Origin of the sequence: Actinoplanes sp. NPDC049316, assembly GCF_040677315.1 — a bacterium.
Lineage (GTDB): Bacteria > Actinomycetota > Actinomycetes > Mycobacteriales > Micromonosporaceae > Actinoplanes.
The window spans coordinates 55,624-110,940 of the sequence record NZ_JBFAQM010000027.1 but is presented as its reverse complement, the minus strand read 5'-3'; the positions used below and the strand labels follow the sequence as shown (position 1 = coordinate 110,940).

Annotated in this window: 57 protein-coding genes (1 of these 57 only partly in view); 35 read left to right on the top strand and 22 right to left on the bottom strand. The window is 71.9% G+C overall.

Features of this window, described 5'->3' with window-relative positions; translation table 11 throughout:
- Positions 1–95: 95 nt before the first annotated feature.
- Positions 96–3,758 (bottom strand): CDP-glycerol glycerophosphotransferase family protein, encoded by a 3,663-nt coding sequence (locus AB0K03_RS31570; RefSeq protein WP_364692371.1) that lies wholly within the window; start codon positions 3,756–3,758, stop codon positions 96–98.
- Between the two features lie 603 nt (positions 3,759–4,361).
- On the opposite strand from AB0K03_RS31570, the gene groL reads away from it, so the two are divergent.
- A complete protein-coding gene (gene groL / locus AB0K03_RS31565; protein WP_364692370.1) occupies positions 4,362–5,984 on the top strand; it encodes a chaperonin GroEL in 1,623 nt (540 codons plus the stop codon).
- Between the two features lie 57 nt (positions 5,985–6,041).
- Here the strand turns inward: groL and AB0K03_RS31560 are convergent, their stop codons facing one another.
- Both AB0K03_RS31560 and AB0K03_RS31555 read right to left on the bottom strand, forming a co-directional pair.
- On the bottom strand, positions 6,042–6,977 hold the full coding sequence (locus AB0K03_RS31560) for a GNAT family N-acetyltransferase (protein ID WP_364692368.1): 936 nt from the start codon (positions 6,975–6,977) through the stop codon (positions 6,042–6,044).
- Positions 6,978–6,988: 11 nt separating this feature from the next.
- Positions 6,989–8,221 carry an MFS transporter gene (locus AB0K03_RS31555; protein ID WP_364692366.1) on the bottom strand — a complete coding sequence of 411 codons (1,233 nt, stop codon included), beginning with the start codon at positions 8,219–8,221 and terminating at the stop codon, positions 6,989–6,991.
- Between the two features lie 54 nt (positions 8,222–8,275).
- Here AB0K03_RS31555 and AB0K03_RS31550 point away from each other — a divergent pair, with 54 nt between their 5' ends.
- Genes AB0K03_RS31550 through AB0K03_RS31540 form a run of 3 tightly spaced genes read left to right on the top strand, consistent with a single transcriptional unit; the run spans position 8,276 to position 11,205 of the window.
- Positions 8,276–9,115, top strand: coding sequence for a winged helix-turn-helix transcriptional regulator (locus AB0K03_RS31550; RefSeq protein WP_364692364.1), 840 nt, complete (start codon positions 8,276–8,278; stop codon positions 9,113–9,115).
- Between the two features lie 21 nt (positions 9,116–9,136).
- Positions 9,137–10,933 (top strand): glycerol-3-phosphate dehydrogenase/oxidase, encoded by a 1,797-nt coding sequence (locus AB0K03_RS31545; protein ID WP_364692362.1) that lies wholly within the window; start codon positions 9,137–9,139, stop codon positions 10,931–10,933.
- Entirely contained in the window at positions 10,930–11,205 is a 276-nt protein-coding gene (locus AB0K03_RS31540; protein ID WP_364692360.1) for a DUF4031 domain-containing protein, read from the top strand. The genes AB0K03_RS31545 and AB0K03_RS31540 overlap by 4 nt, the downstream gene beginning before the upstream one ends.
- On the opposite strand, the gene AB0K03_RS31535 is transcribed toward AB0K03_RS31540, so the two are convergent.
- Positions 11,183–11,836: a metal-dependent phosphohydrolase gene (locus tag AB0K03_RS31535; protein ID WP_364692358.1), complete on the bottom strand. Its 654-nt coding sequence runs from the start codon at positions 11,834–11,836 to the stop codon at positions 11,183–11,185. The genes AB0K03_RS31540 and AB0K03_RS31535 overlap by 23 nt on opposite strands.
- A 115-nt stretch (positions 11,837–11,951) precedes the next feature.
- Here AB0K03_RS31535 and AB0K03_RS31530 point away from each other — a divergent pair, with 115 nt between their 5' ends.
- Together AB0K03_RS31530 and AB0K03_RS31525 are read left to right on the top strand one after the other, a co-directional pair.
- On the top strand, positions 11,952–13,139 hold the full coding sequence (locus tag AB0K03_RS31530; RefSeq protein ID WP_364692356.1) for an FUSC family protein: 1,188 nt from the start codon (positions 11,952–11,954) through the stop codon (positions 13,137–13,139).
- A 114-nt stretch (positions 13,140–13,253) separates the two neighbouring features.
- Positions 13,254–15,119, top strand: coding sequence for a PrsW family glutamic-type intramembrane protease (locus AB0K03_RS31525; protein WP_364692354.1), 1,866 nt, complete (start codon positions 13,254–13,256; stop codon positions 15,117–15,119).
- Here the strand turns inward: AB0K03_RS31525 and AB0K03_RS31520 are convergent.
- Positions 15,116–15,412, bottom strand: coding sequence for a co-chaperone GroES (locus AB0K03_RS31520; protein WP_364692420.1), 297 nt, complete (start codon positions 15,410–15,412; stop codon positions 15,116–15,118). The two genes, AB0K03_RS31525 and AB0K03_RS31520, sit on opposite strands and share 4 nt — an antisense overlap.
- 130 nt (positions 15,413–15,542) lie before the next feature.
- Between AB0K03_RS31520 and AB0K03_RS31515 the strand changes: the two genes are divergently transcribed.
- On the top strand, positions 15,543–16,814 hold the full coding sequence (locus AB0K03_RS31515) for an AI-2E family transporter (protein WP_364692351.1): 1,272 nt from the start codon (positions 15,543–15,545) through the stop codon (positions 16,812–16,814).
- Positions 16,815–16,924: 110 nt separating this feature from the next.
- Here AB0K03_RS31515 and AB0K03_RS31510 read toward each other — a convergent pair whose 3' ends face one another.
- A complete protein-coding gene (locus AB0K03_RS31510; protein ID WP_364692417.1) occupies positions 16,925–18,859 on the bottom strand; it encodes an ATP-dependent DNA helicase in 1,935 nt (644 codons plus the stop codon).
- A gap of 164 nt (positions 18,860–19,023) precedes the next feature.
- Here AB0K03_RS31510 and AB0K03_RS31505 point away from each other — a divergent pair, with 164 nt between their 5' ends.
- Positions 19,024–19,530: a DUF402 domain-containing protein gene (locus tag AB0K03_RS31505; protein WP_364692348.1), complete on the top strand. Its 507-nt coding sequence runs from the start codon at positions 19,024–19,026 to the stop codon at positions 19,528–19,530.
- Here AB0K03_RS31505 and sigJ read toward each other — a convergent pair.
- Complete coding sequence (gene sigJ, locus AB0K03_RS31500) at positions 19,513–20,394, bottom strand: RNA polymerase sigma factor SigJ (RefSeq protein ID WP_364692345.1); 882 nt, start codon at positions 20,392–20,394, stop codon at positions 19,513–19,515. The two genes, AB0K03_RS31505 and sigJ, sit on opposite strands and share 18 nt — an antisense overlap.
- A 244-nt stretch (positions 20,395–20,638) precedes the next feature.
- On the opposite strand from sigJ, the gene AB0K03_RS31495 reads away from it, so the two are divergent.
- The 3 genes from AB0K03_RS31495 (at position 20,639) to AB0K03_RS31485 (ending at position 23,378) form a co-directional block, all read left to right on the top strand.
- Positions 20,639–21,583, top strand: a complete 945-nt coding sequence (locus AB0K03_RS31495; protein WP_364692342.1) for a hypothetical protein — start codon at positions 20,639–20,641, stop codon at positions 21,581–21,583.
- Between the two features lie 157 nt (positions 21,584–21,740).
- A complete protein-coding gene (locus tag AB0K03_RS31490) occupies positions 21,741–22,367 on the top strand; it encodes a DUF47 family protein (RefSeq protein WP_364692339.1) in 627 nt (208 codons plus the stop codon).
- A gap of 3 nt (positions 22,368–22,370) precedes the next feature.
- A complete protein-coding gene (locus AB0K03_RS31485; protein WP_364692336.1) occupies positions 22,371–23,378 on the top strand; it encodes an inorganic phosphate transporter in 1,008 nt (335 codons plus the stop codon).
- Positions 23,379–23,489: 111 nt separating this feature from the next.
- Here AB0K03_RS31485 and AB0K03_RS31480 read toward each other — a convergent pair whose 3' ends face one another.
- Both AB0K03_RS31480 and AB0K03_RS31475 read right to left on the bottom strand, forming a co-directional pair.
- Positions 23,490–23,954, bottom strand: coding sequence for a VanZ family protein (locus tag AB0K03_RS31480; RefSeq protein ID WP_364692333.1), 465 nt, complete (start codon positions 23,952–23,954; stop codon positions 23,490–23,492).
- Positions 23,955–24,209: 255 nt separating this feature from the next.
- Positions 24,210–24,971 carry a TetR/AcrR family transcriptional regulator gene (locus AB0K03_RS31475; RefSeq protein WP_364692330.1) on the bottom strand — a complete coding sequence of 254 codons (762 nt, stop codon included), beginning with the start codon at positions 24,969–24,971 and terminating at the stop codon, positions 24,210–24,212.
- 109 nt (positions 24,972–25,080) lie between these two features.
- Here AB0K03_RS31475 and AB0K03_RS31470 point away from each other — a divergent pair, with 109 nt between their 5' ends.
- From AB0K03_RS31470 to AB0K03_RS31460, 3 genes are read left to right on the top strand one after another with little or no spacing between them, the layout of a single operon-like run.
- Positions 25,081–25,815, top strand: coding sequence for an SDR family oxidoreductase (locus AB0K03_RS31470; RefSeq protein WP_364692327.1), 735 nt, complete (start codon positions 25,081–25,083; stop codon positions 25,813–25,815).
- Positions 25,770–26,786, top strand: coding sequence for an SDR family NAD(P)-dependent oxidoreductase (locus tag AB0K03_RS31465; protein ID WP_364692324.1), 1,017 nt, complete (start codon positions 25,770–25,772; stop codon positions 26,784–26,786). Before AB0K03_RS31470 ends, AB0K03_RS31465 begins: the two co-directional genes overlap by 46 nt.
- Complete coding sequence (locus tag AB0K03_RS31460) at positions 26,747–26,953, top strand: tautomerase family protein (protein ID WP_364692322.1); 207 nt, start codon at positions 26,747–26,749, stop codon at positions 26,951–26,953. The genes AB0K03_RS31465 and AB0K03_RS31460 overlap by 40 nt, the downstream gene beginning before the upstream one ends.
- Positions 26,954–27,045: 92 nt before the next feature.
- Here the strand turns inward: AB0K03_RS31460 and AB0K03_RS31455 are convergent, their stop codons facing one another.
- A complete protein-coding gene (locus AB0K03_RS31455; RefSeq protein ID WP_364692319.1) occupies positions 27,046–28,032 on the bottom strand; it encodes a Gfo/Idh/MocA family oxidoreductase in 987 nt (328 codons plus the stop codon).
- A gap of 60 nt (positions 28,033–28,092) precedes the next feature.
- On the opposite strand from AB0K03_RS31455, the gene AB0K03_RS31450 reads away from it, so the two are divergent.
- Positions 28,093–28,869, top strand: a complete 777-nt coding sequence (locus AB0K03_RS31450; RefSeq protein WP_364692316.1) for an NUDIX domain-containing protein — start codon at positions 28,093–28,095, stop codon at positions 28,867–28,869.
- Here AB0K03_RS31450 and pstB read toward each other — a convergent pair.
- From pstB to pstS, 4 genes are all read right to left on the bottom strand, one after another.
- Complete coding sequence (gene pstB, locus AB0K03_RS31445; RefSeq protein ID WP_364692313.1) at positions 28,866–29,642, bottom strand: phosphate ABC transporter ATP-binding protein PstB; 777 nt, start codon at positions 29,640–29,642, stop codon at positions 28,866–28,868. The genes AB0K03_RS31450 and pstB overlap by 4 nt on opposite strands.
- A gap of 17 nt (positions 29,643–29,659) precedes the next feature.
- A complete protein-coding gene (gene pstA / locus AB0K03_RS31440) occupies positions 29,660–30,742 on the bottom strand; it encodes a phosphate ABC transporter permease PstA (protein ID WP_364692310.1) in 1,083 nt (360 codons plus the stop codon).
- Positions 30,743–30,806: 64 nt separating this feature from the next.
- Entirely contained in the window at positions 30,807–31,880 is a 1,074-nt protein-coding gene (gene pstC, locus AB0K03_RS31435; protein ID WP_364692307.1) for a phosphate ABC transporter permease subunit PstC, read from the bottom strand.
- A 50-nt stretch (positions 31,881–31,930) separates the two neighbouring features.
- On the bottom strand, positions 31,931–33,025 hold the full coding sequence (gene pstS, locus AB0K03_RS31430; RefSeq protein ID WP_364692304.1) for a phosphate ABC transporter substrate-binding protein PstS: 1,095 nt from the start codon (positions 33,023–33,025) through the stop codon (positions 31,931–31,933).
- A 316-nt stretch (positions 33,026–33,341) separates the two neighbouring features.
- On the opposite strand from pstS, the gene AB0K03_RS31425 reads away from it, so the two are divergent.
- Together AB0K03_RS31425 and AB0K03_RS31420 are read left to right on the top strand one after the other, a co-directional pair.
- Positions 33,342–35,057 carry an MFS transporter gene (locus AB0K03_RS31425; RefSeq protein ID WP_364692301.1) on the top strand — a complete coding sequence of 572 codons (1,716 nt, stop codon included), beginning with the start codon at positions 33,342–33,344 and terminating at the stop codon, positions 35,055–35,057.
- 378 nt (positions 35,058–35,435) lie between these two features.
- Complete coding sequence (locus tag AB0K03_RS31420; RefSeq protein WP_364692298.1) at positions 35,436–36,419, top strand: hypothetical protein; 984 nt, start codon at positions 35,436–35,438, stop codon at positions 36,417–36,419.
- A 57-nt stretch (positions 36,420–36,476) separates the two neighbouring features.
- On the opposite strand, the gene AB0K03_RS31415 is transcribed toward AB0K03_RS31420, so the two are convergent.
- The 3 genes from AB0K03_RS31415 to AB0K03_RS31405 form a co-directional block, all read right to left on the bottom strand.
- Positions 36,477–36,701: a hypothetical protein gene (locus AB0K03_RS31415; protein ID WP_364692296.1), complete on the bottom strand. Its 225-nt coding sequence runs from the start codon at positions 36,699–36,701 to the stop codon at positions 36,477–36,479.
- A gap of 86 nt (positions 36,702–36,787) precedes the next feature.
- On the bottom strand, positions 36,788–37,657 hold the full coding sequence (gene mshD / locus AB0K03_RS31410; RefSeq protein ID WP_364692294.1) for a mycothiol synthase: 870 nt from the start codon (positions 37,655–37,657) through the stop codon (positions 36,788–36,790).
- A gap of 10 nt (positions 37,658–37,667) precedes the next feature.
- Entirely contained in the window at positions 37,668–38,390 is a 723-nt protein-coding gene (locus tag AB0K03_RS31405) for a response regulator transcription factor (protein WP_364692291.1), read from the bottom strand.
- 283 nt (positions 38,391–38,673) lie between these two features.
- On the opposite strand from AB0K03_RS31405, the gene AB0K03_RS31400 reads away from it, so the two are divergent.
- From AB0K03_RS31400 to AB0K03_RS31375, 6 genes are all read left to right on the top strand, one after another.
- A complete protein-coding gene (locus AB0K03_RS31400) occupies positions 38,674–39,681 on the top strand; it encodes a hypothetical protein (RefSeq protein WP_364692288.1) in 1,008 nt (335 codons plus the stop codon).
- Between the two features lie 144 nt (positions 39,682–39,825).
- Positions 39,826–40,614 carry a DUF2993 domain-containing protein gene (locus tag AB0K03_RS31395; RefSeq protein WP_364692285.1) on the top strand — a complete coding sequence of 263 codons (789 nt, stop codon included), beginning with the start codon at positions 39,826–39,828 and terminating at the stop codon, positions 40,612–40,614.
- Positions 40,586–40,762: an Ms5788A family Cys-rich leader peptide gene (locus AB0K03_RS31390; protein WP_364692282.1), complete on the top strand. Its 177-nt coding sequence runs from the start codon at positions 40,586–40,588 to the stop codon at positions 40,760–40,762. The genes AB0K03_RS31395 and AB0K03_RS31390 overlap by 29 nt, the downstream gene beginning before the upstream one ends.
- Before the next feature lie 142 nt (positions 40,763–40,904).
- On the top strand, positions 40,905–41,753 hold the full coding sequence (locus tag AB0K03_RS31385; protein ID WP_364692279.1) for a sulfurtransferase: 849 nt from the start codon (positions 40,905–40,907) through the stop codon (positions 41,751–41,753).
- Between the two features lie 5 nt (positions 41,754–41,758).
- Positions 41,759–42,088 carry a DUF1416 domain-containing protein gene (locus AB0K03_RS31380; protein ID WP_364692276.1) on the top strand — a complete coding sequence of 110 codons (330 nt, stop codon included), beginning with the start codon at positions 41,759–41,761 and terminating at the stop codon, positions 42,086–42,088.
- Between the two features lie 74 nt (positions 42,089–42,162).
- Complete coding sequence (locus AB0K03_RS31375; RefSeq protein ID WP_364692273.1) at positions 42,163–43,023, top strand: hypothetical protein; 861 nt, start codon at positions 42,163–42,165, stop codon at positions 43,021–43,023.
- On the opposite strand, the gene AB0K03_RS31370 is transcribed toward AB0K03_RS31375, so the two are convergent.
- Positions 43,020–43,394 (bottom strand): DsrE family protein, encoded by a 375-nt coding sequence (locus tag AB0K03_RS31370; protein WP_364692270.1) that lies wholly within the window; start codon positions 43,392–43,394, stop codon positions 43,020–43,022. The two genes, AB0K03_RS31375 and AB0K03_RS31370, sit on opposite strands and share 4 nt — an antisense overlap.
- A 14-nt stretch (positions 43,395–43,408) precedes the next feature.
- On the opposite strand from AB0K03_RS31370, the gene mtfM reads away from it, so the two are divergent.
- Together mtfM and AB0K03_RS31360 are read left to right on the top strand one after the other, a co-directional pair.
- Positions 43,409–43,513, top strand: a complete 105-nt coding sequence (gene mtfM, locus AB0K03_RS31365) for a small membrane protein MtfM (RefSeq protein ID WP_267909931.1) — start codon at positions 43,409–43,411, stop codon at positions 43,511–43,513.
- A complete protein-coding gene (locus AB0K03_RS31360; protein WP_364692267.1) occupies positions 43,507–44,112 on the top strand; it encodes an FABP family protein in 606 nt (201 codons plus the stop codon). The genes mtfM and AB0K03_RS31360 overlap by 7 nt, the downstream gene beginning before the upstream one ends.
- On the opposite strand, the gene AB0K03_RS31355 is transcribed toward AB0K03_RS31360, so the two are convergent.
- Positions 44,069–44,848 (bottom strand): aminotransferase class IV, encoded by a 780-nt coding sequence (locus AB0K03_RS31355; RefSeq protein ID WP_364692415.1) that lies wholly within the window; start codon positions 44,846–44,848, stop codon positions 44,069–44,071. The genes AB0K03_RS31360 and AB0K03_RS31355 overlap by 44 nt on opposite strands.
- A 77-nt stretch (positions 44,849–44,925) precedes the next feature.
- Here AB0K03_RS31355 and AB0K03_RS31350 point away from each other — a divergent pair, with 77 nt between their 5' ends.
- From AB0K03_RS31350 to AB0K03_RS31315, 8 genes are all read left to right on the top strand, one after another.
- Complete coding sequence (locus AB0K03_RS31350) at positions 44,926–45,324, top strand: Fur family transcriptional regulator (protein WP_364692412.1); 399 nt, start codon at positions 44,926–44,928, stop codon at positions 45,322–45,324.
- Positions 45,321–46,391, top strand: a complete 1,071-nt coding sequence (locus tag AB0K03_RS31345) for a folate-binding protein (RefSeq protein WP_364692264.1) — start codon at positions 45,321–45,323, stop codon at positions 46,389–46,391. Before AB0K03_RS31350 ends, AB0K03_RS31345 begins: the two co-directional genes overlap by 4 nt.
- Positions 46,392–46,417: 26 nt before the next feature.
- On the top strand, positions 46,418–47,251 hold the full coding sequence (locus tag AB0K03_RS31340) for a 3-keto-5-aminohexanoate cleavage protein (RefSeq protein ID WP_364692261.1): 834 nt from the start codon (positions 46,418–46,420) through the stop codon (positions 47,249–47,251).
- Positions 47,248–48,168 (top strand): asparaginase, encoded by a 921-nt coding sequence (locus AB0K03_RS31335; RefSeq protein ID WP_364692258.1) that lies wholly within the window; start codon positions 47,248–47,250, stop codon positions 48,166–48,168. The genes AB0K03_RS31340 and AB0K03_RS31335 overlap by 4 nt, the downstream gene beginning before the upstream one ends.
- 68 nt (positions 48,169–48,236) lie before the next feature.
- On the top strand, positions 48,237–48,803 hold the full coding sequence (locus AB0K03_RS31330) for a helix-turn-helix transcriptional regulator (RefSeq protein WP_364692255.1): 567 nt from the start codon (positions 48,237–48,239) through the stop codon (positions 48,801–48,803).
- A 37-nt stretch (positions 48,804–48,840) separates the two neighbouring features.
- Positions 48,841–49,290: a hypothetical protein gene (locus tag AB0K03_RS31325; protein ID WP_364692252.1), complete on the top strand. Its 450-nt coding sequence runs from the start codon at positions 48,841–48,843 to the stop codon at positions 49,288–49,290.
- Positions 49,291–49,358: 68 nt separating this feature from the next.
- Positions 49,359–49,670, top strand: coding sequence for a DUF2516 family protein (locus tag AB0K03_RS31320; RefSeq protein ID WP_364692249.1), 312 nt, complete (start codon positions 49,359–49,361; stop codon positions 49,668–49,670).
- Complete coding sequence (locus AB0K03_RS31315; protein ID WP_364692410.1) at positions 49,664–50,551, top strand: alpha/beta hydrolase; 888 nt, start codon at positions 49,664–49,666, stop codon at positions 50,549–50,551. Before AB0K03_RS31320 ends, AB0K03_RS31315 begins: the two co-directional genes overlap by 7 nt.
- Before the next feature lie 40 nt (positions 50,552–50,591).
- Here the strand turns inward: AB0K03_RS31315 and AB0K03_RS31310 are convergent, their stop codons facing one another.
- Positions 50,592–51,614, bottom strand: a complete 1,023-nt coding sequence (locus tag AB0K03_RS31310) for a PKD domain-containing protein (protein WP_364692246.1) — start codon at positions 51,612–51,614, stop codon at positions 50,592–50,594.
- Positions 51,615–51,869: 255 nt separating this feature from the next.
- On the opposite strand from AB0K03_RS31310, the gene AB0K03_RS31305 reads away from it, so the two are divergent.
- Both AB0K03_RS31305 and AB0K03_RS31300 read left to right on the top strand, forming a co-directional pair.
- Complete coding sequence (locus AB0K03_RS31305) at positions 51,870–52,196, top strand: hypothetical protein (RefSeq protein ID WP_364692243.1); 327 nt, start codon at positions 51,870–51,872, stop codon at positions 52,194–52,196.
- 12 nt (positions 52,197–52,208) lie between these two features.
- Positions 52,209–53,009: an EI24 domain-containing protein gene (locus AB0K03_RS31300; protein ID WP_364692240.1), complete on the top strand. Its 801-nt coding sequence runs from the start codon at positions 52,209–52,211 to the stop codon at positions 53,007–53,009.
- Between the two features lie 6 nt (positions 53,010–53,015).
- Here the strand turns inward: AB0K03_RS31300 and AB0K03_RS31295 are convergent, their stop codons facing one another.
- Both AB0K03_RS31295 and AB0K03_RS31290 read right to left on the bottom strand, forming a co-directional pair.
- Positions 53,016–54,032: a LacI family DNA-binding transcriptional regulator gene (locus tag AB0K03_RS31295; RefSeq protein WP_364692237.1), complete on the bottom strand. Its 1,017-nt coding sequence runs from the start codon at positions 54,030–54,032 to the stop codon at positions 53,016–53,018.
- Positions 54,033–54,036: 4 nt separating this feature from the next.
- On the bottom strand, positions 54,037–55,317 hold the 3' portion of the coding sequence (locus AB0K03_RS31290; protein ID WP_364692234.1) for a GH1 family beta-glucosidase. Its footprint extends 147 nt past the window's final position; the window shows 1,281 of its 1,428 coding nt (coding positions 148–1,428); the start codon falls outside the window, past its right edge; it ends in the stop codon at positions 54,037–54,039.

Below are 55,317 nucleotides of genomic sequence, written 5' to 3'. Positions count from 1 at the left end.
CCGGCGGAGGACCCGTCCCCGTCGAAGCAGACGGTGGCCTGCGGAAAGGGGCCAGGCCCGGCACAAGCGGCCGGGCCTGGCGATGCGAGCGTCGCTCAGCGTTCGGAGCGCAGTTCCGTGCCGAGTTGCAGCATCCGGTCGACCACCCGCTGCGTCGCGTTGCCGTCGTCCAGGTCGCAGAAGCGCTCCTGGAACGCGCGGCGCTCGTCCGCGTACGCGTTCGGGTCCACCGCGATCTCCGCCAGCGACTTGATCACGTCATCGGACGTCATCAGCAGCGGACCGGGGGCCTCGCGTTCGAAGTCGAAGTAGAAGCCGCGGAGCTTGTCGCGGTAGTGCTCGAGGTCGTACGTGAACAGCAGGATCGGCCGGCCGGTGTTGGCGAAGTCGAACATCACCGACGAGTAGTCCGTGATGAGCACGTCGGTCACCGAGAGCAGGTCGGCCATGTCCGGGTACGTGGACACGTCGCGGACGAAGCCGGAGCCGTCGTCCGGGATGGGGTCGACGACGTTGGGGTGGCGGCGGACCAGCAGGACGTGGTCGTCGCCGAGCATGCGCCGGGCGGCGGCCAGGTCGAGCTGCATCGACATCTTGTAGCGGCCCTGGCCGTAGAACTCGTCGTCGCGCCACGTCGGCGCGTACAGGATGACACGCTTGCCGTCGGGCAGGTCGAGATTGCGCCGGACGGCCGCCGTGGCGGCCGGGTCCGTCCGGAAGAGGATGTCGTTGCGCGGGTAGCCCGATTCCAGCATCTCGCCGCCGTAGCGGAACGCCCGCTGCAGGATCGGGGTGCTGAAGCGGTTGGGCGACACCAGGAACGACCAGTTGGGCGTCTCCTGCTCGACCCGCTGCAGGTAGTTGCGGTCGGCGTGGCGGATGTCCGTCACGTCGAAGCCGATCCGCTTGAGCGGCGTGCCGTGCCAGGTCTGCACGACGACCTGGCCGGGGCGGCGCTTGAACCAGTCCGGCAGGTGCGAGTTGGTGACGATGTAGCGGCAGGTGGCCAGCGCGTCGTACCACTCGATGCCGCCGAGGCGGGCCGTGGTCAGCGTCTCCGGGGTGAAGGCCTGCCCGTCGCGGACCGTCAGGTACTGCGCCTCGAGCGGCAGGCCGCGGCGGAGCAGCTCCTCGTGGATCGCCTTGGGGCTGTCCGAATACTGCCGGCCGCCGAAGCTCTCGAAGAGCACGGCCTCGCGCAGCGGGGTGCGGTGCAGGGCCGCGGTCCGCTTCTCGCGCAGATGGGTACGCGCGTACGCCCCGCGCTCGTCGACCTGCAGCACCGAGCCCGCCCGCAGCGCCACGAAGTCGCCCTCGGCCAGCTCGAGCGTGTACTCGCGGTGCTGGTCGGGGGACTCGGCGGGGCACATCGCGCGGACGTTGTTGGCCACGACGAGGTTGGTGACCGCGTACGCGCCGCCGGCGGTGTGGCTGACGAGCAGGTCCCACAGGCCGGGGCGCAGCTCGACGAAGCCGCCCCACGACGGCACCTTGCTGGGGTTGATCCGGGCTGTCCAGCGGTCGCCGTCGGTGGTGACGTCGAGCTCGCGCTCCTCGGCGGCGCCGCGCATCCGCAGCTTGATCTCGGGGGAGCCGTCGGCCGGGTTGAAGTCGCCGGTCAGCTCGAGCGTGCCGTCGGGCTGCCATTCGGCGGCGTCGGCGACGGGTCCGCGGGCGCGGGAGCACAGCCACAGGAAGCCCGCCGCCGTCCGCCGGACGAAGACGTGCCGGTCGAACATGCCGGAGCGGGCGGTGGGCAGCTCGTCGCTGAGCAGGTGCACCGACTGCTGGCCGCCGCTGAAGAAGGCCATCTGGATGCGCCAGCGGTCCATCGCGCCGCCGGGCGGGGGCATGACCGCCTCGCCGGCGTGCGCGAACAGCGGCGCGAGGGGCACGACGGCGCGGAACGGCGTGCTGCCCTTGCGGGTCTCGCCGAACTCCACCGCCGCGTACGTCTCGGCGACGTCCGGGACCCGGCACAGCCGCATCCGGCCGGCGCTGGGATTGGGGCCGATCACGACGCCGTCGATGACCAGGTTGTTGCCCTCGAAGGCGATCGCGGTGGTCTTGGCGGTGACCTTGTCGATGCGGAACAGGATGTACGCGCCGTCCGCGGTGGGGGTCAGCTGCGTGGTGGCGTCCAGGTACTGCGGGGTGAGACGCAGCCGGGTCGGGTGCGGGCCGACCTTGAGGCGGCCCTTGCGCAGCTTCGTGCCGGCGATGATGCCGACCGCGATCTGCCAGCGGCCCTCTTCCCACGTGCCGCCGGACTGCAGCGAGGCGGGATCGATGGTGACCTCGAAGCCGGACCAGTCGTACGACTTGTCGCCGTGGCTGGAGGTGGCGGTCGCCTCGGGCTCGCGGCGCGGGGTGGCGGGCAGCGTGATGGTGCGGCCGGTCGTGCGCTCGCGCAGCCGGACGATGCGCGCCGAGGTCCAGCGGGAGTTGGCCGCGGTGCCGTCGATGTACGCGTACCCGCGGATGACGAGCTTGCCGTCGCGCCACGTCAGCTCGGTGATCTGGCTGCGGACGGCGGGCTTGCCCATGTTGTAGAGCTCGCGCGGCACCCCGGCCGCCGGGTCGTCGAGGAACGGCAGCTCGGCGTAGCGCTTGTTGCCCTCGTGCTTGGTGGCGATGGGCATGCCGGGGCGGCTGGCCATCAGGACCTCGATGACCTCCGCGAGCTTGTTCTCACGGACGAGGTGCCAGATGACGGCCCACTTGGGCGGGAGCCCCTCGACGGTGCCGGGGCGTACGCGGGCGAGGAACAGGTTGACCTCGCGCAGGAACGACGCCTGGAACTCCGGGTCCGCGTCGGGCAGCGAGTTGGCCACGATCGCGAAGTCGTCGACCAGCACGTTGGCGTCGTACGCCTGCTTGACCTCGCCCTGGTGGTGCTCGCCGAGGAAGCGGCTGACCCGGTCGACGGCGCGCAGCCGGTCGGCCGTGGTCTTCCAGTCGGTCTTGCGCTGAGTGATCGACTTCTCGCCGCTCTCGCGCTTGCGCCAGTAGTAGACCGGCACGTTGACGACGTCGACGGAGGTAGCCATCGCGTGGGCGGTCAGCGCGATCGGCACGTCCTCGAAGACGACGCCCTCGGGGAAGGCGAGCCCGTGCTCGTCCCAGAACCGGCGGCGGTAGATCTTGTTCCACACCGTCCGGTCCTTGAGCAGCGTGAGCCGCTCGCTGACGTGGGTCTTCAGCACGGTCTTGGTGAAGATCGGGGTGTGCATCGGCGAGGCCGCCGCGCCCTTGGAGGTCAGGGACCGGACCGCGCCGCAGGCGAAGTCGGAGCCGGTGTGCTCCAGGGTGGTCATCAGCATCTCGTACGCGTACGGCGGGACGACGTCGTCGCCGTCGGCGAAGGTCAGGAACGTGCCGCGGGCGATGGCGAGGCCGGCGTTGCGGGCCTGGCCGGGGCCGCCCTCGGCCTGGTGGATGACCTTGAACCGGGGATCCCTGCGCGCCCACTCGTCGGCGATGGCGCCGGTGCCGTCCACCGAGCCGTCGTCCACGACGATGACCTCGATGGTGTGGTACGTCTGCCGGGCGAGCGACTCGAGGCACTCGTCGAGGTACGCCTCGATGTCGTGCGCCGGGACGACGACGCTGACCAGCGGCTTGGCGCCGGTGCCCGGGGACTGCGGGGAGTCCTCGACCGAATCGGTGACGCTGGGTGACCGCTGTGCGGGGATCTTCTGGCCGTCCGGCTCCCGTAGGTGGGCGCGTTCGTCCGCGCCGACGATACGGTTGTCCACTCCGCTCACTCCTCAATCCGGTCGCCGCCGGATCGCCCGTAGTCCTGCGGCACGCGCGCCGCCCCCGCACGTTACAGGCAGCGTCAAACGGCGTTGTCCTCCGCGCCAACCTGCGGCAACGGGAAATTTAGCATTGATCTGTCCGGATTGAACAGGACGAAAAGGGCAATCCCGGCACACTGGTCCGAAGATCGGCCACACCTGTTACCCGCCCCGGCCGGACCGGTCCATCGCCGGATGGGGTGATCGCTGTCACGCCCTCGCCGACCCGTACGGATGACCGGCGACGATCGTTCACGCATCGTGATCAACAGGGTGTTGCGGGGCTCCCCGGGACATGGGCGTTGTCCTTGCACTCGCCCCACCGGAGTGCTAAACAAGTCATTGGCACTCGCGAGGTGTGAGTGCCAACAGGTCGGGACGGTGGGGTCACGGTCGCGGCGCCGCCATCGGCGCCGGGGCACGGGACCGGTCGTCGCGGGCTATCCGGCTCGACCTGAGGACGTCACATCGCCAGGTGGTGACGTCCGCAGAGTTCCTCAACGTGCGGAGGGCGGGGCCGAGCAGGCCCGGCACCGCGGATGTCCAGGAGGACACAGCCGTATGGCCAAGATCATCGCATTCGACGAGGAAGCGCGTCGCGGCCTCGAGCGGGGCATGAACCAGCTCGCCGACGCCGTCAAGGTGACGCTCGGCCCCAAGGGTCGCAACGTCGTGCTCGAGAAGAAGTGGGGCGCGCCCACCATCACCAACGATGGTGTGTCGATCGCCAAGGAGATCGAGCTCGAGGACTCCTACGAGAAGATCGGCGCCGAGCTGGTCAAGGAGGTCGCCAAGAAGACCGACGACGTCGCCGGTGACGGCACGACGACGGCGACCGTCCTCGCCCAGGCGCTGGTGCGTGAGGGTCTGCGCAACGTCGCGGCCGGCGCGAACCCGATGGCCCTGAAGCGGGGCATCGAGGCCGCCGTCGCCAGCGTGTCCGAGGGCCTGTCGCAGATCGCGAAGGACGTGGAGACCAAGGAGCAGATCGCCTCCACCGCCTCCATCTCCGCCGGTGACTCCACGGTCGGCGAGATCATCGCCGAGGCCATGGACAAGGTCGGCAAGGAAGGCGTCATCACCGTCGAGGAGAGCAACACCTTCGGGCTCGAGCTCGAGCTCACCGAGGGCATGCGCTTCGACAAGGGCTTCGTGTCGGCGTACTTCATGACCGACGCCGAGCGCATGGAGGCCGTCTTCGACGACCCGTACATCCTGATCGCCAACAGCAAGATCTCCGCGGTCAAGGACCTGCTGCCCGTCCTCGAGAAGGTCATGCAGGGCGGCAAGCCGCTGGTCATCATCGCCGAGGACGTCGAGGGCGAGGCCCTGGCGACCCTGGTCGTGAACAAGGTGCGCGGCACCTTCAAGTCCGTCGCCGTCAAGGCCCCGGGCTTCGGCGACCGCCGCAAGGCCATGCTCGAGGACATCGCCATCCTCACCGGTGGCGCGGTCATCAGCGAGGAGGTCGGCCTCAAGCTGGAGAACGCCGACCTGAGCCTGCTGGGCCAGGCCCGCAAGGTCGTCATCACCAAGGACGAGACCACCATCGTCGACGGTGCCGGCAACGCCGAGCAGATCCAGGGCCGGGTCAACCAGATCCGCGCCGAGATCGAGAAGTCGGACTCCGACTACGACCGCGAGAAGCTGCAGGAGCGCCTGGCCAAGCTGGCCGGCGGCGTCGCGGTCATCAAGGTCGGCGCGGCCACCGAGGTCGAGCTCAAGGAGCGCAAGCACCGCATCGAGGACGCCGTGCGCAACGCGAAGGCGGCCGTCGAGGAGGGCATCGTGCCCGGTGGTGGCGTCGCGCTGGTGCAGGCCGGCAAGACCGCGTTCGACAAGCTGGACCTGGTCGGCGACGAGGCGACCGGCGCGCAGATCGTGAAGATCGCGCTCGACGCCCCGCTGCGCCAGATCGCCGTGAACGCCGGCCTCGAGGGCGGCGTCGTGGTGGAGAAGGTGCGCAACCTCGACGCGGGTCACGGCCTCAACGCCGCGACCGGCGAGTACGTCGACCTGCTGGCCGCGGGCATCATCGACCCGGCCAAGGTCACCCGCTCGGCGCTGCAGAACGCCGCGTCGATCGCCGCGCTGTTCCTCACCACCGAGGCCGTCGTGGCCGACAAGCCCGAGAAGAACCCGGCCCCGGCCGGCGCCCCGGGCGGCGGGGACATGGACTTCTGAGTCCAGCCCCTCCAGCAAGACGAGAACGGGCCGTCCCGCAAGGGGCGGCCCGTTTCTTCACAGCTGCTTGCGGTAGGGCAGGAAGACCCGCTCGACCCGCGCCGCCACGGCCTTCGAGTAGAACGACAGCGGGCCGACCCATCCGATCTGGACGCTGTCGTGGCCGTCGGTGCGCTGGTCGGCGAGGCAGCGGCGCAGGAGCAGGTTCCCGATGCCGAGCCCGCGCGCGGCGGGAGCAGTGCCCATCGGGCCGAACCAGCTGGGCCGGGAGCTGCCGTACGCGGCGAAGCCCAGGATGCCGCCGGTCTTGTCGAAGGCGACGTGGCAGCCGGCCCGCTCGCGCCCCACGGAGTGGGTGATCTCGCCGGCCCATCCCGCGCCGAAGGTGGTCAGCGCGAAGTCGACCAGGGCCGGCACGTCCTCGGCGGTGGCCCGGCGTACGGTGACGCCCTCGGGCACGGGCGGCTCGGCGACCGGATCCGTCAGGTTGGCCGTCATGTTCCAGGCCGGCTGATCCTGCTCGAAGCCCAGCGCCATCGCAGCGCAGACGGCGGGCGTACAGCGGACGTCGATGCCGGGCCACGCGTAGTACGGGGCGTTGCCGGCGATGACGACGTCCCCGGCGCCCAGGCCGGCCAGCGCCCCTTCGACGCGGGCCACGAGCGCGCGCCCCACACCCCGGCGGCGCTCCTGCGGGTGCACCGCGATCAGATCGATGTGCCCGACGGACGCGTCCCGGTGCGAAACGGAGCCGAGGACGACACCGATGATCCGGCCGCGGCCCGGTCCTTCAGCCGGCCGGAGGGCGATGAACCCGGTGATCCGCCGGATGCCGCCGGACCAGCCCTCGGTGCCGGCGGTGTCGCGCAGGCGGGACACGATCTCCGCTGCCTCGGCGGCGTCCTCGGGCAGGTCGAGCGCGGCCCGGCAGAGGGCCACGACCGCGGGCACGTCGTCGTCGGTCAGCTCGGAGATCCAGAACTCGTCGTCCACAACCGCCGAACCTACCGAACCGAGGCCTCCCGACCCGGTACGTCCACATCGGTGAGGTCGCGGAGGCCGCGTACGGGGGAGAGGAGCCAGGCCGCCGGGGCGCACACCGTGACCGCGCCCAGCACGAGCAGCGTCCACCGGGCGCCCAGCGGGCCGGCGAGCGCGCCCGCCACCAGGCCACCGACGGGTATCGCTCCCCAGGAGACGAACCGTACGGTCGCCATGACCCGGCTCAGCAGCTCGGGCGGGCTCGCGACCTGGCGGTACGTCCGGGTCGTCACGCTCAGCACCACCACGCCGATCGAGAACACGAGGTTGCCGGCGACGAAGGCCGCGTACGCGCCGAGCCCGCTGCCCCACGGCACCAGCAGGGCGCCGGCCGAGGAGGCGAACCCGGACAGGACCATCGCGCGGGCGGTGCCGACGGAGTCGGTGAACCGGGTGGTGACGGCGGCGCCGATCAGCGAGCCGACACCGTCCGCGGCCAGCAGCACACCGACCAGGCCGGGCGCGGTGTGCAGCTCGCGGACCAGGTAGAGCGGGTACAGGGCGAGCTGGGCGCCGCAGACGAAGTTGACCGCGGTGGCGGCCCACATGCCCGGGCCCATCGCGGGGTGCCGGACGACGTACCCGAAGCCCTCGCGGATCATCTCGCCGACCGGCGGCCACCGGTCCGGCTTGACCACCCGCCGGGCCGGCAGCGTGCGGAGCAGGACCGCCGAGACGAGGTAGCTGACCGCGTCCACCAGCATCGTCGGCACCGCCCCGAACGCCTGCACGGCGAGGCCGCCCAGGGACGGGCCGCCCAGTTGCGTCGCGGCGTGCGTACCCGAGGTCAGGCTGTTGCGGGACTGGAGCTGCTCGCGGTCGACGATCTCGGGCAGGAACGTCATGTTGGCCACGTCGAAGATGACGTTGGCGAAGCTGACGATCAGGGCGGTCACCACGAGGTGCGCGACCGTCAGGTGGCCCCACCACCACGCGAGCGGCACCGATCCCACCGCGGCGGCGCGGGCCAGATCGGCGCCGACCTGGGCGCCGCGCAACGGCAGGCGCTGGACGATGACGCCGGCCGGCAGCCCGATGACGATCCAGGCGGCGAAGCCGGCGGCGGCGATCAGCCCCATCTCGAACGGGGTCGCGTCGAGGACCGCGAGCGCCGTCAGCGGCAGTGCCACGCCCCCGATGGCCGAGCCCAGACTGCTGGTCGTACCGGCCGCCCACCACCGCCAGAACACGCTCACGGTCCCCGCCCCGTTCCAGTGAGTTCCAATCTGGAACGGACTATACTGAGCGGCGTGCGACACGTCGATCCCGTCGATGCCGAATGCGGCATCGCGCAGGCCCTCGGCGTGCTCACCGACTGGTGGGCGTTCCTCATCGTGCGCGACGTCGCCGGCGGCGTGACCCGCTTCGACGCGCTGCAGCGCGAGCTCGGCATGAGCCGGCGGGCGCTCAGCGAACGGCTCGCGAGCCTCGTCGAGCACGGCGTGCTCCGCCGCGCCGCCTACTCCGACCGCCCGCCGCGCTACGACTACCTGCTGACGGCCAAGGGGGAGGGCCTGCTGCCGGTGCTCATCGCGCTGCAGGACTGGGGTACGCGGCACGTCATGGGCGACGGTTCCCTGACCGCCACGGCCACCCCCACCTCCGCCGAGGCGCGCCGCGTCCACGCGCTCGGTGGCCACCGCATCCCCGGGTTCACCGTCGAGTCGCCGACTGTTCTGTACTTCTTCCCCGGCGCGTACGCCCCGGGCGCGCAGGGCTATCCACCCGGATGGGCAGACATTCCGGGCGCGGCCGGGTGCACGCTGGAGTCGACGACGTACGCGGCCCGGGCCGGCGAGTTCGCGGCTCACGGCGTACGCATCACCGGCGTCAGCACGCAGCGCCCGGACCAGCTGGAGGCGTTCGCCGAGCACGCCCAGCTGCCGTTTCCCCTGCTCTCGGACCAGGACGGCCGGCTCGCCGCGAGCCTGCGCCTGCCGACCTTCCGGGCCGGCGGCACCGACCGCTTCAAGCGCCTGACGCTGCTCGTGGACGAGCAGGCGACGATCCGGGCCGTCCAGTTCCCGGTCACCGACCCGGCGGGCTCGGTGGCCGAGATGCTTGATGTGGTGCAGGCGTCGTTCCGCTGAGCGCGGCGCTACGGTGGGACGGTGCGCTCTCCCTCGGTTTCCCGGTACTCGGCCGGACGGCTCTCGCCCATCCGCCGCGCCGCCGACCTCGAGCGGCTGCGTGACGAGCAGTTCGACGTGCTCGTCATCGGCGGCGGCGTCACCGGCGCCGGCGCCGCCCTGGACGCCGCGTCGCGCGGGCTGAAGGTCGCCCTCGTCGAGGCACGTGACCTGGCCGCCGGCACGTCCAGCCGGTCCAGCAAGCTCATCCACGGCGGCCTGCGCTACCTGGAGCAGCTCGAGCTGCACCTCGTGCACGAGGCGCTGACCGAGCGCGGCCTGCTCACCAGCCGGCTCGCCCCGCACCTGGTGCGCCCGGTGCCGATCCTCGTGCCGCTGGAGACCGCGGCGCCGCCCGCGCGGATGTGGCACCGCCTCTACTACGGCCTGGGCGTCGCCGCGTACGACGTCTTCGCCGGGGTGTTCGGCAAGGGTCGCGGGATGCCGCTGCACCGGCACCTGACCCGCGACGGCGCCCGGCACGTGTTCCCGAGCCTGCGGGCCGACAAGATCACCGGGGCGATCCGCTACTACGACGGCCAGGTCGACGACGCCCGCCTGGTGGTGACCCTCGCCCGCACCGCGGCCAGCCTCGGCGCGGCCGTGGTCACCAGCGCCCGGGTCACCGGCTTCGTCCGCGAGGCCCGCCAGGTCGTCGGGGTCAAGGTGCGCGATCTGGAGGCGCCGGACGCGCCCGAGTTCGAGGTACGCGCCCGTACGGTCGTCGCCGCCACCGGCGTGTGGAGCGACGACATGTCCCGCATGCTCAGCGACGTCGGAGTCCGGCCGGGATTCCGGGTACGCGCGTCGAAGGGCGTGCACCTCGTGGTGCCCCGCTCGGCGATCACCGGCGACGCCGGCCTGATCCTGCGGACGCCCACCTCGGTGCTGTTCGTCATCCCGTGGGGCGGCCACTGGATCATCGGCACCACCGACACCGACTGGCAGCTCGACCGTTCCCACCCGGCCGCCTCGGCGCGCGACATCAGCTACCTGCTGGACCAGGTCAACACGGTCCTGGAGCGGCCGCTCACCGTCGACGACATCGAGGGCGTGTACGCGGGCCTGCGCCCCCTGCTCTCCGGCGAGGCCGACTCCACCTCCAAGCTGTCCCGCGAGCACGCCGTGATCGAGCCGATGCTGGGCCTGATGCTGGTGGCCGGCGGCAAGTACACGACCTACCGCGTGATGGCCGCCGACGTGGTGGACCGCGCCGTGCGCCGGCTCGGCCTCGACACGCCGTCGCGCACCGACCAGCTGCCCCTGCTCGGCGCCGACGGGTACGCGGCCGCGTGGCGCGACCGGCACGACATCGCCCGCCGGCACGGCGTGACCGCTGGCGTGGTCGAGCACCTGCTGGAGCGCTACGGCACGCTGGCCGTCCACCTGCTCGCGATGATCGCGGCGGAGCCGGAGCTGGCCACGCCGCTGACCGGCGCCCCCGAATACCTGGCGGCCGAGATCGCGTACGCGGCCACCGCCGAAGGCGCCCTGCACCTGGAGGACGTGCTCACCCGGCGTACCCGTATCTCGATCGAGACGCCGCACCGCGGCGCCGAGACGGCCCGGCACGCGGCCGCGATCATGGGTGACGCGCTGGGCTGGGACGAGGCGGTCCGGGCCCGCGAGGTGGAGCACTACCTGGCGCGGGTCGAGGCCGAGCGGCAGTCGCAGAAGATGCCCGACGACCTCACCGCCGACGCCGCCCGGCTGGGCGTCGCCGACGTGCGCGGCTACGCCGCCGACCGCGGGACGGACCTGCTCGACGTGGACCGTTGATCCTCGTCGACGAGCCGCGCTGGCCGGCGCGCGGCCGGCTCTGGTCCCACCTGGTCAGCGACGTCTCGTACGCCGAACTGCACGCGTTCGCCGAGATGCTCGGCGCGCCCCGGCGCGGGTTCGACCGCGACCACTACGACATCCCGGAGACGCGGTTCCGGATGGCGCTGTGGCTCGGCGCGACCCTCGTCGCCCCGCGGGACGTGGCCGCGCGACTGCGGGCCGCCGGGCTGCGCCGCCCGAAGCACCTCAACCGGCCGCCAGCGTTCTGAGCTCCCGCTCGAGGTTCGCGCGCGCCCGGGCCTCCCACGCCTCGTGCAGCGGGGCGTGCCGGTAGATCGCCGGCAGCTCCAGCAGCGACACGAGGACCTGGGCGCGGGCCGCGCGGAACGTGTCCTCCGGGACGTGGGCGTACTCGCGGCGGATCGCCTCGGTGTAGGCCGCGTACCGGTCCTGGTCGGCGGCCAGGATCGCCAGGTCGGCGTCGCACAGCAGCTCACCGTCCGGGTCGGTCTCCTCGGTGGCGTGCCCGGCCGTCAGCCCCACCAGGCGTGCGACCTCGGCGGCGACGTCGTCGGGAGCGCCGAGCGTGGTCAGCAGCCCGCGCGCGAACTCCGCGCTGTCGCGCTCGTTCGCGTCGCCGAGGGCCCGCGGGTCGTAGACCGCGTCGTGCATCCAGGCGGCCAGGCGTACCCGGTCCGCGTTCTCCGCCAGCCCCGCGTGCTCGTCGATCACGTCGAGGACCGCGGTCAGATGGCTCACGTCGTGGTACTGGCGCTGCGGCTCCGACCAGCGCCCCACCAGGTAGCCGCCGGCGGCCTCGAGGTCGGGCCCGGCGGCGGTGGCCCCGGCGCCCCGGGCGGCCGCGACCCAGCGATCGAGAAGTGAAGTCACGGCCGCCATCCTGGCATGCCCGCCGTTAGGGTCAGTGCGTGACCGACTGCACCGAACCTCGCCCGCGCGAGTGGCCCCGGGCCGTGGCCGTGAGGGCCAGGAGGGCACGCCGGGAAGGCGCAGCATGACGGACGCCGGGGCGCAGCGCAGGCTCGCAGCCGTCCTCGCCGAGGTGCACGGCCGGTCCCGGTCCGGGGCGGGCGCGGGGTGGTCCCGGGTCCGCGCCGCCTCCGGCCTGGCCCTGCAGGCGGGGGTCGCGGCGGGCATCGCGTGGTTCATCGCCCACACCCTCTTCGGGCGGCCGGCGCCGTTCTTCGCGCCGATCGCAGCCGTGATCACGCTCGCGTCGTCGGTCGGGCAGCGGGCCCGGCGCACGGTGGAGCTCGTCGTCGGCGTGGCCATCGGCATCGGGATCGGCGACACCATCATCCTGCTGATCGGTTCCGGGCCGTGGCAGATCGGCCTCGTCGTGGTCCTCGCCATCCTCATCGCCGCCGCGGTCGGAGGCGGCACGCCGCTCGTGGTGCAGTCCGCGTCGTCCGCGGTGCTGGTCGCCACGCTGACGAGCAGCACCGGGCTGCCGTGGACGCGCTTCTTCGACGCGCTGGTCGGTGGCGCGGTCGGGCTGACCGTGATGACGCTGCTGCTGCCGCTCAACCCGCTGAGCGTCGTACGCCGGGCCGCCGATCCCGCCCTCGAGGCCATGGCCGACGGGCTGCTCGCGGTCGCGCGGGGACTCCAGGCCGGCGACGCCGACGCCGTGCGCGAGGCGCTGGCCCAGCTCCGGTCCGCCGAGGGCGACTTCGCCGCGTTCGCGCAGGCCGCCAAGGCCGCCCGGGAGAACGTCGCCTTCGCGCCCGCCCGGTGGCGGGTCCGCGGCGCGCTCAGCCGGTACGTCGACGGCGCCCCGGAGCTGACGTACGCGCTGCGCAACGTCCGCGTGCTGACCCGGCGCGTGATCACGGCGGTGGACGACAAGGAGACCATGCCCGCCTGCCTGTCGGCGTCGATCACGTTGCTCGGCGACGCGGTCGGGTTGCTGCGGCAGGAGTGGGCCCGGGGAGCCGAACCCGAGGCGACGCGGGAGCGGGCGCTGCGCGCGGCGGCGGAGGCGGGACGCGCGTACGACGAGGGCGTCGGGTTCTCCGGCAGCGTCGTCGTGGCCCAGATCCGTACCACCGTCACCGACCTGCTGCGCGCCACCGGCATCGAGCACGGCCAGGCCCCGCGGCTGGTCCGCCGCGCGGTCGGCCGGCACGGCCGCAACCGGGCCCGCCGGAAGCCGGGAGCGTCCCGGCCCCGGGAATCCTGATCCCGGCCACGGGGCCGTTGCTCCTCCCGGCGCCTGACCTCGACCCTTCCGTCGCTTGATCGTTTCCGCTGCCGTGGGGACGCCGGGGCGCGGCCGGGTGGCTACGCTGGCGGCATGGCCGACGTAGCTTCCGGACCGCCCGATCCGACCCCGCCGCCGGGGCCCGCCGCGTCGTCCGCCCCCGCGCCCGCGTCACCGGGCCCTGCCGCCGCGTCACCCGGCGCTGCGCCCGCGTCGTCCGGCCCTGCGCCCGCGTCGTCCGGCCCTGTGGCCGCGTCGTCCGGTCCTGTGGCCGCGTCGCCGGGCCTCACCCCGGAGTGGGCCGCCGCCCCGGAGCAGGCTGCGACGCCGGAGTGGGCCGCCGCCCCGGAGCAGGCTGCGACCCCGGAGTGGGCCGCCACAGCGGCGCCGGCCGTGCAGCCGGGGTCGGGAGCGACGGTGCCGTTCGAGGCCGCGTACCGGACGCCCGATCCGGCGTCGTTGCCGCCCCTGCCGCGCCGCCGCGCCGGATGGCGGCGCTGGCTGCCGCTGGCCGGCATCATCGGCTTCATCGCGGCGTGCGCGATCGCCATGCTGATCATCCTCGGCATCAGCAACGGCCCGGTCGGCCTCGTGGTCGGCCTCACCGCCGCGATCCTGCCGGTCCCGGTGCTGGTCAGCTGCTTCCTCTGGCTCGACCGCTACGAGCCCGAGCCGATTCGCTATCTAGTGTTCTGCTTCGCCTGGGGCTCCGCGGTCGCGACCCTCGTGGCGATCGGCGTGAACAGCCTCGCCGCGTGGGGCTTCGACAAGCTCGGCCTGCCCGAGGCCCTGGTCGCCGTCCTCGTGGCGCCGTTCATCGAGGAGTCGATGAAGGCGCTCGGCCCGATCCTGCTGTTCTGGCGCCGCCGCCGCGAGTGGTCCGGGATCACCGACGGCATCGTCTACTGTGGGCTGTCCGCGCTCGGCTTCGCCATGGTCGAGAACGTGCTCTACCTCGGCGGCCACGGCTACGCGTCGGGCGCCGACCAGTACGGTCCCGCCACCGGCGTGCAGAACGTCTTCCTGATCTTCATCGTGCGGATCATCTTCACCGGCTTCGCGCACCCGCTGTTCACGTCGATGACCGGGATCGGCCTGGGCGTCGCGTCGCGGTCGGCCGACCGCCGGGTGCGCTGGCTCGCCCCGATCGCCGGCCTGCTGCTCGCGATGATCCTGCACGGCACGTTCAACCTGCTGCCCACGCTATCGGTGGCGACCGGCGAGACCTTGATCATGCTGTACGGCTACCTCGGCTTCATGGTCCCGTTCTTCTTCGCGGCGGTCGGCTTCGCGATCGCGTTGCGCGGCTACGAGGGCCGGCTCAGCGAGCGGGTGCTGCCGGAGTACGTGCGTACGGGCTGGCTCTCCCCGCCGGAGGTGGCGACGCTGGGCAGCCTCGGCCGCCGCCACTCGGCCCGGCAGTGGGCGAAGCGGGTCGCGGGCGACGCGGGTCTGCGGGCCATGCGCGGCTTCCAGGCGGCGGCCACGCAACTGGCGCTGCTGCGCGACGGCATGCGGCGCGGCCTGCATCGGCTGCCGGAGGACCAGCAGCGGGCGCAGGACGAGGAACGCAGGCTGCTCGCGGACATCTCCGGCTACCGGTCGGTCTTCGTGGGGCGCGACCCGCAGATGCCGCGGGCGTTCTGGGACGGCGCGAGCTACCAGATCGCGTTCCCGGACGGCGTCACGCGTACGGTCCGGCCGCCGGAGGAGCCGGTCGTGCCGGTCCCGGTCCGCCTCGCCCCCCAGCAACCGGTGTACGCCTACCCGGGCTACGGCCCGCCCCCCGGTCACGGCTTGCCGCCGGGCTACGGCCCGCCCCCCGGTTACGGGCCGCCGCCGGGCTACGGCCCGCCCCCCGGTTACGGGCCGCCGCCGGGTTATGGTCCGCCGCCGGGTTACGGACCGCCGCCCGGCTACGGACAACCGCCGTACTACGGTCAGCCGCCTCGCTACTAGAGGTAGAGCCCCGTCCCGTCCGACTCCACCCGGCTCGCCGCCACGGCGTGCACGTCCCGCTCGCGCAGCAGCACGTACTCCTTGCCGTGTAGCTCCACCTCCGAGCGGTCCTCCGGGTCGAACAGGACCCGGTCGCCGACGACGATGGAACGGACGTTGGGTCCCACGCCGACCGCCTTGGCCCACGAGAGGCGGCGGCCCATGGACGCGGTGGCCGGGATCACGATGCCTCCGCTGGACCGGCGCTCGCCCTCGCCGCCGTCGAGGCGGACCAGAACGCGGTCGTGCAACATGCGGATGGGCAGCCCGGCCTCGGACTCGGTGTCGGTGCTCACGAGAGGACGGTACGCCCGCGCCTGACGTGCGCGTGTGCGGGTCTCGACTACGGTGTTAGCGCGTGACGAGGGCGAGGGGGTCGGGCGGTTGAGCCGCTTGCAACGGGTACGGGAGAACCTTCGCAGGGCGTACGAGTCGGGACGGGAATCGGTGCGCACCGCGCGCGTCGACGGTGACCACCCGCCGGAGGAGCCCGAGGTCGAGTTCGAGCCGCCGCCGTCCCCGCCGGAGGACGAGCACCACTCGACGATGAGCCGGGACGACGCCGAGGTGCCGCACTCGCTGCGGATCGCGGCGGCGTGGTCGTGGCGGCTGATCGTGGTCGGCGTGGTCGGCTGGGTGCTGTTGCGCTTCATCAGCGTCATCAGCGTGGTCGTGATCCCGCTCGCGATCGCCCTGCTGCTCTCCGCACTGCTCGCGCCGGCCGTGGGGTGGCTGCTCAAACTGCGGCTCCCGCCCTCGCTGGCGACGTTCCTGGTGCTCATCTGCGGGCTCGGCGCGGTGGCCGGCACGCTGACGCTGGTGGTCAACCAGTTCATGGACGGCCTGCCGCAGTTGGTCGACAACGCCAGCAAGGGCATCCGGCAGATCCAGGACTGGGCGCGCACCGGCCCGCTGCACCTCTCCGACGCCCAGGTCGACCAGGCCATCGACTCGGTCCAGGAGTGGATCAACTCGAACACGTCGCAGCTGACGGCCACCGGGTTCGCCACCGCGGCCACGCTCGCCGAGGTGCTGACCAGCGCGGTGCTGGTGCTCTTCGCGACGTTCTTCTTCCTGCGTGACGGCCGTAAGATCTGGCGCTTCCTGGTCCGCCTGTTCCCGGTCAACGCCCGCTGGAGCCTCTCGGACGCCGGCGACGCCTCGTGGGCGACGCTGGGCTCGTACGTCCGCGCCACCGTGCTCGTCGCCTTCATCGACGCGACCGGCATCGGCCTGGCGCTGGTGTTCCTGAACGTCCCGTTCCCGTTCCCGCTGGCGGCCCTGGTGTTCCTCGGCGCGTTCATCCCCATCGTCGGGGCGAGCGTCTCCGGGGCGGTCGCCGTGCTGGTCGCGCTCGTGGACCAGGGCTGGATCGTCGCGCTCATCGTGCTCGGCGCGGTGATCCTGGTGCAGCAGGTCGAGGGCCACATCCTGCAGCCGCTCATCATGGGGCGTGCCGTCGCCATCCACCCGCTCGTCGTGATCGTCGGCATCGCCTCCGGCGTGGTGCTCGCCGGCATCATCGGCGCGCTGGTCGCGGTGCCGCTCATCGCGGTGCTGAACACCGGCATCAGACGGCTGGCCCGCCGCCGCCCGGAGGTCCCGCCGAACGCGGTCGTGGTCCCGACGGGCGGCGCCCTCAAGGAAGCACCCTGACCGCGGCCCCTGACCGCGCGGCCCAGGCCGCGGCCCCTGACCGCGCGGCCCCTGACCGCGCGGCCCAGGCCGCGCGGCCCAGGCCGCGGGCTCTGGCCGTGCTGCCGCCCTCAGCTCTTGTTGAGGCGTTGCAGGGCGCCCAGCGCGACCTCGGGCCGGGTCGTGTACCAGAACGGCGGCAGTGACTTGCGGAGGAAGGCGCCGTAGCCACGCGCGGTCTCCAGGCGGGAGTCGAGCACGGCGACCACGCCCTTGTCGCCGTGCGAGCGGATCAGCCGGCCGACGCCCTGGGCGAGCCGGACCGCCGCGATGGGAACGCTCACCGACGCGAAGCCCGAGCCGCCCGTCGCGTCGACGGCCGCAGCCCGGGCGGCCGCGAGCGGCTCGTCCGGGCGGGGGAAGGGCAGCCGGTCGATGACCACCAGCTGGCAGGCGTCGCCGGGGACGTCGACGCCCTGCCAGAGCGACATCACCCCGAACAGGCAGCTCTCCTTCTGCTCCTTGAACTTGCGGACGAGGATGGGCAGCGTCTCCTCGCCCTGCAGGAGGATCGGCAGGTCGGTCTTGGCCCGCAGCAGCTCGGCGGCCTGCGTCGCGGCGCGCCGGGAGGAGAAGAGCCCGAGGGTACGCCCGCCGAGCGCCGCCACCAGCTTCAGCAGCTCCTCGCCCGCGGCGTCGGGCAGGCCGGAGGCGGCCGGCCGGGGCAGGTGCGCCGCCACGTACAGGATGCCCTGCTTCGGGTAGTCGAACGGCGACCCGACGTCCAGCGAGCTCCACCCGTCACCGGAGGTCGGCGGCGCCTCCGCGGTCAGGCCCTGCCCGGTGCGCGCGGCGGGGACCGCAGGCGCGGCCGGCAGACCGAGCGAACGCGCGACCGTGTCGAACCGGCCGCCGAGGGTCAGCGTCGCGGAGGTCGCCACCACGGTACGTTCGTCGTACAGGTTGTTGGCGAGCGTGCCCGCCACCGAGAGCGGGGCGACCACCACCGCGCGCCGGCCGGAGCCGAGGTCGCTCTTCTCGATCCACGCGACGTCGAAGTCGGACTCCTCGAGGAGGCGCTGCGTCGTGGTGGACAGGTCGTCCAGGGTGGCCTTGGCCTGCTGCTTGCGCACCGGGTCGGGGTCGTCGGCCTTGATGTCGCCGATCCCTTCGAGCGCGGCCCGGGTCGCCGAATCCACCAGCAGCAACGAGCGGTGCAGCATCGGCGGGAGACCGTTGGTGAGGCGGCCCGCGGGGATGTCGGCCATGCCCACGGTCAGCGAGTCCGCCGCCTCGGCCAGCGCCTCCGCGGCGGCCGGGGAGATCAGCGGGCGGGCCCGCTTGGCGGCGCGCTCCACGGCGTCCGGGGTCAGCTCGGCCTGGGCCGCCGACGAGACCCGGTCGGCCAGCTCGTGCGCCTCGTCGACGATGAGCAGCTTGTGCGGCGGGACGATGTTGCGCTCGGCCAGCATGTCGACCGCCAGCAGGCTGTGGTTGGTGACCACGATGTCCGCCTCCCGGGCCCGGACCCGCGAGGCCTCCGCGAAGCACTCCGCGCCGTACGGGCAGCGGGCCGCGCCGACGCAGTCCCGGGCCGGCATGGAGACCTGCCGCCAGGCGGTGTCGTCCACGCCCGGGTCCAGCTCGTCGCGGTCGCCCGTCGTGGTCTTCTCGGCCCACTCCTGCACGCGCAGGATCTGCTTGCCCAGCCGGCCCGCCTCGCCGAGCCACTGCGTCGCGCGCGCGGGCGCGTCGTCGAACAGGGTGTCGGTCGGCGCCTCCTCGTCGGCGTGCTCGAGCTTGGCCACGCACAGGTAGTGGTGGCGGCCCTTGAGCACCGCGAACGTGGGCCGGCGGCCGAGCACCGGCTCGACCGCGGCGGCGAGGCGCGGCAGGTCGTGCTCGACGAGCTGGTTCTGCAGCGCGAGCGTCGCGGTCGACACCACCACGGGACCGTCGACCAGCAACGCCGGGGTCAGATAGGCCAGGCTCTTGCCGGTGCCCGTGCCGGCCTGCACGAGCAGGTGCTCGCGCTCCTTGACCGCACGCTCGATCGCCGCCGCCATCTGCTCCTGACCCGGCCGGGAGGCGCCGCCGGGGACCGCGCCCACCGCGGCGGCGAGGAGTTCCTTGGCGGTCGTGGACTTGCGGCGGGACTTGGCGGGGGCGGTCACGACGAAGACCGTACCCGCCACCACCGACGAAACCGTCGCACCGCTAGGGTCTTGTCATGCCGAGTGAGATGGTCCGGGTGGTCTACACCAAGTACGACGGATCCGCTCACCGGGACTATCGGGCCCGTCGCCTCAACGAGGACGACCTGGGCGTCTGGGTCGGTGTGACGCGCGGCACGGCGTCGGTCTACCACGGCCAGCCGTCCGTCGAGCAGATCCCGTTCGTGCTGCTCATCCCGCACAGCGCGTGGTGGACCGGCATGTTCAACCCGCCGCCGCGCACCAGCGAGGTCTACTGCGACATCACCACCCCGGCGCGCTGGGAAGGTGACACGGTCCACATCGTCGACCTGGACCTGGACGTCTCCCGCCGCCGCGACACCGGCCTGATCGAGCTGCGCGACGAGGACGAGTTCGAGGACCACCGGGTGCGCTTCGGCTACCCCGCGGAGGTGGTCACCCAGGCGCACGCCGCGGCCGGGCACCTCATGGTGGCGCTCGGCGACGGCACAGAGCCGTTCGCCTCGGCGTACCGGAAATGGTTGTCAACCGTCAGCGAGTGATCCCAGCTTGGCCGGGTTGAGCTGGTTGTAGACGGCCGTGATGCGGCCGTCGGAGACGGCGACCGACATGACCGACAGCAGCGGGCGCCCGTCGGCGTAGCGTCCGGTCGCGAGCACTCCCGCGTCCCCGTTGACCAGCACCGGCTCCACGGCGAACTCGGGCACCTCGCGTAGCCGCCGGCCCAGGACGCCGATCCAGAACCGCGCCACCTTGTCGAGGCCGACGACCGCGTTGCGACCCGCGTTGACCACGCCGCCGCCGTCGCCGACCGAGACCACGTCCGGGGCCAGGACCGCGGCCAGGGCGCGCAGGTCGCCGGAGGACGCCGCGGTGAGGAACGCGTCGAGCACGCGGCGCTGCTCGGCCAGGCCGGCGGTGTGCCGCGCCTGGCCGTCCGAGATCGCGCGGCGGCCCCGGGAGGCGTGCTGGCGGGCCGCGGCGGGGCTCGTGCCCAGGACGTCCGCCACCTCCTCGAACGGCAGCCCGAACGCGTCGTGCAGCACCACGGCGACGCGCTGCTCGGGGTTCAGCTTCTCCATCACCACGAGCAGGGCGAGGCTGACCTCCTGCTTCTGGGCGACCTTCTCGGCGGGGTCGTCGAGGCGGGACACGACGGGCTCGGGGAGCCACTGCCCGGGGTACGCCTCCCGGCGTACCCGGGCTGACTTGAGGACGTCCAGGCAGATGCGCCCGGTGGCCGTGGTGAGCCAGCCGCGCAGGTCCCGGATCTCCTCGCCGGTGTCGCGGGCCCGGTGGTAGCGCAGCCACGCCTCCTGGACCGCGTCCTCGGCCTCGGCGCGGCTGCCGAGCATCCGGTACGCGACCGACAGCAGGTGCGGGCGCTCGGCCTCGAAGTCGTCCACGGGCGCCGAGATCGCGGACCCGGCCGGCGAGGATCCGCGCGGGGTGGCCGCGGCCGCGGGGGCAGACCCGGGCCCGGGCCCGGATCCGGGCGGCGGAAGGGCGGGGAACGCGGCGGGACCCGGAGACGGCATGGAGGAATTCTGCGCGAGATTGCCCGGCCACCGGTGTCACATGTGACACAGTGGTGAACACTATGGGGGCATTTAGCCCCATTCGTGTGCCGGCGGAGACGGGGGTAGGACGGTGTCCGACGACGTGGCGACCCTCCTGGGCGGCCTGGCGGCGCTCGCCGGAGCCACCGGCGCGACCACGCTGGGCATTGCGGTGGCGCGGCGGCCGCGGCCGTACCTGCCCGCCGCGCATGCGATCGCCGGCGGTGAGGTGGCCGATCCGCTGCCCACCGTGCTGCGCAACGGTCTGGCCGGGCTCACCGTGCCGGTGCGGCCGGGCCCGCACGGCGAGCTGTACGTGGGCCCCGGCGCCCCGAAGCCCGGGCGGACGCTGCGCCGGCTCGTGCTCGGCCCGTTGTTCGCGCGGGCCCAGGCCCGGGGCGGGCGGTTGTGCCGCGACCAGCGGGCGCCGTTCCGGCTGGTCGTCGAGTTCGCCGGGCCGAACCGGGACGCGGGGGCGTTGCTGCGGGCGTACCGGATGCTCGACCAGCAGTTGCGCGACCACGCGCCGCTGCTCAGCCGGTGCGTGGACGGGGACCTCGAAGCGGGCGCGGTGACGGTCACCGTCACCGGCATCGTCGACGTACGCGAACTGCTCGCCGAGCAGACCCACCGGTACGCGTTCGCCGACGGTTCCTTCGACGACATCGGGTCCGTCACGGCGCCGCCCACGCTGGTGCCGATGGTCAGCGAGCAGTGGACGCGGCGGTTCGGCTGGGACGGCTGCGAACCCATACCCGCCGAGGAACGGCATCTCCTGCATGCGCTGGTGCGGTCGGCTCACGAGGACGGCCGCGGCGTCCGCATCAGCGGGCTGCCGACCGGCTCCCGCCGCGCCCGGCAGGCCATCTGGACCGAGCTGAGCGAGGCCGGCGTGGACGTGATCGCCGACGCGGACTACGTGGCGCTGGCCCGGCACCTGCGCAAGCATCCGGTGCGCCGGGTGATCCCTGTCGCACCCGCCGTCAGGCGGCCCTCGCCGTCGCCGCGGCGACCCGACGTGACGCAATCGGTCTGAAAGATCCGGATTAGCGAGCGTTCAAGGTTAACGGCAAGTGAACGCGCCCTGAACTGCTGCTGAGCAGGGGTAGGCGGGCTCTGCAACCGGGGACGTGTTACCTAGCATTCCCCGGGAATCCGCCAGACCCGTCCATCCTCCTCGAACGAGGTTCGTCGTGAAGTTCTCCTTCCGCCCCACCGAGGGCGCCTTCTACGAGCTGTTCACCCGGGCTGCTCAGAACCTCGTCCGCGGCACCGAGCTGCTCAACGAGCTGGCGCTGCCCGGCGTGGACGTGCAGTCGGTCAGCGACCGGCTGACCGATGTCGAACACGACAGCGACCAGATCACCCACGATCTGTACAAGAAGATCAACTCCACCTTCATCACGCCGTTCGACCGCGAGGACATCTACTCGCTGGGCTCGCAGCTCGACGACGTCATGGACCACCTGGAGGCGGTCGGCAACCTGCTCTACCTGTACGGGCTGACCGAGCTGCCGTCGCTGCCCCGGGAGATGCACGAGCTGGTCAACGTCCTCGACCAGCAGGCCAAGATCACCGCGGACGCGATGCCGAGGCTGAAGTCGATGAAGGGCCTCGAGGAGTACTGGATCGAGATCAACCGGCTGGAGAACGACGGCGACCGGGCGTACCGGATGCTGCTCGTGCGCCTCTTCTCCGGCGAGTACGACGCGCTGACGGTGCTCAAGATGAAGGAGGTGGCCGACGAGCTCGAGGCCGCCTGCGACGCCTTCGAGCACGTGGCGAACACCGTCGAGACCATCACGGTCAAGGAGTCCTGACCCTTGTCCGCTGAGCTCATAGCGGTGCTCGCGGTGATCATCGCCGCGATGGCCTTCGACTACACCAACGGCTTCCACGACGCGGCGAACGCCATCGCCACCAGCGTCAGCACCCGCGCCCTGACCCCGCGGGTGGCGCTCGCGATGGCCGCCGTCGGCAACTTCGTCGGCGCCCACTTCGGCGCGGGGGTGGCCAAGACGGTCGGTGACGGGCTGGTCAAGCTCCCGGTCGGCATCCCCAGCCTCGGCGTGGTCTTCGCCGGCGTCGTGGGAGCCATCGCGTGGAACCTCATCACCTGGTACTTCGGCCTGCCGTCGTCCTCGTCGCACGCGCTCTTCGGCGGCCTCGTCGGCGCCACGTTCTTCGCCGCGGACGCGACCATCGAGTGGGGCACCATCATCGACAAGGTGCTGATCCCGATGGTGGCGTCGCCGTTCGTCGGCTTCCTGCTCGGCTTCATCGTCATGGTCGCGATCATGTGGTCGTTCCGGCGGGGACAGCCGGGCAAACTGAACCGCGGCTTCCGGGTGGCCCAGACCATCTCGGCGGCGTTCATGTCCGTCGGCCACGGTATGCAGGACGCGGCGAAGACCATGGGCATCATCGTGCTGGCCTTGTACACCGGCGGCTTCCAGAGCAGCGCCACGCACATCCCGTGGTGGGTGTTCTGGACCTCGGCGGCGGTGCTGGCGGCGGGCACGTACGCCGGCGGCTGGCGCATCATCCGGACGCTCGGCCGCAAGATCATCGACCTGGGCCCCGCGGAGGGCTTCGCGGCCGAGATGGTGGCCAGCTCGGTGCTGTTCTTCAACGCCCTGGTGCTCAAGGCCCCGATCTCCACCACCCACACGATCACCTCGGCGATCATGGGCGTGGGCGCAACCAAGCGCCTGTCGGCGGTGCGCTGGAACGTGGCGGGCAACATCGTCATCGCCTGGATCACGACGTTCCCGGCGGCGGCGGCGATCGCCTGCGTCGTCTACTTCTGCGTACGGCCGCTGTTCAGCTGATCAGCCGGATCTGACGAACCCCGCTCTTCGCATGGAGGGCGGGGTTCGTCGGGTTCCGGCCTGAACGACGAAATCGTCATCTCGCACCCCGTCGACGAACGCGGGCCACTGTCACCGGAACGCCGAGACTTCCTGAAAATCGCCGTGCCGGCGCTTCCGACGCGCGGCAACGGTCAGCGAAAGCCAGGCCAGCGCTCCACCGATGACGGCGCCGATCGTGTTGTTGATCCAATCGCCGGAGTCACACGAGCGGCCGATCGCGGGCACCGCTGCCTGCACCGCTTCCACCACCACCGACAGTCCGCTGCCGGCCAGCGCGGCCAGGACCGGGCGGCGGGTGGCCACGCCTGCCAGCAGCACCGGCGCGACGAAGAGCAGGATGTTCGCCAGCGACTCGGGGCCGGTCAGCGTGGGGACCTGCCACCGCACCTCACAGCGGGCGAACAGCTCGCGGTCCACCGGCATCAGCGTGAGCAATGCCAGTGGCAGCATCGAGACCGCGGTCAGCACCCAGGCGATCCTCGGCCGGGTGACCAGCCAACTGCCGGCCAGCGGCCCGACGAGGATCAGCAACACCAACGCTGCTGGTGCGATCCACCGGTGTTCGACCAGGAACGTTGAGATCATCAGCGGCGGCCCAGCATGAGACCGGGCTCGGTGCGGCGACCGGAGAGATGATCAAACACGGGTTCACCATAGATGTCGCGGACGACTCGGCGCCGCCGTCTCCTGGCACCTGCTCGCCGGACACCCCGCCGCAACCGCCCGCGCCCGGTTGAACAAGCGGTCTCACCAGTAGCGCCGGGTCGTCGGTGCTGTCGGTCCACCAAATCAGTGCGGTTCGTCGATACGTTCGAGCCACCGGTCGAGCAGTGCCGTCTCGACCGGCTCGAGCTTGTCGGTGCTGGTGATCGCGAGCTGGGAACGCATCTGCCGGGCGGCGGCCCGCACCGGATCCGGGTCGCTGGGCACCCGCGCGCCGGTGAGCACCGCGGCGAAGATGGCATCTCGGGTCCGATCCGGCAGAACGGGATCGTCGAACAGGCCCGGCTGGGCGATGCGACTCAGCGCCACTCCGATGTTGGCCGGCAGGATCAGCTGGGCGGCCAGACGCGGTGTGGTGACGAGCACCCCGGCAGCGGCGCAGCGCGTCAGGGTCGCTTCGAGCAGATCCAGAATCCGCCGGAACGCGGTCGCAGCGGAGTGCGGACGGGGCGTGAACATCAACTGGTACAGGGACGGGTTCTCGGCCGCGAAGGCCATGTGATCGTTCCAGCCGGCGTACAGGTCGGCGACCGGGTCGTCGGTGACCTCGAGCTCCTGCTTGCGACGCGCGTATTGCTCGAAGGCCGCATCGGCGACGGCGTCGAGCAGGCCGTTCTTGTCGCCGAAGAGCCGGTAAAGCACCGGCTGCGTGACGCCGACCTCCTCGCAGACGGCCCGAGTGGCGATCTCACCGTCGGGCGCCGAGGCCAGCTGCCGCTGAGTCGCTTCGATAAGCGCCGCACGTACCGACTCATCGCCGGCCGGCCCGGTGGCACCGCGCCGGCGCCGCCGCGGCTCGCTGTCGGCACTGAGATTCCGCTCGCTCACGAATCAATGCTACGTCACATCGCTAGCGCTGATCCGATCCCCGTGTTACGGTTTCCGTAGCAGCGATACGAGAAGGAGCTATCGCCGATACAAGTGGGAAGTGAATGTCATGGCAGATCAACGGGTCGCCGTCGTCACCGGCGCATCACGGGGCATCGGCCGCGCCATCGCCACCGCCCTCGCGGCCGCCGGTCACGCTGTCGTCATCGGGTATGCGGGCAACGACGTGGCGGCGAAGGATGTCGTCGACGAGATCACCGCGGCCGGGGGTCGTGCGGTCGCCGCCCGGGCCGACGTGGCCGACGAGAGCGACGTGGCGACGATGTTCGACACCGCCGTCGAGGCGTACGGGGACGTCGACGTGGTCGTCAACTCCGCCGGACGGCTGATGCTCTCGCCGATCGCCGAGCTGGACCTCGACGCGCTCGACGAGCTGCACCGGACCAACATCCGCGGTTCCTTCGTCGTCGCCCGCGAGGCCGCTCGACGCCTGCGCTCCGGCGGCGCGATCGTGATGCTCTCGACCTCGGTGCTCGGTCTGCAGTTCCCCGGCTACGGCGCCTATGCCGCCAGCAAGGGCGCCGTCGAGGCGATGACGCTGATCCTGGCGCGGGAGCTGCGAGGTCGCGACATCACGGTGAACGCGGTCGCCCCCGGACCGACCGCCACCGAGCTGTTCCTGGCAGGCAAGGATGAGGAGACCATCGAGCTCCTGGCCAAGCAGCCGCCCCTGGAGCGGCTCGGCACCCCGGCCGACATCGCCGACGTCGTCGCCTTCCTCACCGGCCCGGGCGGACGATGGGTCAACGGTCAGGTCCTGCGGGCCAACGGGGGCATCATCTGATGCCCCCTACGACAAAGGTCATCCTGGTCACCGGGGCCTCCAGCGGCTTCGGCCGGCTGACCGCCCAGACGCTGGCCCGGGCCGGTCATGTGGTCGTCGCCGGTATACGCGCGACGCACGGGCGCAACGCGGCGGCGGTGGACGAGCTCGGTCAACTGGCCGCCGCCGAGAAACTGTCGCTCTCCGCGGTTGAGCTGGACGTACAGTCGCAGCCCTCGGCTGACGCGGCGATCGCCGAGATCGTCGAGCGCCACGACCGGCTCGACGTGGTGGTGCACAACGCCGGCCACATGGTCCTGGGGCCCGCCGAGGCCTTCACGCCGGAACAGGTCACCGCGGTCCACGACATCAACGTGGTGGGCACACAGCGGGTCAACCGGGCCGCCCTGCCGATCCTGCGCGGCCAGGGTTCCGGCCTGCTGGTCTGGGTCGGCAGTTCCTCGAGCCGCGGCGGCCACCCCCCTTTCCTGGCGCCCTACTTCGCCGCCAAGGCGGCGATGGACGCCCTGGCGGAGAGCTACGCCGCCGAGCTGATCCGCTTCGGCATCTGCACCACGATCGTGGTGCCCGGCGCCTTCACCTCCGGCACCAACCACTTTGTGCACGCCGGTCATCCGGACGATGAAACCACCGCGGCGGCCTACGACGCTCACTACGGTGAGATTCGCGCCCTGATCGACAAGCGCCTGCCCGAACTCGTCCCACCGGACGCCGACGTGCAGTCGGTGGCCGACGAGATCGCCCGCGTTGTCGACCTGCCGACGATCGCCGGCCCTTCCGGACCCACGTCGATCCGAGCCGGGACGGCAGCGAGGTCGTCTCCGCCGTCGCCGACCGGATCCGGGCCGAGTTCTACCACCGGCTGGGCATCGAGGGCTTACTGGCCCCGAACGCCTCGCTCTGAAAACCGCTACCAGCAAGGAGAAGCACCATGCCGTTCGCCAACCTCAAGGTTCCCGCCGACACTCTGACCCCCGAGTCGAAGAAGAAGCTCATCGACGCCGTGACCGACGCCTACGCCGACGTCTACGGCGAACGCGCTCGCGCGACCACGCTCGTGCTGGTCGACGAGGTCATCGAGGGCGGCTGGGGGCTCGGCGGCAACGTCCTGACCGCCGAGATGCTCGGCCGCAGCTGACCCTGCCGGAGTGTGGCGGGCGGACGCCACGCCACACTCCGGCTCTTCCTCACCATCCGGCTGCAACGGGACGCGGACGGCGTACTGCGCGGCTACGTCGAAGAGGTGCCGTAGTCGACGCCGACCTCGGCGCGGATCGTGTCCATCAGGGTCATGACGTCGAGCGTCGCCATGTGCGGGACCAGCGGGCTCTCCAGCAGCCCCTCGGCGAGGCAGCGCTGCACCTCGATCGCCTCGTATTGGTAGCCGCGGCCCTCGAACGGCATCTCCACGGTCTCCGCCGGTGCGCCCTCGCGGTGCAGGAGGAACGACTGCGGCATGAAGAACCCCTCCGGCAGGTCGATGCGTCCCAGCGTGCCCGTGATCGACGCGGCGTTACGCGACGCCCCCGAGATGCTGCAGGTCAGCGCGGCGACCGCGCCCGACTCGTAGCCGAGCAGCATGCCGGTCGTCTCGTCCACGCCCTCGGGGGTCAGCCGGGCCCAGCTCTGCACGGTCGCCGGGGTGCCCAGCAGCAGGTGCGTCAGGTGGATCGGGTAGACGCCGAGATCGAGCAGCGCGCCGCCGCCGAGGGCCGGGTCACGCAGCCGGTGTGTCGCCTCGAACGGGCCCTGCAGGCCGAAGTCCGCGTGGACCGTCACGACGTCGCCGATCGCGCCGTCGCGGACGAGCTCCTGCACCCTGCGGATCGCCGGGTTGCAGCGCATCCACATGGCTTCCATCAGGAACAGCCCGCGCGTCCGCGCCTCCTGCACGAGCTGCGCGGACGTGGCCAGCTCCAGCGTCATCGGCTTCTCGCAGAGCACCGCCTTGCCGCCCTCGAGGCACGCGATCACCGCCGCGTGGTGGTGGGCGTGCGGGGTGGCCACGTACACCACGTCGACGTCCGGGTCGGCGGCCAGCTCGGCCCAGGAGCCGTGGGCGCGGGCGAAGCCGTGCCGTTCGGCGAACGCGGCGGCGGCCTCGGGCGTCCGTGAGCCCACCGCGGCGAGCTCCGCGCCGGGCGCGAGCGGAAGGTCGGATGCGAACGTGGCGGCGATGCCGCCGGTGCCCAGGATTCCCCAGCGCGTGGTCGTCATGATCGCCACGGTATCGCTCCCAGCGCCCCCGGTTGGAGACCCTGGTTGGAGAATGGTGACGTGAGCCGACAACTGCCGTTGCCCCCCGCCCTCGCCGAACGGGCCCGCGCCTTCAGCGGCACGCCGGCGCCCGCCCGCGCCGCGGCCACCGTCGTGCTCCTGCACCCCGAGACCTTCCACGTGTACGTCCTCAGGCGTGCGAGCACGATGGTCTTCGGCGGGGTCCACGCGTTCCCCGGTGGCCGGGTGGATCCCGGCGACCGTCCCGAGACGATCCGGCGGGACTGGGCCGACCGGCTCGGCGTCCCGGACGAGCAGGCCCGGGCGGTCGTCGGGGCGGCGGCCCGGGAGTTGTTCGAGGAGGCCGGCGTGCTGCTGGCCGGCCCGGCCGCCGAGCCGGACCGCACGGTCGGCGACGTGAGCAGCGCCGACTGGGAGGCGGACCGGGCCGCGGTGGCGGCCCGCGAGCTGTCGATGACCACCCTGCTGGCGCGGCGCGGCCTGCGGCTGCGGGACGACCTGCTGCTGCCGTGGTCGCGGTGGATCACGCCGGAGTTCGAGCCCAAGCGCTTCGACACCTGGTTCTTCGTGGCCCTCCTGCCGCAGGCCCAGACGGCGCGTGACGTTTCCGGTGAGGCCGACGCGACCACCTGGATCAGCCCGGCGGCCGCCAACGGCCTGGCGATGCTCCCACCTACGCGAGTGACACTGGACGAGCTGTCCGCGTACCGGAGAACGGTAGATCTCGTGGCAGCGAGCGGGCAGCGGAACGCCGCCGTGCCGGTCATGCCCCGGGTGGAGCTGACCGACGACGGCGGCGCCGTGGTGACGATCTAGCCGAAGCGACCGGTGATGTAGTCCTCGGTCTTCTTCTCGGCCGGGTTGCTGAAGATCTTCTGCGTGTCGTCGTACTCGATGAGGCGGCCGGGCTCGCCGGTCTTGTCGATCGAGAAGAAGCCGGTCTTGTCGCTGACCCGGGCGGCCTGCTGCATGTTGTGCGTGACGATGATGATCGTGAAGCGGTCCTTCAGCTTGAACATCAGGTCCTCGATCGCCAGCGTCGAGATCGGGTCGAGCGCCGAGCAGGGCTCGTCCATGAGCACGACCTGCGGCTCGACCGCGATGGTACGGGCGATGCACAGCCGCTGCTGCTGACCGCCGGACAGGCCGGCGCCGGGCCGGTTCAGCCGGTCCTTGACCTCGTCCCAGAGGTTCGCGGACTTCAGTGACTTCTCGGCGGCCTCGTCCAGCAGCGACTTCTTGCGGACGCCGTTGAGCTTCAGGCCGGCGACCACGTTCTCGTAGATGCTCATCGTCGGGAACGGGTTGGGGCGCTGGAACACCATGCCGATCATCCGGCGTACGGCGGTGACGTCGACGTCGGCGTCGTAGATGTTCTGGTCGTCGATGGTCAGCCGGCCCTCGATCCGGGCGCCGGGCAGCACCTCGTGCATGCGGTTGATGGACCGCAGGAACGTCGACTTGCCGCAGCCGGACGGGCCGATCAGGGCGGTGATCGTCTTGGGCTCGACGGTCATCGAGATGCTGTCGATCGCCTTGAACGAGCCGTAGTAGGACGAGACGTTGCTCGCCTCGATGCGCTTGGCCATGGGGGACACCTCTTACCTCAGGACAGCCGGTTGCGGCGGGCGAGCAGCTTCGCTGCGATGGTCAGGATCAGCACCAGGGCGACCAGCGTCAGCGCCGCCGTCCAGGCGCGGTCCGGCGCGTACTTCGAGGCGTCGCCGGCCTGCTGGTAGACGAAGAGCGACAGCGACGACTGGTTGCCGTTGAACGGGTCCATGTTGATCGCGGCGGCGCCGCCGGCCACGAGCAGCACCGGCGCGGTCTCGCCGGCCGCACGGGCCACGGCGAGCATGATGCCGGTCACGATGCCGGGCAGGGCGGTCGGCAGGACGACCTTGAGGATCGTCTTCCACTGCGGTACGCCGAGCGCGTACGCACCCTCGCGCAGCGGGCCGGGCACGAGCCGCAGCATCTCCTCGGTGGACCGCACGATCGTCGGGAGCATCAGCACCGTCAGCGCCAACGAGGCGGCGAAGCCGGAGAACCGCGGCGTGCCGTTGTTGAACCACGGGCTGACGATGAGCACCCAGAACGCCAGCACGAACAGGCCGGCCACGATCGACGGGATACCCGTCATGACGTCGACGAAGAAGCGGACCGTCAGGGCGAACTTGCCGCGGCCGTACTCGACGAGGTAGATCGCGCCGAGCACGCCCAGCGGCACCGCCATGACCGTGGCGAGCCCGACCTGCTCCAGCGTGCCGACGATCGCGTGGTACGCGCCGCCGTTCGGGTCGCGCGCGCCGATGTTGTTCATCGACGTGCCGAAGAAGTCGGCGTCCAGGCGGGCGGCGCCCTTGGAGACCAGCGTCCACACCACCGACGCCAGCGGCAGGATCGCCAGCACGCAGGCGGAGTAGATCGCGGTGCGCCACATGCGGTTGCGCGCCGACCGGCGGCCCTCGACCCGGCTCGCGCCGGCGTAGAGGCCGGCCAGGTAGAGGATCGCGCCGAGGACCACGACGAGCACCCAGTTGCCGATGCCGAGGCCGTACACGACCGCGGCGGACAGCAGCAGCGCGGCGACCGCGATGCCCAGGTCGGCGGCGACCGGGAGCTTGCGGGACCGGATGTGGTCCGGCGTCATGACGACGCCCGGGGTTTCTCGTTCCAGAAGGCTCATGCTGTGCTCCACTTCGGCATGCCGGCCTGGCCCTGCACTCGCAGGCTCGCTTCGGTGCAGGCCCTCATGCCGCACTGTCCCGGAACTCGCGGCGGCGGTAGATGATCGCGCGGGCCGCCATGTTGACCACCAGGGTGATGGCGAAGAGCAGCAGGCCGGAGGCGATCAGCGCGCCGCGGCCGGTGGCGTTCGCCTCGCCGAAGGTGTTGGCGATGTTCGCGGCGATCGAGTTGCCGCCGCTCTGGATCAGGTTGAACGAGATCACGAACGTCGTGCCCAGGGTCAGCGCCAGGGCGATCGTCTCGCCGAGCGCGCGGCCCAGGCCGAGCATGACCGCGGCGATGACGCCGGGCCTGCCGTACGGCAGCACCGCCGTGCGGATCATCTCCCACTTGGTGGCGCCCAAGGCGAGGGCGGCCTCCTCGTTCATCCCGGGGGTCTGCTGGAAGACCTCGCGGGACAGCGAGGTGACGATCGGCAGCACCATGATCGCCAGGACCAGGCTGCCGAGCAGGATCGACCGCCCGAACGGCCCGTCGCCGCCGAAGATGGGCAGCCACCCGAAGTACTCGTTGAGCCAGACCGAGAAGCTCTTCACCGGCTCGGAGAAGACGTCGCGGCCCCACAGGCCGAACACCACGCTGGGTACGGCGGCGAGCAGGTCGATGACGAAGCCGAGCGGCGTGGCCAGCCGCTTCGGCGCGTAGTGCGACAGGAACAGGGCGATCCCCAGGGCGATGGGTACCGCGACGATCAGCGCGATGACCGAGGTCAGCACGGTGCCGAAGGCCAGGGCGGCGATGCCGAACCGCGGCTGTGTCTCGTTCGGGAACCAGGCCTTGTAGGTCAGGAAGTTCTCGGTGTCGGCGTTCAGCGCGGGCACGGCCTTCGAGATCAGGAAGATCGCGATGGCCACGATGATGACGAGCACCATCGCGCCGGCGGCTGTGCTCAACCCCCGGAAGCCGGTCTCCATGGAGAACCGCGTCTTCGTGGGGAGCGCGCCCCCGCCGCCCAGCGGCGGCCGGTCATCGGGAGGGATCGGCGACACGCCGTTGCCGGCGGCCCGGGAGTGACGTGCTGTCACACCCGGACCGCCGGCGCTGGTGCTCGCCGAGCGGGAGGGATAGTCGCCCATTCGCTCGCTCGCTGTCGTCTAGGAGGGGGGGAACTCTCGGGGGGACCGGGTCAGGAGATCTTCGCGACCGAGGCCTCGACCTTGCTCCGGACCGACTCGGGCAGCGGGGCGTAGCCCAGCTCGCCCAGCGCCGACTGGCCGCCGGTGCTCGAGGTGTAGGTCAGGAAGCCCTTGATGGCGGCCGCCTTCGCGCTGCCCTTGCTGCACACGATCTCGTACGTGACCAGCACGATCGGGTACGCGCCCGCCTCGGTGGTGGCGTAGTCGATGTCGAGCGCGAGGTCGTCGCCGGTGCCCTTGACCTTGGCGCCCGCGATGGTCTTGCCGGCGCTCTCGCCGGTCAGCTCGGTGAACTCACCCGCGCCGTTCTTGATCTTCGCCTTCTTCAGGTCGCTGTTCTCGGCGTACGAGAGCTCGACGTAGGAGATCGTGCCGGCGGTGCTCTTCACCAGCGAGGCGACGCCGTCCGACTTGTTGGCGCCGGTGCCGCCCGGGGCCTTCCACGCCTTGGCGTTGCCGTACGTCCAGTCCGCCTCGGCGGTCTTGCTCAGATACTTGGTGAAGTTGTCGGTCGTGCCGGACTCGTCCGAGCGGTGCACGGCCTGGATTGCGGTGTCCGGCAGCTTCGCGCCCGAGTTCTCGGCGGCGATGGCCGGGTCGTTCCACTTCTTGATCTTGCCCGAGAAGATCTTCGCGAGGGTCGCCGCGGAGAACTGGAGGTTGTCCGCGCCGTCGACGTTGTAGACGACGGCGATCGGGCCGACCACCATCGGCAGGTTGAGCGCCTGGCCGCCGGGGCACTTGGCGTTCGCCTGCGGCTGCTCCTCCTCCTTGAGGGCCGAGTCCGAGCCGGCGAAGTCGGCGGTGCCGGCGATGAACGCCTGGATGCCCGCGCCGGAACCGGTGGACTCGTAGCCGATCTGGGCGCCCGAGCACTGGCCCTGGTAGGTCTTGATCCACTCGTCCATCGCGTTCTTCTGCGCGGACGAGCCCTGTGCGGTCAGCTGACCCGCGACGCAGCTTCCGCTCGCGGCGGAGGCGCCGCCGGCGGCGGCGGGCGAGTCGGTGTTGTCAGAGCCGCACGCGGTCAGCGCGAAGGCGGCGGTCATCGCAATGCCGGCAACGTAGTACCGCTGGAGCTTCACGGTTTTCCCTTCGAATGATCTGCATCCCCGGGCTCCGAGGTCCCGGCCGGCCGAACTCTCATCGGCACACCCGGAAAGCTAGGAGGGCCAGGTGACCGGCTCCCCGGGGCTACATGAACGAAGGGTGAACGGTTCGGCCCCTGCTCGTTTCCTTTGGCTGAGGAGGGGTTGTCCGTTGAGTGAACCGAGGGGCGACTGACGGAATTGTCCGTCAGTATCCGTTAACCTGCCGCCCCGGGCGTGGCGCGCGCCACTGGTCACGGCGGGGGAAATAGCTGCACAATACAGCTATAACCGCATCCTGGGAGACCGCTCCATGACCGCACCGCACGGCCACAAGCCGGCAACGAATCCCTTCAAGCAGCCCCGCGCCGTCTGGGCGGTGGCGTTCGCCTGCGTCATCTCGTTCATGGGCATCGGGCTCGTCGACCCGATCCTGCCCGCCCTGGCGGAGGACCTGCACGCCTCGCCGAGCCAGGTCTCGCTGCTGTTCACCAGCTACCTGGTGGTGACGGCGGTCGCGATGCTCGTGGCCGGCGCCGTCGCCAGCCGGATCGGCCCCAAGCGCACCCTCGTGGTCGGCCTGCTGATCATCGTGGTCTTCGCCGCGCTGGCCGGCACGTCCGACACCGTCGGGCAGATCGTCGGCTTCCGCGCCGGCTGGGGGCTCGGCAACGCGCTCTTCATCGCCACCAGCCTCGCGGTGATCGTGGCATCGGCGACCAGCGGCTTCGCCGGCGCGATCATCCTCTACGAGACCGCGCTCGGGCTCGGCATCGCGGTCGGCCCGCTGCTCGGCGGCGAACTCGGCAGCATCAGCTGGCGCGGCCCGTTCTTCGGCGTCGCGGTGCTGATGGCCATCGCGATGGTCGCCACGATCGCCTTCGTCCCCGCGCTGCCCAAGCCGGCCCGGCCCACCTCCGTCGCCGACCCGCTCAAGGCGCTGCGCCATCGCGGCCTGCTGACCATGGGCATCATGGCGCTGCTCTACAACTGGGGCTTCTTCACCATGCTCGGCTACGCGCCGTACCCGATGGAGCTGGACGCCCACCGGCTCGGGCTGGTCTTCACCGGCTGGGGCCTGCTCGTCGCGATCTTCAGCGTGTTCGTCGCGCCGCGGCTGCAGGCGCGCTTCGGCACCGCCCCGGTCCTGTACGCCAACATGGCCGCGCTCGCGGTGGTCATGGTGGTCATCGCGGCCGGCGTGACCACGCCCGCCACCGTCATCACCGCGGTGATCGTCAGCGGCGCCTTCATCGGCATCAACAACACCCTCACCACCCAGGCGGTCATGCTGGTCGCGCCCGTCGAGCGCTCGGTCGCGTCGTCGGCGTACGGCTTCGTCCGCTTCATCGGCGGCGGGCTGGCGCCGTTCGCGGCCGGCAAGCTGGCCGACGCCTTCGACCTGAGCGTGCCGTTCTACGTCGGCGGCATCGCGTTCCTGCTGGCCATCCCGGTGCTGGCGACCGGGCACAAGCTGGTCGCCGCCGCCGAGTCCGGCGAGGCCGAGGCGGTGCCCGCGGCGCTCGAACCGGTCGGCGCGGCCACCGGCGCGGGCTCGCGCCCGGTCGTCGTGGCGGTCGGCGCCACCCCGGACGCCGCGGAGATCGTCGACGCGGCGGCGGGCATCGCCCGCGACCAGGGCAGCCCGCTCGAGGTCGTCCGGGTCCGCGAGACCGTGGTGATCGAGGAGCTCGCCATCGAGCCCGAGGACGCGGAGAGCGCCCGTGCGGCGGTCCGCTCGCACCTCGACCGGCTCGCGGCCCAGGGCATCGCCGCCACCGGGCTCGTGCTGACCAGCGTGGGCGACCACGCGGCGGCCGGCCGGGTGCTCGCCCAGCACGCCGAGGACGTCGCCGCTCGCACGGTCGCGGTGGGACGCTCACCGCGCGGGCCCGCCGCCCAGTTCGCCGACGGCAGCTTCACGGCCGCGCTCACCCACGCCGCCGCGTGCACGGTCGTGCTCGTACGGCCGGACGAGGCGCCGTACAAGCTGACCGCCGCGACCCTGCACGAGCTGCGCGGCGTGTAGCGGTGGGCTTCGAGCCCGGCACGGACGGCCTGGAGCGCACGCGCGGAGACTCTTGCAGTCGGCCGTCGAGGTCGCCATGCGTCAAGCTGCGGGGGTCATTCTGCGATGAACGTCACTTCTCGGACATGGATATTGATCGATCTGGTGGTCTAGTGGTCGAGTGGGTCGGACCGAACATTCGCGCCTGCGGGGAGCGCCATGTTGGGACCTCGCGGGCTGCCCGACACCGAACAGGAGAAAGTCGTGGCTCGCCCCCTCGTTCGACGTTTGTCAAGGCAGTTGGTCTTCCTTACCTTCCTAGCCGCCGCGGCCGGCGGTGTCGCCACTACCCCACCCGCCTCGGCGTCCGCTCCGGCAGGCGAGCCCACCGTCCGGGTGGTGCAGGCGAAGCCGACCAACAAGACCCCCAGGCAACTCCGCGCCTTCTGGACGCCGCAGCGACTCCGGGAGGCGATCCGGAACTCGGGGACGGACGCGGCCGTCCCGCCTGCCGGCGGCGTCGGTGGAACGAGCACGTCCCGGCCCACCGCGGTGGCGGGGCCGGGAAGTGCCGCTCCCGCGGCTCCCCCCAAGAATTCCGCGGCCCTGCGAGGCAAGGCGGCCACAGCGGAACTCGCCGCTGCGGTGACCGCCTCGCGGCGGGTGTCCAACGTGGCGGCGTGGCCGATGTCCGCGGTCGGCCGGCTGTTCTACACGGACGCCACCGAGACGGAGTGGTTCGCGTGCAGCGCGACCTCCATCGCCACCAATAACCGCAATTCCGTGTGGACCGCTGCTCACTGCCTGCACGCTGGGCCCGGCGGTGACTGGCGGCGCAACCACGTGTTCATTCCCGCCTACAGCAACAACTCGAACCCGTACGGCTGGTGGTACGGCGTCAGTGTGCTCGCCCTCGACAGCTGGATCGAGGACCGGGACTACGAAAGCTCCGACCTGGGCGCGCTGATCGTGGTGCCGGAGACGGGGTCCGCCAACCTGCAGGACACTGTCGGTGGTTGGGGCCACAACTTCCGCGGTGGTACCGCCTACACCAATGCCCGGTCGTTCGGGTACCCCGCCAGCGGCTACAACCGCCCGGACTCCGACTTCTTCAACGGCGAATACATGATGTACTGCGAAGGCAACACCATTGACGCCGATAACAACAACCCGTTCGACGATCGAATCAGGATGTCCTGCGACATGGGTGGCGGCGCCAGCGGTGGCCCGATCGCCACCGGAGTCGGCTCGTCCAACGTTCAGATTGTCGGCAGTAACAGTCACCGCGACGGCGACGCCAACGGCAACTACGTGAACAACCACCTTTACTCTTCCAACCACTACAACAACGCAGCCGTCGTGATTAACGCCCTCAACAGCTGACGCCACACCGGAGGCCGGGCCATATCAGCCCGGCCTCCGGTCGGACAACAAGAAGTGCTACCGGTCGGTTACGACCGGCATGGGGTCGCCCTGTTTCGCTTTCTCGACGTTCTCCGGCGTCCAGTAATCGCGTATCTGCTCAGGGGACTTGTCCACCTGGTGAACTCGAACCTCGGACCGGCCGGCCGCGTACGCATACGCGACGCCGTAGCCGACGAGCGAGGCAGCGGCGATCGCCAGGATCAGGGCCGCAAGCCGCTGGGGTGATAACCATCTGCTCATCGCCGAACCCCTTCCCGTGCGGAGGCATTCACCCCCATTATAGGCGTGCTTCTCCGCGGCCCGGTCCTGCCCGGCGTCCGACGCGGTCAGGCTCGGCGCTGGTACTGCACGTCGGTCGAGTGGACCTCGAAGCCGAGGCGGCGGTAGAGGCCGACGGCCGCGGTGTTGGACTCGTCCACGTAGAGCAGGGCGTTCTCGAGGCCCTGCGCGGCGAGGTGGCGCAGGCCGGCCACGCTCAGCGCCGCGCCGAGCCCGCGGCGGTGGCCGCCCGGCTCGACGCCGAGGACGTAGATCTCGCCGATCGCCGGCTCGTCGCCCTCCGGCGGGTGCACCTTGGTCCAGTGGAAGCCGAGCATCCGGTCCTCCGCGTCCACGGCGAGCAGGAAGCCGGCCGGGTCGAACCACGGCTCGGCGAAGCGCAGCCGCAGGTCCTCGGCGGTCCAGCGGCCCTGCTCCGGGTGGTGCGCGAAGGCGCGGGAGTTGACGCCCAGCCAGGCCTCGTCGTCGGTGCCGGGCACGAACGCGCGCAGCGTCACCCCGCCGGGCAGCGGCACGTCGGGCAGGCCGGCGAGCGGGCGGCGCATCTGCCAGAGCACGCGGGCGCGGGTGAACCCGTTGCGTTCCGCGAAGGCCCGGGCGGCCGGCTCGTCGCCGTGGGCCCAGAACTGCAGCTCGCCGGTGCCGGCCGCGGCGAGCAGGGCGGTGCCGTGGCCGCGCAGGCGGTGCTTCGGGTGCACGATCAGCTCCCCCGCCGAGCCGGCAAGGTACGCGTACCCGGCGAGCCCGCCGTCGTCGGCACGTGACAGCAGGTGGTGGTGCGCGGTGCCGCGCAGGCCCAGGACGCCGTCCTCGGACAGCGGATACACGCCGTCGGCCTCGTCCGCCGCGGCGGCCAGCGCGAGCACGTCGGCCGCCTCGGCGGGGGTCAGCCGGTCCGAGGACCGGACGTCCGTCATCGTCGGCGGCTCAGACCGGCAGCGAGACGGGCTCGTTGTCGGGCAGCTGGCGGCCGGACGGCGGGACGACGAACTTGTAGCCCACCTGGCGCACGGTGCCGATCATCGACTCGTACTCCGAGCCGAGCTTGGCGCGCAGCCGCCGCACGTGCACGTCGACCGTGCGCGTGCCACCGAAGTAGTCGTAGCCCCAGACCTCGCGCAGCAGCTGGTCGCGGGTGAAGACCCGGCCGGGGTGCTGGGCGAGGAACTTGAGCAGCTCGAACTCCTTGTACGTGAGGTCGAGCGGGCGGCCCTTGAGCTTGGCCGCGTACGTGTCCGGGTCGATCATCAGCTCGCCGGCGCGGATGGAGCCGCCCGCACCCGCCGTGGCGTTCGACAGGCGGCCGACGCCCAGCCGCAGCCGGGCCTCGACCTCGGCGGGGCCGGCGCTGGCGAGGATGACGTCGTCGACACCCCAGTCGGCGTTGAGCGCGATGAGGCCGGCCTCGGTCACCACCGCGACCAGGGGCACGCCGATGCCGGTCGCGTGCAGCATCCGGCAGGTGGCCCGGGCCTCGGAGAGCTCCGAGCGGGCGTCCACGAGCACGGCGTCCGGGCTCGGCCCGGAAACAAGCGTGCGTACGTCGCGGGGCGCCGTACGCACGGAGTGGGGCAGCAGGTCCAGCGCGGGAAGCACGGCGGAGGGTTCGCCGGCTCGTGCCGTCACCAACAGGAGGATTTCCACACTCACCTCGATCCTCGCGGCACGAAGGCCGCTCGGGTGACCCGGTGTGCGCAGCTGGAGAGCTGGGCAACCGGAGGGTCTCGTCCCGGCGTCACCGACGGGTGGGCTGCGCATACCTTAACCGATGCTGCTGCTCGATCACCCTCTTCGGATCATCGAGTGATGTGACGAACGCCCTCCAGGTGACCGAACGGCCGATCCGTGACCGGCCGTTCACCCGACCGTCGCACGCCGGGAAACCTTGCCCGCGATGGGGACGCCGGAGCCCGGGTCTGGCACCATCGCAGGCGTGCTGCCCTCCAGCCCGCGCGACCGTGACTCCTGGGACGACGACGTCTCCCGGGAGATCGCGCGTGCCGCCCCGGCCCGGTCGTCGTCGGGCTTCTACGCGGGCGCGCCGGAGAAGGACCCCGTGACCGTGCGTCCGATCGAGGACGAGGACGAGGACCACGACGAGGAGATCCCGGTCGCGCCGGTCCGCCGCCAGTTGTCGGTGGCGATCGCCGGCTTCTCGGCCCTGCTGGGTGCCGGCCTGATCCTGGGCGCACAGACGTCCGGGCCGGATGCGCGGCTGCCGTACGCGATCGTCCTCTTCGGAGTGCAGCTCCTCTACATCCTGGCGTTCACGATGGCGGTCCGGCCGCCGGCGGCCGGAACCGTCGCCGGTGTCTGTGTGGTGGCGGCCGCCGCCGCCGATCGGCTGGCGGTGACCAGCGAGCCGGCAGCGCTGCTACCGCTGGTGTACGTGCTGGCCGCTGCCTACGCGGCCGCGCTCGTCGGGCAGACGATCCGCGCCGCCGACCGGGCGCGCCTGCGCGACTCGCTCGGCGGCACGTTCCTCGTCGTGCTCGGGGTGGTGTCGTTCGCCCTGCCCATCGTGCTGACCAGGAAGCCCGTCGGCACCCAGGCGCTGCTCGTCTGCCTCACCGCGGTCGGCGTCTCGCTGCTGGTCGCGCACCTGACCGACGCCGTGTGGCCCAAGCCGCGGATCGCCGCCCAGGTGCCCCGCGGCGCGGCCGGCATCATCGCCGGCGCGATGCTCGGCACGCTCGCCGCGGCGGGGCTGGGCAGCGTGCTGGTGCTGCCGTTCACCCCGGCCAAGGGGGCGGTGCTCGGCCTCGTCGTCGCCGTCATCGCCGGGCTGGTCGACCTCGCCGTGAACTACTCCGAGGCCGGCCGCAGCATGGCCGGCGAGGCGCCCACCCTGTGGGTCGCGCGCCACATGCAGGGTCCGCTGGGCGCCTTCGCCCTGAGCCTGCCGGCCACGTACGCCCTGACAGTTCTCTACCTGGCCTGAGCACGTGACCTGGCCTGAGCACGTGACCTGGCCTGAGCACGTGACCTGGCCTGAGCACGTGACCTGGCCTGAGCACGTGTCCCGGCGGCTCGCACTGGGCATATACCGTGCCCAGTCCCGCGACGGTGGCAACGAGGAGGACCGGTGTCCGAGGTGTACGGGTCGGCGCGACCGCGCAAGCGCTGGGGGAGGCGTCTCCTGATCACCCTGCTGGTGCTCCTGATCATCGTGGTCGCGCTGCTCGCCGTGGCGGACCGGGTGGCCGCCTCGTACGCGGAGCGGGTCATCGGCGACCGGGTCGCGCAGCAGGTCGCCGACCAGCAGGCCACCTCGGAGAAGCCGGACGTCACGGTGGAGGGCGTGCCGTTCCTGACCCAGGTGCTCGACGGCAAGTACCAGGAGATCCAGATCCGGCTGAAGGACTTCTCCGGGCCGGCCGGGAACAACAAGACCATCAAGATGCCGCTGCTGGACATCCACGCCCGGGACGTGACCGCGCCGCTGGACACGATCCGCAGCGGCAACGGCGACATCGTGGCCGGCACGGTCACCGGCGCCGGGACCATCGACTACCCCACGCTCGCCGACCTCATCGGCCAGAAGGGCCTCAAGGTCGGCGAGAAGGACGGCAAGCTGGTCGGCTCCGCGCCGATCCAGGCGCTCGGCCAGACCTGGAACGTGTCGGGCACGGCGAACCTCGACATCAAGGACGGCGTCGTGCAGGTGCGCTTCGCCGACGTGACCGCGGACGGTCTGCCGAACGTGCCGCTGGTGCGCAATCTCGTCGACAACTACGTCAAGGGGCTCGCGTACGACCTCAAGGTTCCGGCGCTGCCGCTGGGCCTGAAGGTGCAGAAGGTGGAGCCGCGTCCGGACGGGCTGGTGGTGACCGCCGGCGCCAGCAATGTGGCGCTCAACTCCGGCGGCCTGTGACCGCCGACTCCTTCCCGGATGGTGGTCGGCAGTGTTCCGGCCCCTGGAACCGCTGGTAGGGTCGCTTCCCATGAGCCTGTTGCTCACCAAGAGGCGCGCGGTCGACCTGTGCCGCGTGGCCGCCTGCCTGTGTCGCCCTGTCCTCTGACGGGGCCATCCGGCATTTCCTTCGCCCGGCAGTGGCGCCGTACGCAAAGCGTGATCCGTTTTTCGGGTCGGCGCGCGTGCGACCTCTTCACCTCCCGCGCGTCGACTCACCCCCATCTCTCACCTGACAAGGGAGTAATGCGATGAGTCGCGACACCGCACTCGTCTCTGCCGACTGGGCCGAGAAGAACCTGGACACCCCGGGTGTCGTCTTCGTCGAGGTCGACGAGGACACCACCGCCTACGACGGCGGGCACATCCCGGGCGCTATCAAGATCGACTGGAAGAAGGACCTGCAGGACCCGGTGCGCCGGGACTTCGTGAACCAGGAGCAGTTCTCCGCGCTGCTGTCCGAGCGGGGCATCTCGAACGACGACACCGTCGTCCTGTACGGCGGCAACAACAACTGGTTCGCGGCGTACGCGTACTGGTACTTCAAGCTGTACGGCCACGGCGACGTGAAGCTGCTCGACGGCGGCCGCAAGAAGTGGGAGCTGGACGCCCGGCCGTACTCGAAGGACGTGCCGCAGCGCGCCGCCACGCAGTACCAGGCCACGGAGCCCGACCTGTCGATCCGCGCGTTCCGCGACGAGGTCGTGCAGGCCATCGGCGTGAAGAACCTGGTCGACGTCCGCAGCCCCGACGAGTTCGCCGGCCGCCTGCTCGCCCCGGCGCACCTGCCGCAGGAGCAGTCGCAGCGCGCGGGCCACATCCCCACGGCGATCAGCGTGCCGTGGAGCAAGGCCGCGAACGAGGACGGCACGTTCAAGTCCGACGACGAGCTCGCCAAGATCTACGGCGACGCCGGCCTCGACGGCGGCAAGGACACGATCGCGTACTGCCGCATCGGCGAGCGTTCCTCGCACACGTGGTTCGTGCTCAAGGAGCTGCTCGGCCAGGAGAACGTGAAGAACTACGACGGTTCGTGGACCGAGTACGGCTCGCTCATCGGCGTGCCGATCGCGCTCGGCGACGAGCCCGGAAAGGCGTGATCGCGATGACCACCCCCAACATCGCGGACGGCTGCGCCGCGCCCGACCAGTCGGCTCCCATCCCGGCCGGCGTCGACCTCGAGAAGGAAACCGTGATCACCGGCGTCGTCACCACCGCCGAGGGTGACGCCGTGGGCGGCGCGTACGTCCGCCTCCTCGACTCGTCCGGCGAGTTCACCGCCGAGGTGGTGACGTCCCCCGAGGGCGTCTTCCGCTTCTTCGCGGCGCCGGGCTCGTGGACGCTGCGCGCCCTGTCCCGCCACGGCAACGGCGACCTCGCCGTCGACGCCACCCGCGGCGTCAACGAGGTCGGCCTGAACGTCGCGGCCGCCTGACCCACGCTCTGTTGATCGAAGGGCGGGACCCGTCGGGTCCCGCCCTTCGTGCTGGGTGGGAGCCGCATGCGAGCATGGCTGCCGTGAGCCTGCCCGCACCTCCCGCGTACGCGCCGCCGCCTCAGCCCGAGCGGCGCCCGACCCGGTGGTGGCTCGTGGCGGTCGTCGCCGCCTGGACGCTCGTCCTGGCCGGGCTGGCGGTGTGGTCGGTGCGCAAGGATCCACCGACCGTGCCCGAGCAGCGAACCATCACCGAGGCGTTGCCGGTGCTGCACCGGGCCGCGGGCGTGGTGGTCGCGGCCGCCGACGGGCCGGACCGGGTGATCGCGATCGGGCCGGTGGCCCTGGACCGCGACTGTGCGCTGACCCCGGTGCGCGGCGGCGTGGAGGCGAGCCAGGAGGTGACCGTACGCGTGCGTCCCGACGAGGCGTTCGGTGTGCTCGACTCGATCGCGCGGGCGCTGCCGCGGGCGTACCGGGCGGCGATCCGGCACGACGCCGAGGACACCCGGCAGGTGCTGCGGGGCGACGCGGGGGAGTTCGTCGGGGTGGAGGCGGAGGCGGGCGCCGGTTCCACGTCGTTCGTCCTGCGGATCTCGACCGGCTGCCGGCCCGGCGCCGCGCCGGACGAGCCGCCGGGGCCGGTCGCGCAGCCGCCGGCGCCGTTCGTGGCGGCGAGCAAGGCGTTGGGCGGCACCGGTACGGCCACCGGCGTGTCGGTGACGTGCCCGGACGGTCGTACGGCCACGACGGTGACCGCGGGTGACCTGGCGGCGCCGAAGGACCTCGGGCGCGCGCTGCGCGACGTGGTGGCCGGCGCGCTCGTGATTCAGGCGGAGCCGCACGCGTGGGCGTACCGGGTGGGCGAGGCCTCGCTGATCGTGAGCGACGGCGACGGGACCGCGCGGGTCAGCGCGACCACAAGCTGTCGCTAGTAGACGAGCGCCTGCGCGCCGCCGGAGGTGACCTCCTCGACGAAGACGGCGGCGCCCGCGATGCGGATCCTCGGGAGCACGTCGTCCGGGCCGATGTCCCGGCGGGCCGCGCACTGCGTGCACAACGTCACCGTGCCCGCCTCCAGCAGCAGCTCGAGCAGGTCCGGCAGCGGAGCCGCGTGCGGCAGCTCGAACTCGGCCGCGCGCCCGGGCAGGGCGAACCACGCCGACTCGCCGGTGAGCCAGAACGACACCGGCACGCCGGACGACGCCGCCGTGCTCGCCACGGTGAACGCCTGCGAGCAGCGCTCCGGCGCGTCCGCTCCGGCGGTGGTCTTGACGACGAGAAGGCGGGCCATGTCGGTCAGCATAGGATGGCTCCGTCATGGTTACGGAGATCGGGTACGTGAGCCTGCTGGTCGCCGGTCTGGGCGGGCTGGCCGGCGGGCTGGGCTATCTGGCTATGCGCATTGCAAGGGGACGATGGTGAGCAGCGAGACCGAGAACCCGTTGGGACCGCCGCCCTGGCTGAACGCCCCGCCGGTGGACGAGTACCCGTACGAGGACACCCACGACCTGCGCCAGGGCCCGGACCTGCACCCGGCGCTGCTCGGGCTGCTGCCGTTCATCGGCCTGTGGCGCGGACGCGGGCAGGGCGGCTTCCCGGAGCCCGAGGACTACAACTTCGCGCAGGAGATCCGGATCAGCCACGACGGGCGGCCGTTCCTGGCGTACGAGTCGCGCATCTGGGTCCTGGACGACGAGTCGCAGCCGACCGGCATGGCCAACCGCGAGGTCGGCTTCTGGCGCCCGGTGCTGAATGCGGACGGGCGCCCCACCGACGAGATGGAGGCGACGCTGACCACCCAGCACGGCGTCATCGAGATCTACGAGGGCGAGGCCACCGGCACCCGGCTGGAGATGGCCACGGCCGGCGTCGGGCACACCGCCACGGGCCTCGCGGTCACCGGCGGCCACCGCCTCTTCGGCATCGTCGAGGGCGCGCTGCTCTATGCCCAGGAGATGTCGGCCAACGGCGAGACCCTCAAGCCGCACCTGTCGGCGCGCCTGCTGCGGGTGGGCGGATGAAGCCCAGGAGGTCCTGAAGGCGCGGCGTCCAGGGCGACGCCGCGCGGGGTACGCCGTCCAGTGACCGCACCTCGGCCAGGCCGCGCAGCGAGCTGGCCAGCCACATCGCTGCCACGCCCCGCAGCTGCCCCACGGTGATCATCCGCTCGTCGGCGCGCAGACCGACGTCGCCGGCCCGGTGGAGCAGGTGCGCGGCCGTCGTCCCGGGCAGGATGCCGGTCGAGTCCGCCGGCACAGTGCACAGGGTGTCGCCGTCGAGCCACACCAGGCTGGCCGTGGGCGCTTCCAGGGCCTGACCCTCACGGAGCCACAGCAGGTCATCGGCCCCTTGGGTGACCGCCCAGCGCTTCGCCGCCAGGTTCTCGGCGTAGGAGAGCGTCTTGGCGGCGGAAAGGGACCAGGGCGCCCGGGGGCCCACGTCGTGGGTGAGCACGCGGATCCCGACGCGGCGTTCCCGGCGGATCGCTTCCGGCACCGGCGACACGGTCGCGAATGCGGTCGAGGGCGTGACGACCAGCCGCAACGCGCCGTCCTCATGGGTCAGCCCTGCGCCCAGGCCGGCGACCTGCTCGGGGACGTCGATGTCCAGCATCGCGGCCGAACTCCGCAGGCGGCCCAGATGGGCGTCGAGCAGCCAGGGGCCGGTGGGGCGCAGGTGCACCGTCTCGAAGACGCCCTCGCCGTACAGCAGCCCGCGGTCGGTGTGGGTCAGCTCCCCCGAGCCGGGGATCACCATGATGGGCGCGTTCACGCCCGGGAGGGTATAGCGGCGCGAACTATGCTCGTAACGTGTCCGCCACATCCCTCGCCGAGATGCTCCGGGAACGCGGCCTGCGACTGACGCCGCAGCGCCAGCTGATCCTGGAGGCGGTGCACGAGCTCGGCCACGCCACGCCCGAGCGGATCCACCAGACCGTGCGTGAGCGGGCCGCCGGCGTCAACATCACCACCGTCTACCGCACCCTCGAGCTGCTCGAGGAGCTGAGCCTCGTCAGCCACACCCATCTGTCGCACGGCTCGCCGACGTACCACGCCGCGGGCGAGGACCAGCACGTGCACCTCGTCTGCCGCACCTGCGGCTCCGTCGACGAGGTCGACCCCGCCATCATGCTGCCGGTCACCGAGCGCCTGCGCGACGAGCGCGACTTCCGGGTCGACGTCGGTCACGTCTCGCTGTTCGGCGTCTGCGGCGGCTGCAAGGAGCAAGCATGACCACGGTCCGCATCGAGGAGCTCGACCCGCAGTCCGCGGACGCCGGCGTACCGGCCCACCACGGCGACCCCATGCGCGAGCAGCGCACGCTGGAGACGACGGCCGGGCTCGTCGACCGCTCCAACCGCGACGTCATCGCGGTGCCGGGCGAGGAGCGCGCGAGCTGGCTGCACACCCTGACCACCCAGCACCTCGCCGACCTGCGCGCCGGGCAGGGCAGCGAGCTGCTCGTGCTCTCCCCGCACGGCCACGTCGAGCAGCACGCGCTCGTCGCCGAGGACGGCACCACCGCCTGGCTCGACACCGAGCCGGGCGCGGGTGAGGGCCTGCTGAAATACCTCGAGATGATGCGCTTCTTCACGCGCGTGGAGCCGCGGGACGCGACCGCGGAGACCGCCGTGCTGTCGATCGTCGGCCCGGACGCCCCGGCCACCGTCGCGCGGCTGCTCGACGTCGAGCTCTCGGCGCCCCGGATCTTCGACGTGCCGGGCCCGAAGTTCGCCGCCGGGTCCGTGCCCGCCGCGCCGACCGCGCTGTACGACGTCCGGCTCTTCGAGGGTGGCCTCGCCCGGCGGGTGCCGCTCGGCGTCGACCTGCTCGTGCCGCGGGCGCGCCTCGACGCGGTGCTCGGCCGGCTGTCCGACGTGCCGCGGGCGGGGCTGTGGGCGTACGAGGCCGTGCGCGTCGCCCACCGCGTCCCGCGGTTCGGCTGGGAGACCGATCACCGCACGATCCCGGCCGAGGCCGGCTTCATCGCCCCGGCCGTCCACCTGGACAAGGGCTGCTACCGGGGGCAGGAGACCGTCGCCCGGGTGCACCACCTGGGCCGCCCGCCGCGCCGGCTCGTGCTGCTGCACCTGGACGGGGTGGCGACCGACCAGCCGCCGGCCAAGGGCACGCCGGTCACGCTGGACGGGCGCGAGGTCGGGTTCGTCGGCACGGCGGTCCGCCACCACGAGCTGGGCATGATCGCGCTGGCCGTGCTGAAGCGCAACGTGGCCGACGACGCCCGGCTCACGGTCGGCGAGTCGGCGGCGGCCATCGACCCCGGTCCGGCCCGGCCTTAACGCTTCCTCATGGCAGGATCTCGGTTATGACCGGGACCCTCATCACCGTCGCGCCCACCGGCGCGGAGAGCAGCAAGGCGGCCGTACCGGCGCTGCCTGTGACGATCGACGAGCTCGTGGCCACCGCCAAGGAGTGCGAGGCGCTGGGCGCCGCGATCATCCACGTCCACATCCGCGACGACGCCGCCGAGCCGACCCTCGACCAGGGCCGGCTGCGCGAGACGGTGGCCGCCCTGCGGCAGTCGACGGACCTGATCGTGCAGCTCTCCTCGGGCGGCGCGGTGACCGACCCCGAGGCCGACCGGCTCGCCGTGCTCGACGCGCGCCCGGAGATGGCCTCCTGCACGATGGGTACGGTCAACTTCGGCGACGGCGTGTTCATGAACCGCTGGGAGTTCATCGTCGACCTGCACACCCGGATGCAGGAGCGCGGCATCGTCCCCGAGTACGAGATCTTCGACCTGGGGCAGCTCACCTCGCTGCAGCGCCTGCTCGCGCAGCACGGGCTGCCGTACGGCGGTCACGTCCACGTCGACCTGGTGATGGGCGTGCCGGGCGGGATGCCGGGCACCGCCGAGGCGCTGGTCGCCTGTCACCGCGCGATCCGCGACCTGCCGGAGGGCACCACGTTCTCCGCCACGGGCATCGGCCGCAGCACGATCCCGGTCATGCTGGCCTCGCTGTCGGCCGGCGGGCACCTGCGGGTCGGCATGGAGGACACCATCACGTATGCGAAGGGCCGCCCGGTCGAGTCGAACATGCAGCTCGTCGCGCGCGCCGTCGGGTTCGCCCAGCTCGCCCAGCGTCCGCCGCTGACCACCGCCGAGGCGCGCGAGCTGCTCGGGGTGCCGGCCCGATGATCCTCGCGGAGGTCGTACGCTCCGGCTTCACCGAGTCCGTCCACCACGGCTCGGTCGTGGTGCTGGACGCCGCGGGCGCGGTCGCCGACTCGGCCGGGGACGTGGTGGGCCCGGTCTTCCCGCGCTCGTCCAACAAGCCGATGCAGACCGTCGGCATGCTGCGCGCCGGGCTGCGGGTGGCCGACCCGGCGGATCTCGCCCTGATCAGCGGCAGCCACTTCGCCGAGCCGTTCCACCTGCGGCGCGTACGCGCCATCCTGGGCGCCGCCGGGCTGACCGAGGACGCGCTGCTCTGCCCGCCGGCCCTGCCGCTCGCCGAGTCGGAACACGACGGCCGGGAGCCGGCGCGGATCCTGATGAACTGTTCCGGCAAGCACGCCGGGATGCTGGCCACCTGCGTCGCCAACAAGTGGCCGCTGGACGACTACCGCGACGTCAAGCACCCGTTGCAGCAGGTGCTCACCGAGACGGTGACCGAGCTGGCCGGTGAGCCGATCGCCGCGACCGGCGTCGACGGCTGCGGCGCGCCCGTCCTCGGCTTCTCGCTGACCGCGCTGGCCCGGGCCTTCCAGCGGCTGGTCTCGGCCGCGCCGCAGACGTACGAGCGGATGGTGGCGGACGCCATGCGGGCCGACCCGGAGCTGGTCGCGGGCACCGGCCAGGACGACACGCGGCTGATGCACGGCGTGCCGGGGCTGCTGGCCAAGGGCGGCGCGGAGGGTGTCGTCGCGGTCGCCGTCCCGGAGGTCGGCGCGGTGGCGTTGAAGATCGAGGACGGCGCGATGCGCGCACGGATGCCGGTGCTGGTGTCGGCGCTGCGCCGCCTCGGCCTGGCCGCTCCGGTGCTGGATTCCCTGGCCACGGTGCCCGTGCTCGGCGGTGGCGTCCAGGTCGGCGAGGTACGCGCGGTCTGGTGACCCGTTTCACGCTAGCTCTTGCAAGCGTTTTGCTTGCAGGAGCTAGCGAGCCGGGCTACGGTCGAGTCATGGCCACCGGTAAGGATCTGCCTCAGGACATCGGCTCGTTCATCCGAGACCTGCGGCAGACCGCGAAGATCTCCCTCCGGCAACTCGCCGACCGGGCGGGCGTGAGCAACCCGTACCTGAGCCAGATCGAGCGGGGCCTGCGCAAACCCAGCGCCGAGGTGCTGCAGCAACTGGCCAGCGCGTTGCGGGTGTCGACGCCCGCGATGTACCTGCGCGCCGGCCTGCTCGACGGGGAGGGCCAGCAGGGCGTGCTGGCCGCCATCGCGGTCGATCCCGACCTGACGATCGCGCAGAAGCAGTCGCTGACCCAGATCTACGAGACGTTCCGCAACGAGAACGCCCGGCACGCCCGCGAGAGCGGCGAGGCCACGGGCGCCGGCCCCGCGTCCGCGGAGCCCGCCGAGCTCGACGTTCCCGACGAGGACGAGGCCCTGCGAGCCGTCATCACGGACGCGGAGCCTGCCGAGACCGACGTTCCCGACGAGGACGAGGCTCTGCGAGCCGTCGTCAAGGACGTGTCGGTCGTGGAGGACGGCGGCGCGCCGCCTCCGCCGGCCAAGTCCTGACCCACCACCAAGACCACCGCAAGCCCGAGGAGACCTCATGCCCGAGCAGACCAAGACCCGAATCCCCGCCCCGCTGTACGCCGCCGCCGGCGCCGGTGACCTCGCCTGGCGCGAGCTGCGCAAGCTGCCCGCCGTGGTGACCGAGCTCAGCGACCGCGCCGTCGCCTCGCTCCGGATGGCCAACGAGGCCGCCGGCACCACCGCGACCTCGCTGCGTGACAAGGCGACCACCACGGACTTCGACAAGCTCCGTGAGACCGCCACCACGAGCGCCCTCACCTTCGCCCAGGTCGCCCAGGAGCGGGCCACCGCCCTGTACACCACCCTCGTCGCCCGTGGCGAGCGCGTGATCGGCACCGGCGTCGTCGAGGCCGCCGACGTGGTCAACGCCGACATGGTGACCACCGAGGAGCCGAAGGCCGTCGAGGCCGCCGCCGAGGCGACCCCGAAGCCCCGCAAGCGCGCCACCCGCCCGGCCGCCGAGTAAGCGGACACACCCGGCGTTCAACCGCGGGCCCCGGCCGAAGCCGGGGCCCGCGGCATAGACTCTTCACCATGGTCTCCGCCGCGCCCGAGTTCTATCTGCACGTCAGGCTCTACATCGACGTGCTCGTGATGATCGGCTCGCTGATCGTGCAAGCCATCGCCCTGATCCACTGCGTGACGCAGCGCGGCGACGGCTTCCAGGCGATCGGCACCCTGCCCAAGGGCGCGTGGATCGCGATCCTGGCCGTCTGCCTCGTGCTCACCTACGTGATCGGCCCGATCGGCATCTTCGGCCTGATCGGCCTGGCCGCGGCCCTCATCTACCTGCTCGACGTCCGTCCCGGGCTGCGCGACCTGTCGGACGGCAAGGGCTTCTGGTGAGACTCCGCCGGCCGCCGCCCCCGGACGGCGGCCCGCGGAACCCCGGACCCCGGCCCACCGCCCCGCGCTCCGGCCGGCCCACGCTGCCGGCCCCGCCCACCGAGCTCGTCGGCACGCCGCACGGCGTACGCCTGGAGCAGCTCGTCACGGGCGCCGGCGACCCGGTCACCGTGTTCGCGCACGGGCTGGCGGGCGACCTCGCCGGCACCCGCCCGCTGGGCAGCGCCGTCGCGGGCCGCCGGGTCTTCTTCCACTTCCGCGGGCACGGCCGCTCCGAGGCCCCGCCCGGACCGTGGACCTTCGCCGATCTCGCCGCCGACCTGCGCGCCGTGGCCGACCGCGCCGGCGCGACCCGGGCGCTCGGGGTCAGCATGGGCTCCGGTGCCCTCTGCCGGCTTCTCGCCTCGGATCCCGGGCGCTTCGAGCGGGTGGTCCTCTACCTGCCCGCGCCGCTGGACGGCGTACGGCCGCGCGCGGCACAGGAGCGGCTGGAACGGCTGCTCGCCGCCATCGCCACGGGGGAGGCCGCGGCGGTGGCGGAGGCGGTCGAGCCGGAGCTGCCGCCGTCGGTGCGCAACACGCCGACGGGCTGGGGCCACCTGCGGCAGCGCGTCGATCAGCTGCTCCGCGACGGGCTCGCGCCGCAGCTGGATACGTTGTGGCGGGAGCCCGCGGTTGCGGATGTCGGGGCGCTGCGGGCGTACCCGGGGAAAGCGCTGGTGATCGGCTGCGTGGGCGACGACCTGCACCCGGCGGCCTGGGCGGAACGCCTGGCCGGCCTGCTTCCCGGCGCTGACCTGCACATTTACGACCGGCCCGCGGTGCTCTGGACGCACCGGCGCGAGCTGCGCGAGCGGATCTCCACGTTCCTCAACGCATGATGGCCCGGACCGAACGGTCCGGGCCACAATGCGTTGATGGTCAGCTGGTGAGCTTCTGGATGCGGTACTTCTCACCGGTGTCGTTCCCCGCCTTGTCCCAGGCGAAGTAGTGGACCTCGATGTAGTAGCCCTTCGCGAGACCGGTGATGCCGGAGACCTTCCAGTTACCGGCCGAGTCGGGCCTGATCCACTTCACCGCCGTCGACGGGATCTGCGGGTTGCTCAAGTTGTACTTGACCCACTTGTTGGTGGAGAAGTTGTAGTACCAGTCCGAGGAGCCCTTCCACCGGTAGATCTGCACGCCGACGCCGTCGAGCCCGATCTGCGAATCCTTGGCGGTGCCCTGGATGGTCTTCCAGGACGACGCCTTCGACGGGCTGCTCGGGACCTTCAAGGTCACGGACGGCGCGTACGAGTCGTAGAGCATCGTGTAGGTGCCCGCCGACTTGGTCACCTTGCCCTGGGCGTTCTCCAGCGTGACGCTCGCGGTGCTCTTGCCGTCGTCGCCCCAGTGGTAGAGGTGCTTCACCGAGGTGTTGGCCTTGTTCACCAGGCTGGTCTCGCCGTCGCCCCAGTGGACCCAGACCCGGGTGGTGTTGCTCGGGATCCCGGACAGCTTCAGCGTCGCCTCGTGGTTGCCGTTGAGCCAGGTCCAGTTCCAGGTGGGGTCGAACTTGAAGCTGCCACCGGCGACCGTCACCTTCGCATTGGTGATCGTGCCCTGCGTGGACGTTCCGTCGTCGGTGATGGTCACCGCGACCGTGTAACTGCCGGCATTCGGATAGGAGTGCTGAACCGTGGAGGCTCCCGACGCGAACGTCGACGTGGAGTTGTCGCCCCAGGCGACCGTGACGGTCGCCGGGGTGTCAGGAGTGCTGTCCTCGAAGGCCGTCTGGGTCAGCGTCACCGTCTGACCCGGCAAGATGCTGGTGGTGTTGAGGCTGTAGGTGCCCGCTCCGGCGGCCCAGGCGGGCGTGCCGAGCGAGCCGGCGCCTGCCACCGTGCCGGCGCCGAGCGCGAGAGTCAGCAACGCGGCGAGTCCGCGCGATCCTCCGGTCTTCATAACTCTCCCCGTGAAAGTGGTCGCAATGAATGCGAGCCCCGGGACAGTACCGGTTCGGGGGGCGCTTGATCAAGCGGTTGGCGATCGATACCGGCGGGCGATCGGCGATCGGCGTAACCTTTTGCCGCGCTCGTCGGTGTTCCTGTCGTGCGGCTCACCCCCAGAACTGTCTTCCTCGGTCTCGTAGCGCTCGGTCTGCCGTTCGCCGTCAGCCTCGGATGGGCCCTCGGCAGTCCCGAGAAGGTGTCTCCCGCCGTGAGCGCCCCGGGCGGCGCGGGGACCCTGGGGAGCGCGCCGGCCGCCAGCAAGACCGTCCCGGAGTCGGTCGGCGACTGGGTTCCCCGCGCGCCCAAGCCGGTGTCGGTGGTGGAGCGGGTACGGCCGAGCGTGCCGGCGAGCGCCGCACCGAGCTCCGGTACGCCCTCCGCCCCGGCCTCCGGATCCGCGGCGCCGTCGCTGACGATGCCGCCCGTACCGACGCCGGCCTCCGTGTTCACGACGCCGCCGGATCCGGACGCCACGACCACCTCGGCGAGCGCCACCCCGGCGCCCTCCGGCCTGCGGCTGGTCCGGAGGCCCTAAGCTCCTCGAACTGTGGCGAAGTCTCAGCTGGGCCCGGGCGGCACACTCCGGGAATTCCTCACCGGCGCCGGCCTGCTCGGCCGCGGTCTCGGCCTGGTGCTGCGCAACCCACGGCTGCTCGGTCTCGGCCTGCTGCCCGCTCTCCTGTCGGGCCTGCTGTACGCGGCCGCCCTCGTGACGCTCGCCGTCTTCATCGACGACCTCGCCGCGACGGCCACCTGGTTCGCCGACGACTGGTCCTCGATGTGGCGCGGCGCGATCCGGTTCGTGGCCGGCGCGGCGCTGCTCGGCCTCGGCGGCCTGCTCGGGGTGCTGACCTTCACCGCCGTCACCCTGCTGATCGGCGACCCTTTCTACGAGAAGATCTCCGGCGCGGTCGAGAGCCGCTACGGGGGCGTGCCGGACGAGGTCGAGGTGCCGCTGCTGCGCTCGCTGGGCCGCAGCCTGCGCGACTCGCTGCGGCTCATCGGGCTGTCGATCCTGTTCGGGATCCCGCTGTTCCTCGCCGGTTTCCTGCCGGTGGTCGGCCAGACCGTGGTGCCGGTGGTCGGCGGGGCCATCGGCGGCTGGCTGCTCGCCGTCGAGCTCACCGGCGTGCCGTTCCAGCGCCGCGACAAGCGCCTCCGGGACCGGCGTCAGGCGCTGGCCGGGCGGCGGCCGCTGGCGCTGGGCTTCGGCGTGGCGGTGTTCGTGTGCTTCCTGATCCCGCTCGGCGCCGTACTGCTGATGCCGGCGGCGGTCGCGGGCGCTGCGTTGCTGTCACGCAAGGTGCTCGGCCTGCCCACCGACATCGTGACGACCAGCTCGCTGTAGCGCCGGTCAGGCGGAGGCGCGGACGACCAGCTCGGTGGGCAGGACCACCACGGCCGGGACGTCGCGGCGGTGGTCGACCAGGCCGAGCATCTGGCGGGCCATGGTCCGGCCCATGTCGACGATCGGCTGGCGGACCGTGGTCAGCGGCGGGTCGCTGAGGCGGCTGATCTCGAAGTCGTCGAAGCCGATGACCGCCACGTCGTCGGGGACGCGGCGGCCGGCGTCCTTGAGGGCCTGCAGCGCGCCGTGGGCCATCATGTCCGAGGCGACGAAGACCGCGTCCAGGCCGGGGTCGTCGGCGAGCAGGCGGCGCATCGCCTGGACGCCGGAGTCGCGGGTGAAGTCGCCGAACGCCACGTGCTCGGCGAGACCGGCCTCGTCGAGGGCCGTCCGGTAGCCGGTCAGCCGGTCGATGCCCGCGACCATGTCCTGCGGGCCGGCGATCGTGGCGATCCGGCGGTGCCCGGTGGCGAGCAGGTGGCGTACGGCCGCGGCCACCCCGCCGATGTGGTCCACGTCGACGTACGGCACGGGCAGCTCGGCCGGGGTCATCGGCCGGCCGCTGCACACCACGGGGATGCCGAGCCGGGCCAGCGCCCCGGGCAGCGGGTCGGCGCCGTGCATCGAGGCGAACATGACGCCGTCGACGTGCCCGGCCATCGCGTACCGCTCGACGCGGTCGTGGCTGGCCGCCGAGCCCGCCATCATGAGCACGAGCTGCTTGTCGGCCGCCTCGAGCTCCACGCTCACGCCCCGGATCACGGCCGGGAAGAACAGGTCGTCGGAGAAGACCCGGCTGGCCGTCTCGGGCAGGATCAGCGCGATCGACTCCGTACGCTGGGTCACCAGGCTCCGGGCGGCCTGGTTGGGGACGTACCCGAGCTCCTCGACGGCCTGGTTGACCGCGTCGCGGATCGCGACCGCGACCGTGGTCGACCCGTTCACGACGCGGGAGACGGTCGCCCGCGAGACCCCGGCCCGTCTGGCCACCGCCTCGAGTGTCGGCCGCTCCCGCGTCACCATCAGCTCACTCCCCGATCCGGTCCCGGTCGCTCAGACCGTTGCGCCGGATCACCTCCCGGTACCACTTGGCGCTGTCCTTCGGAACCCGCTGCTGCGTGGTGTAGTCCACGTGCACGAGCCCGAAGCGCATCTTGTAGCCCTCGGCCCATTCGAAATTGTCCATCAAAGACCACGCGAAGTATCCCCGAAGGTCAACCCCGTGGGAAATGGCGTCCAGACACGCGCGCAGGTGGCCGTCCAGGTATTCGATGCGGTTGGTGTCGTGCACCTCGCCGGTCTCGGGCGACGGGCCGTCCGGGTACGCCGCGCCGTTCTCGGTGATCATCATCGGCACGCCGTAGTCGGTGTGGATGCGGTCGAGCAGCCGGGTCAGCGCGGCGGGCTCGATCTGCCAGCCGATGTCGGTGATCGGGCCGACCGGGGCGCGGAACGCGATGCCCTCGGTGCCGGGCGCGTCCAGCTTGGCGGGCTGACCGGGCTGCGCCGAGACGTACGTGGGGGTGTAGAAGTTCACGCCGAGCACGTCGATCGGGGCGTTGATGATCGCCTCGTCGCCCTCGCGGATGTGGCTCAGGTCGGTGAACCGGCTCATGAGCTGCCGCATGTCCTCCGGGTACGCCCCGCGGAACAGTGGGTCGAGGAAGATCCGGTTGTTCAGCCCGTCCACGATCCGGGCGGCGTCGACGTCGGCCGGGTTGGCCGGGTCCAGCGGGAAGACGGCCGCCGGGTTCAGCGTGATGCTGACCGACTGCGCGCCGGCCGAGCGCAGCGCCCGCGCCGCGAGGCCGTGCCCGAGCAACAGGTGGTGCACGGCCTTGAAGACCGACGCCGGGTCCTGGATGCCGGGGGCGTGCACGCCGTTGCCGTAGCCCAGGTACGCCGAGCACCACGGCTCGTTGAGCGTGGTCCACGTGCGGACGCGGTCGCCGAGGCGGGCGTGCACGATGGCCGCGTACTCGGCGAACGCCTCGGCGGTCTCGCGGACCGTCCAGCCGCCGCGGTCCTGCAGCGTCTGCGGCAGGTCCCAGTGGTACAGGGTGACCACCGGGTCGATGCCCTTGCCGATGAGCTCGTCGGTGAGCCGGTCGTAGAAGTCCAGGCCGCGGGTGTTGACCGGGCCGGTGCCATCGGGCTGGATGCGCGGCCACGCGATCGAGTACCGGTACGAGCCGAGCCCGAGATCGGCCATCATCGCCACGTCCTCGACGTAGCGGTGGTAGTGGTCGCACGCCACGTCACCGGTGTGGCCGGCGTACACCCGCCCCGGCGTGCGGCTGAACGTGTC

Excerpts from the sequence above, each read along its gene's own strand:
- groL (WP_364692370.1), top strand. The coding sequence starts at position 4,362 with ATGGCCAAGATCATCGCATTCGACGAGGAAGCGCGTCGCGGCCTCGAG.
- AB0K03_RS31535 (WP_364692358.1), bottom strand. The coding sequence starts at position 11,836 with ATGGCGGCCGTGACTTCACTTCTCGATCGCTGGGTCGCGGCCGCCCGG.
- AB0K03_RS31530 (WP_364692356.1), top strand. The coding sequence starts at position 11,952 with ATGACGGACGCCGGGGCGCAGCGCAGGCTCGCAGCCGTCCTCGCCGAG.
- AB0K03_RS31525 (WP_364692354.1), top strand. The coding sequence starts at position 13,254 with ATGGCCGACGTAGCTTCCGGACCGCCCGATCCGACCCCGCCGCCGGGG.
- AB0K03_RS31520 (WP_364692420.1), bottom strand. The coding sequence starts at position 15,412 with ATGTTGCACGACCGCGTTCTGGTCCGCCTCGACGGCGGCGAGGGCGAG.
- AB0K03_RS31510 (WP_364692417.1), bottom strand. The coding sequence starts at position 18,859 with ATGGCGGCGGCGATCGAGCGTGCGGTCAAGGAGCGCGAGCACCTGCTC.
- AB0K03_RS31505 (WP_364692348.1), top strand. The coding sequence starts at position 19,024 with ATGCCGAGTGAGATGGTCCGGGTGGTCTACACCAAGTACGACGGATCC.
- AB0K03_RS31470 (WP_364692327.1), top strand. The coding sequence starts at position 25,081 with ATGGCAGATCAACGGGTCGCCGTCGTCACCGGCGCATCACGGGGCATC.
- AB0K03_RS31465 (WP_364692324.1), top strand. The coding sequence starts at position 25,770 with ATGGGTCAACGGTCAGGTCCTGCGGGCCAACGGGGGCATCATCTGATG.
- AB0K03_RS31460 (WP_364692322.1), top strand. The coding sequence starts at position 26,747 with ATGCCGTTCGCCAACCTCAAGGTTCCCGCCGACACTCTGACCCCCGAG.
- AB0K03_RS31455 (WP_364692319.1), bottom strand. The coding sequence starts at position 28,032 with ATGACGACCACGCGCTGGGGAATCCTGGGCACCGGCGGCATCGCCGCC.
- pstB (WP_364692313.1), bottom strand. The coding sequence starts at position 29,642 with ATGGCCAAGCGCATCGAGGCGAGCAACGTCTCGTCCTACTACGGCTCG.
- pstA (WP_364692310.1), bottom strand. The coding sequence starts at position 30,742 with ATGAGCCTTCTGGAACGAGAAACCCCGGGCGTCGTCATGACGCCGGAC.
- pstC (WP_364692307.1), bottom strand. The coding sequence starts at position 31,880 with ATGGGCGACTATCCCTCCCGCTCGGCGAGCACCAGCGCCGGCGGTCCG.
- AB0K03_RS31425 (WP_364692301.1), top strand. The coding sequence starts at position 33,342 with ATGACCGCACCGCACGGCCACAAGCCGGCAACGAATCCCTTCAAGCAG.
- AB0K03_RS31415 (WP_364692296.1), bottom strand. The coding sequence starts at position 36,701 with ATGAGCAGATGGTTATCACCCCAGCGGCTTGCGGCCCTGATCCTGGCG.
- mshD (WP_364692294.1), bottom strand. The coding sequence starts at position 37,657 with ATGACGGACGTCCGGTCCTCGGACCGGCTGACCCCCGCCGAGGCGGCC.
- AB0K03_RS31390 (WP_364692282.1), top strand. The coding sequence starts at position 40,586 with ATGTGGCGCTCAACTCCGGCGGCCTGTGACCGCCGACTCCTTCCCGGA.
- AB0K03_RS31385 (WP_364692279.1), top strand. The coding sequence starts at position 40,905 with ATGAGTCGCGACACCGCACTCGTCTCTGCCGACTGGGCCGAGAAGAAC.
- AB0K03_RS31380 (WP_364692276.1), top strand. The coding sequence starts at position 41,759 with ATGACCACCCCCAACATCGCGGACGGCTGCGCCGCGCCCGACCAGTCG.
- AB0K03_RS31375 (WP_364692273.1), top strand. The coding sequence starts at position 42,163 with ATGGCTGCCGTGAGCCTGCCCGCACCTCCCGCGTACGCGCCGCCGCCT.
- AB0K03_RS31370 (WP_364692270.1), bottom strand. The coding sequence starts at position 43,394 with ATGCTGACCGACATGGCCCGCCTTCTCGTCGTCAAGACCACCGCCGGA.
- mtfM (WP_267909931.1), top strand. The coding sequence starts at position 43,409 with ATGGTTACGGAGATCGGGTACGTGAGCCTGCTGGTCGCCGGTCTGGGC.
- AB0K03_RS31360 (WP_364692267.1), top strand. The coding sequence starts at position 43,507 with ATGGTGAGCAGCGAGACCGAGAACCCGTTGGGACCGCCGCCCTGGCTG.
- AB0K03_RS31355 (WP_364692415.1), bottom strand. The coding sequence starts at position 44,848 with ATGGTGATCCCCGGCTCGGGGGAGCTGACCCACACCGACCGCGGGCTG.
- AB0K03_RS31350 (WP_364692412.1), top strand. The coding sequence starts at position 44,926 with ATGCTCCGGGAACGCGGCCTGCGACTGACGCCGCAGCGCCAGCTGATC.
- AB0K03_RS31345 (WP_364692264.1), top strand. The coding sequence starts at position 45,321 with ATGACCACGGTCCGCATCGAGGAGCTCGACCCGCAGTCCGCGGACGCC.
- AB0K03_RS31340 (WP_364692261.1), top strand. The coding sequence starts at position 46,418 with ATGACCGGGACCCTCATCACCGTCGCGCCCACCGGCGCGGAGAGCAGC.
- AB0K03_RS31335 (WP_364692258.1), top strand. The coding sequence starts at position 47,248 with ATGATCCTCGCGGAGGTCGTACGCTCCGGCTTCACCGAGTCCGTCCAC.
- AB0K03_RS31330 (WP_364692255.1), top strand. The coding sequence starts at position 48,237 with ATGGCCACCGGTAAGGATCTGCCTCAGGACATCGGCTCGTTCATCCGA.
- AB0K03_RS31325 (WP_364692252.1), top strand. The coding sequence starts at position 48,841 with ATGCCCGAGCAGACCAAGACCCGAATCCCCGCCCCGCTGTACGCCGCC.
- AB0K03_RS31320 (WP_364692249.1), top strand. The coding sequence starts at position 49,359 with ATGGTCTCCGCCGCGCCCGAGTTCTATCTGCACGTCAGGCTCTACATC.
- AB0K03_RS31310 (WP_364692246.1), bottom strand. The coding sequence starts at position 51,614 with ATGAAGACCGGAGGATCGCGCGGACTCGCCGCGTTGCTGACTCTCGCG.
- AB0K03_RS31295 (WP_364692237.1), bottom strand. The coding sequence starts at position 54,032 with ATGGTGACGCGGGAGCGGCCGACACTCGAGGCGGTGGCCAGACGGGCC.